Source organism: Nocardia sp. NPDC059236 (assembly GCF_042754085.1).
Taxonomy (GTDB): domain Bacteria; phylum Actinomycetota; class Actinomycetes; order Mycobacteriales; family Mycobacteriaceae; genus Nocardia.
Window position 1 is genome coordinate 1 of record NZ_JBHZAF010000039.1, and the last position, 40936, is coordinate 40936.

46 protein-coding genes and 1 riboswitch are annotated in these 40936 nt (G+C 67.6%); of the genes, 16 read left to right on the plus strand and 30 right to left on the minus strand.

Features of this window, described 5'->3' with window-relative positions:
• Window positions 1-143: 143 nt before the first annotated feature.
• Window positions 144-1061, plus strand: a complete 918-nt coding sequence (locus tag ACFXIV_RS45890) for an IS3 family transposase (RefSeq protein WP_379403977.1) — start codon at window positions 144-146, stop codon at window positions 1059-1061.
• Window positions 1062-1466: 405 nt separating this feature from the next.
• On the opposite strand, the gene ACFXIV_RS45895 is transcribed toward ACFXIV_RS45890, so the two are convergent.
• The 11 genes from ACFXIV_RS45895 to ACFXIV_RS45945 all read right to left on the minus strand — a co-directional run bounded on the left by ACFXIV_RS45895 (window position 1467) and on the right by ACFXIV_RS45945 (window position 12710).
• Window positions 1467-2243, minus strand: coding sequence for a hypothetical protein (locus ACFXIV_RS45895; protein ID WP_379403976.1), 777 nt, complete (start codon window positions 2241-2243; stop codon window positions 1467-1469).
• Window positions 2231-3436 (minus strand): amidoligase family protein, encoded by a 1206-nt coding sequence (locus ACFXIV_RS45900; RefSeq protein WP_379403975.1) that lies wholly within the window; start codon window positions 3434-3436, stop codon window positions 2231-2233. Before ACFXIV_RS45900 ends, ACFXIV_RS45895 begins: the two co-directional genes overlap by 13 nt.
• Before the next feature lie 325 nt (window positions 3437-3761).
• Window positions 3762-4370, minus strand: a complete 609-nt coding sequence (locus ACFXIV_RS45905; protein WP_379403974.1) for a class II glutamine amidotransferase — start codon at window positions 4368-4370, stop codon at window positions 3762-3764.
• A gap of 29 nt (window positions 4371-4399) precedes the next feature.
• Window positions 4400-5716: an amidoligase family protein gene (locus ACFXIV_RS45910; protein ID WP_379403973.1), complete on the minus strand. Its 1317-nt coding sequence runs from the start codon at window positions 5714-5716 to the stop codon at window positions 4400-4402.
• Window positions 5717-5921: 205 nt separating this feature from the next.
• Window positions 5922-6530, minus strand: a complete 609-nt coding sequence (locus tag ACFXIV_RS45915) for a hypothetical protein (RefSeq protein ID WP_379403972.1) — start codon at window positions 6528-6530, stop codon at window positions 5922-5924.
• 361 nt (window positions 6531-6891) lie between these two features.
• Entirely contained in the window at window positions 6892-7953 is a 1062-nt protein-coding gene (locus ACFXIV_RS45920) for a tyrosine-type recombinase/integrase (RefSeq protein WP_379403971.1), read from the minus strand.
• Window positions 7950-8381 carry a hypothetical protein gene (locus tag ACFXIV_RS45925; RefSeq protein ID WP_379403970.1) on the minus strand — a complete coding sequence of 144 codons (432 nt, stop codon included), beginning with the start codon at window positions 8379-8381 and terminating at the stop codon, window positions 7950-7952. The genes ACFXIV_RS45920 and ACFXIV_RS45925 overlap by 4 nt, the downstream gene beginning before the upstream one ends.
• Before the next feature lie 988 nt (window positions 8382-9369).
• On the minus strand, window positions 9370-9750 hold the full coding sequence (locus tag ACFXIV_RS45930) for a DUF2784 domain-containing protein (protein WP_379403969.1): 381 nt from the start codon (window positions 9748-9750) through the stop codon (window positions 9370-9372).
• A gap of 19 nt (window positions 9751-9769) precedes the next feature.
• A complete protein-coding gene (locus tag ACFXIV_RS45935; RefSeq protein WP_379403968.1) occupies window positions 9770-10546 on the minus strand; it encodes an O-methyltransferase in 777 nt (258 codons plus the stop codon).
• Between the two features lie 294 nt (window positions 10547-10840).
• Window positions 10841-12301 (minus strand): SDR family NAD(P)-dependent oxidoreductase, encoded by a 1461-nt coding sequence (locus ACFXIV_RS45940; protein ID WP_379403967.1) that lies wholly within the window; start codon window positions 12299-12301, stop codon window positions 10841-10843.
• Between the two features lie 115 nt (window positions 12302-12416).
• Window positions 12417-12710 (minus strand): hypothetical protein, encoded by a 294-nt coding sequence (locus ACFXIV_RS45945; protein WP_379403966.1) that lies wholly within the window; start codon window positions 12708-12710, stop codon window positions 12417-12419.
• 187 nt (window positions 12711-12897) lie between these two features.
• Between ACFXIV_RS45945 and ACFXIV_RS45950 the strand changes: the two genes are divergently transcribed.
• Both ACFXIV_RS45950 and ACFXIV_RS45955 read left to right on the plus strand, forming a co-directional pair.
• Window positions 12898-14043, plus strand: a complete 1146-nt coding sequence (locus ACFXIV_RS45950) for an acyl-CoA dehydrogenase family protein (protein WP_379403965.1) — start codon at window positions 12898-12900, stop codon at window positions 14041-14043.
• Window positions 14027-14692 carry a TetR/AcrR family transcriptional regulator gene (locus ACFXIV_RS45955; protein WP_379403964.1) on the plus strand — a complete coding sequence of 222 codons (666 nt, stop codon included), beginning with the start codon at window positions 14027-14029 and terminating at the stop codon, window positions 14690-14692. The genes ACFXIV_RS45950 and ACFXIV_RS45955 overlap by 17 nt, the downstream gene beginning before the upstream one ends.
• Before the next feature lie 21 nt (window positions 14693-14713).
• On the opposite strand, the gene ACFXIV_RS45960 is transcribed toward ACFXIV_RS45955, so the two are convergent.
• The gene (locus tag ACFXIV_RS45960; RefSeq protein WP_379403963.1) at window positions 14714-15766 is read right to left on the minus strand and encodes a saccharopine dehydrogenase family protein; all 1053 of its coding nucleotides are present in this window, start codon (window positions 15764-15766) and stop codon (window positions 14714-14716) included.
• A gap of 134 nt (window positions 15767-15900) precedes the next feature.
• Between ACFXIV_RS45960 and ACFXIV_RS45965 the strand changes: the two genes are divergently transcribed.
• Complete coding sequence (locus ACFXIV_RS45965; protein ID WP_379403962.1) at window positions 15901-16770, plus strand: AraC family transcriptional regulator; 870 nt, start codon at window positions 15901-15903, stop codon at window positions 16768-16770.
• On the opposite strand, the gene ACFXIV_RS45970 is transcribed toward ACFXIV_RS45965, so the two are convergent.
• Window positions 16767-17678 carry an NADP-dependent oxidoreductase gene (locus ACFXIV_RS45970; protein ID WP_379403961.1) on the minus strand — a complete coding sequence of 304 codons (912 nt, stop codon included), beginning with the start codon at window positions 17676-17678 and terminating at the stop codon, window positions 16767-16769. The genes ACFXIV_RS45965 and ACFXIV_RS45970 overlap by 4 nt on opposite strands.
• A gap of 273 nt (window positions 17679-17951) precedes the next feature.
• Here ACFXIV_RS45970 and ACFXIV_RS45975 point away from each other — a divergent pair, with 273 nt between their 5' ends.
• Together ACFXIV_RS45975 and ACFXIV_RS45980 are read left to right on the plus strand one after the other, a co-directional pair.
• Window positions 17952-18362 carry a winged helix-turn-helix transcriptional regulator gene (locus ACFXIV_RS45975; protein WP_379381371.1) on the plus strand — a complete coding sequence of 137 codons (411 nt, stop codon included), beginning with the start codon at window positions 17952-17954 and terminating at the stop codon, window positions 18360-18362.
• Window positions 18352-19221 (plus strand): LLM class F420-dependent oxidoreductase, encoded by an 870-nt coding sequence (locus ACFXIV_RS45980; RefSeq protein ID WP_379403960.1) that lies wholly within the window; start codon window positions 18352-18354, stop codon window positions 19219-19221. The genes ACFXIV_RS45975 and ACFXIV_RS45980 overlap by 11 nt, the downstream gene beginning before the upstream one ends.
• A gap of 60 nt (window positions 19222-19281) precedes the next feature.
• Here the strand turns inward: ACFXIV_RS45980 and ACFXIV_RS45985 are convergent, their stop codons facing one another.
• Window positions 19282-19860: a YdeI family protein gene (locus ACFXIV_RS45985; RefSeq protein ID WP_379403959.1), complete on the minus strand. Its 579-nt coding sequence runs from the start codon at window positions 19858-19860 to the stop codon at window positions 19282-19284.
• 77 nt (window positions 19861-19937) lie between these two features.
• On the opposite strand from ACFXIV_RS45985, the gene ACFXIV_RS45990 reads away from it, so the two are divergent.
• Entirely contained in the window at window positions 19938-21176 is a 1239-nt protein-coding gene (locus ACFXIV_RS45990) for a serine hydrolase domain-containing protein (protein ID WP_379403958.1), read from the plus strand.
• A gap of 279 nt (window positions 21177-21455) precedes the next feature.
• Entirely contained in the window at window positions 21456-21917 is a 462-nt protein-coding gene (locus ACFXIV_RS45995; RefSeq protein WP_379403957.1) for a hypothetical protein, read from the plus strand.
• Window positions 21918-21980: 63 nt separating this feature from the next.
• On the opposite strand, the gene ACFXIV_RS46000 is transcribed toward ACFXIV_RS45995, so the two are convergent.
• Together ACFXIV_RS46000 and ACFXIV_RS46005 are read right to left on the minus strand one after the other, a co-directional pair.
• Window positions 21981-23180, minus strand: coding sequence for an IS110 family transposase (locus ACFXIV_RS46000; protein WP_379403956.1), 1200 nt, complete (start codon window positions 23178-23180; stop codon window positions 21981-21983).
• A gap of 472 nt (window positions 23181-23652) precedes the next feature.
• Window positions 23653-24510, minus strand: a complete 858-nt coding sequence (locus ACFXIV_RS46005; protein ID WP_379403955.1) for a helix-turn-helix domain-containing protein — start codon at window positions 24508-24510, stop codon at window positions 23653-23655.
• A 117-nt stretch (window positions 24511-24627) separates the two neighbouring features.
• On the opposite strand from ACFXIV_RS46005, the gene ACFXIV_RS46010 reads away from it, so the two are divergent.
• Together ACFXIV_RS46010 and ACFXIV_RS46015 are read left to right on the plus strand one after the other, a co-directional pair.
• A complete protein-coding gene (locus ACFXIV_RS46010) occupies window positions 24628-25029 on the plus strand; it encodes a heme-binding protein (RefSeq protein WP_379403954.1) in 402 nt (133 codons plus the stop codon).
• 126 nt (window positions 25030-25155) lie between these two features.
• Window positions 25156-25449 carry a hypothetical protein gene (locus ACFXIV_RS46015; protein WP_379403953.1) on the plus strand — a complete coding sequence of 98 codons (294 nt, stop codon included), beginning with the start codon at window positions 25156-25158 and terminating at the stop codon, window positions 25447-25449.
• Here the strand turns inward: ACFXIV_RS46015 and ACFXIV_RS46020 are convergent.
• The 10 genes from ACFXIV_RS46020 to ACFXIV_RS46065 form a co-directional block, all read right to left on the minus strand.
• Window positions 25446-25742 carry a YbaB/EbfC family nucleoid-associated protein gene (locus ACFXIV_RS46020; protein ID WP_379403952.1) on the minus strand — a complete coding sequence of 99 codons (297 nt, stop codon included), beginning with the start codon at window positions 25740-25742 and terminating at the stop codon, window positions 25446-25448. The two genes, ACFXIV_RS46015 and ACFXIV_RS46020, sit on opposite strands and share 4 nt — an antisense overlap.
• Window positions 25739-26077 carry a hypothetical protein gene (locus ACFXIV_RS46025; protein WP_354833076.1) on the minus strand — a complete coding sequence of 113 codons (339 nt, stop codon included), beginning with the start codon at window positions 26075-26077 and terminating at the stop codon, window positions 25739-25741. The genes ACFXIV_RS46020 and ACFXIV_RS46025 overlap by 4 nt, the downstream gene beginning before the upstream one ends.
• Window positions 26074-26466, minus strand: a complete 393-nt coding sequence (locus ACFXIV_RS46030) for a hypothetical protein (protein WP_379403951.1) — start codon at window positions 26464-26466, stop codon at window positions 26074-26076. Before ACFXIV_RS46030 ends, ACFXIV_RS46025 begins: the two co-directional genes overlap by 4 nt.
• Complete coding sequence (locus ACFXIV_RS46035) at window positions 26463-27077, minus strand: hypothetical protein (protein WP_379403950.1); 615 nt, start codon at window positions 27075-27077, stop codon at window positions 26463-26465. The genes ACFXIV_RS46030 and ACFXIV_RS46035 overlap by 4 nt, the downstream gene beginning before the upstream one ends.
• Before the next feature lie 30 nt (window positions 27078-27107).
• Window positions 27108-27449, minus strand: coding sequence for a hypothetical protein (locus tag ACFXIV_RS46040; protein ID WP_379403949.1), 342 nt, complete (start codon window positions 27447-27449; stop codon window positions 27108-27110).
• Between the two features lie 204 nt (window positions 27450-27653).
• Window positions 27654-28718 carry a DNA polymerase domain-containing protein gene (locus tag ACFXIV_RS46045; protein WP_379403948.1) on the minus strand — a complete coding sequence of 355 codons (1065 nt, stop codon included), beginning with the start codon at window positions 28716-28718 and terminating at the stop codon, window positions 27654-27656.
• Window positions 28715-29815 (minus strand): ATP-dependent DNA ligase, encoded by a 1101-nt coding sequence (locus tag ACFXIV_RS46050; protein WP_379403947.1) that lies wholly within the window; start codon window positions 29813-29815, stop codon window positions 28715-28717. Before ACFXIV_RS46050 ends, ACFXIV_RS46045 begins: the two co-directional genes overlap by 4 nt.
• 51 nt (window positions 29816-29866) lie before the next feature.
• A complete protein-coding gene (locus tag ACFXIV_RS46055) occupies window positions 29867-30262 on the minus strand; it encodes a cold-shock protein (protein ID WP_040863830.1) in 396 nt (131 codons plus the stop codon).
• A gap of 43 nt (window positions 30263-30305) precedes the next feature.
• A complete protein-coding gene (locus ACFXIV_RS46060; RefSeq protein WP_379403946.1) occupies window positions 30306-31409 on the minus strand; it encodes an SPFH domain-containing protein in 1104 nt (367 codons plus the stop codon).
• Window positions 31410-31445: 36 nt separating this feature from the next.
• Window positions 31446-31667: a hypothetical protein gene (locus tag ACFXIV_RS46065; protein WP_364611276.1), complete on the minus strand. Its 222-nt coding sequence runs from the start codon at window positions 31665-31667 to the stop codon at window positions 31446-31448.
• 159 nt (window positions 31668-31826) lie between these two features.
• Here ACFXIV_RS46065 and ACFXIV_RS46070 point away from each other — a divergent pair, with 159 nt between their 5' ends.
• Both ACFXIV_RS46070 and ACFXIV_RS46075 read left to right on the plus strand, forming a co-directional pair.
• Window positions 31827-32000: a hypothetical protein gene (locus ACFXIV_RS46070; protein ID WP_379403945.1), complete on the plus strand. Its 174-nt coding sequence runs from the start codon at window positions 31827-31829 to the stop codon at window positions 31998-32000.
• A gap of 89 nt (window positions 32001-32089) precedes the next feature.
• On the plus strand, window positions 32090-33667 hold the full coding sequence (locus ACFXIV_RS46075; protein ID WP_379403944.1) for a DHA2 family efflux MFS transporter permease subunit: 1578 nt from the start codon (window positions 32090-32092) through the stop codon (window positions 33665-33667).
• Between the two features lie 63 nt (window positions 33668-33730).
• Here the strand turns inward: ACFXIV_RS46075 and mraY are convergent, their stop codons facing one another.
• Window positions 33731-34819 (minus strand): phospho-N-acetylmuramoyl-pentapeptide-transferase, encoded by a 1089-nt coding sequence (gene mraY, locus ACFXIV_RS46080; RefSeq protein WP_379403943.1) that lies wholly within the window; start codon window positions 34817-34819, stop codon window positions 33731-33733.
• An 82-nt stretch (window positions 34820-34901) separates the two neighbouring features.
• Here mraY and ACFXIV_RS46085 point away from each other — a divergent pair, with 82 nt between their 5' ends.
• The 3 genes from ACFXIV_RS46085 (at window position 34902) to ACFXIV_RS46095 (ending at window position 37212) form a co-directional block, all read left to right on the plus strand.
• Window positions 34902-35741 carry a helix-turn-helix transcriptional regulator gene (locus tag ACFXIV_RS46085; RefSeq protein WP_379403942.1) on the plus strand — a complete coding sequence of 280 codons (840 nt, stop codon included), beginning with the start codon at window positions 34902-34904 and terminating at the stop codon, window positions 35739-35741.
• A gap of 142 nt (window positions 35742-35883) precedes the next feature.
• Complete coding sequence (locus ACFXIV_RS46090) at window positions 35884-36324, plus strand: nitroreductase family deazaflavin-dependent oxidoreductase (RefSeq protein ID WP_379403941.1); 441 nt, start codon at window positions 35884-35886, stop codon at window positions 36322-36324.
• A 123-nt stretch (window positions 36325-36447) separates the two neighbouring features.
• A complete protein-coding gene (locus ACFXIV_RS46095; RefSeq protein ID WP_379403940.1) occupies window positions 36448-37212 on the plus strand; it encodes an SDR family NAD(P)-dependent oxidoreductase in 765 nt (254 codons plus the stop codon).
• A 1-nt stretch (window position 37213) separates the two neighbouring features.
• Here the strand turns inward: ACFXIV_RS46095 and ACFXIV_RS46100 are convergent, their stop codons facing one another.
• From ACFXIV_RS46100 to ACFXIV_RS46110, 3 genes are all read right to left on the minus strand, one after another.
• On the minus strand, window positions 37214-38038 hold the full coding sequence (locus ACFXIV_RS46100) for an AAA-associated domain-containing protein (protein ID WP_379403939.1): 825 nt from the start codon (window positions 38036-38038) through the stop codon (window positions 37214-37216).
• A complete protein-coding gene (locus ACFXIV_RS46105; RefSeq protein ID WP_379403938.1) occupies window positions 38035-38748 on the minus strand; it encodes an MgtC/SapB family protein in 714 nt (237 codons plus the stop codon). Before ACFXIV_RS46105 ends, ACFXIV_RS46100 begins: the two co-directional genes overlap by 4 nt.
• Before the next feature lie 202 nt (window positions 38749-38950).
• Window positions 38951-39126, minus strand: a riboswitch (M-box (ykoK) riboswitch).
• Window positions 39127-39198: 72 nt separating this feature from the next.
• Window positions 39199-40419: an MFS transporter gene (locus ACFXIV_RS46110; protein ID WP_379403937.1), complete on the minus strand. Its 1221-nt coding sequence runs from the start codon at window positions 40417-40419 to the stop codon at window positions 39199-39201.
• Window positions 40420-40506: 87 nt separating this feature from the next.
• On the opposite strand from ACFXIV_RS46110, the gene ACFXIV_RS46115 reads away from it, so the two are divergent.
• On the plus strand, window positions 40507-40848 hold the full coding sequence (locus ACFXIV_RS46115) for an ArsR/SmtB family transcription factor (RefSeq protein WP_379403936.1): 342 nt from the start codon (window positions 40507-40509) through the stop codon (window positions 40846-40848).
• The last annotated feature ends 88 nt before the right edge of the window (window positions 40849-40936 follow it).

Consider the following 40936-nt stretch of genomic DNA (forward strand, 5'->3'; position numbering starts at 1 on the left):
TCATGGCGACTGGATGGTAGGAGCCGTGTAATGGGAGACTGTTAAGCACGGTTCTGTGAGAGCCCGGGGGTGCGATTCCCCCGGGCCACTCGACCCTCGGCGTACTTTGCCGCGATGCAGAACAACCGCAACGGTTCGCTCTGATGGCGAAGTACGCCTGCCCCGATGTCACCCAGATCGCCGGCACCGGGCAGGCATCGCACAGGTTCTCCATCACCCGCATGGCACGCCTGCTGGACGTATCGGCATCTGGCTTCCATCAGTGGCGAAACCGCAGGGCTGCAAAAGAACTCACCTCGCGACAACAGCGACGTGCGGACCTGACGGTGAAGGTCCTCGACGTGCACGCCGACTCGCACGGCACCTACGGGTCACCACGGATCACCGCGGAGCTGCGCGAGCGCGGCGAGACGGTCACCGCCAAGACCATCGCCAAGATCATGGCCGAGATCGGGATCGAGGGCATCAGCCCGCGCACCTTCAAAGTCCGCACCACGATGGTCGATCCGGCCGCGTCGTTCCCGCCGGATCTGGTGGTCCGGACCTTCGATCAGGGCCGTCTCGATGCCGTCTGGTTGACCGATATCACCTATCTGAGCTGCGGAGAAGGTGACATGTTCTTGTGCGCGATCCGCGACGGGCATTCCCGCCGCGTGCTCGCCCACATCACCGCCGACCATATCGGCGCTGACATGGTCACCGCCGCCATCGACGCAGCGGTGGCCGCACGTGGTTACCGCCCCGAGGGTACGGTGCTACATTCGGACCGCGGTGGCGAGTTCACCGCCAGGCTTACCGCGAAAGCCTGTGCCCGACACGGGCTTCGGCGGTCGATGGGTGAGACCGGGATCTGCTGGGACAACAGTCCTGCCGAATCGTTCTGGTCGAGTTTTAAGCACGAGCACTATTACCGGCACGTCTACCCAACGAAGGCCGAACTCGTTGCCTCAGTTGACAATTGGATAGACTGGTACAACAGCACTCGACGCCACTCCGCGATCGGAATGCTCAGCCCTCTGCGCTATGAGCAATCCCTGACAGCCACAACGGAAGCTGCCTAACCAACTGTCCACCGTTCGGGGTGAACCTCAGGGCGGCCTGCGATGTGCGTGAGTGGTTGGCAAGTCGGCGCTTTGAACCGCAGTGAGAGCCGCGTAGCGGGTCGGATAGCACCAGTGACAGTCGGAGCCGGTGGGAGCCGGACGGGAGGATCACCAAGCCGCTATGAAACGCACGCAGAGGGCCATCAAAGGCGGCGATGACGCGCGTCGAGGCTGGCGAGATGGTTCAGGTAGCCGTACGGCACCGGCCGCCAGGACCCCGCCGGTCGTTGCCGGTGCACTGGTATACCGTCAGCGGTTGTTTTGGCTGCATGGGGACCGGAAAGTGGTGCAGGTGAGAGAGACTGCGGGCTGCCGTGTCGACTGATCCTGACGCTGACTGTGTGATCGGCTGGGATCTCGAATCTAGGCGATGTCGACGAAGGTTAGTTCGGCGTATCGTTCTGTGCCGGTAAGGAATTCGCATTCGCAGTGTGGGAACTCGTGCCAGCATTGCTCGCAGAAGCCGCACGCTGGGCAATGCGGGCCGGTGCTCTCGGGTCCGTACTGCCCGCAGTAGTCGCAGTAGTCGTAGAAGTGGTGTTCAGCCTTGTCGTCGGTGTCGGTGGCGGGTTCACGCCACAGGTAAGAGTGGTTGGAGTACCAGATCCCGTCGCGGCTCCAATGTCCGTGGTGTTCGTTGAACAGGTACGCGGTGTGCTTGTAGCGGGGGTCTACGGTGAGCAGGATCAATTTGTCGCCGTCGAGCCATTGCTCGAGGTCGGCGCGGCCGGCCCAGGAGTCGAGCGACCCGAACGGGTACAGCGGAAAGAAGTCCTCGGCGGCGACACGGGTGTCCGAGCGTGGATCACCTTTCGCGGGGTGCACGATCGCGGGCAGAATGCCGTTGTGCGCCAGCACTGTTCGGGCGTCACCGCCGACGGCGAAGGGGTGGCAGTTCTGTTCGCTGATGTAGCCGTGGGTGGCGAAGCGGGAGTGGAACAACGCCGGGGTGTCCGGGAAGCGGGCGCGCACGGCCGCGAACTCCTCGATCACTGCGGCGGCGTCGAGCCCTCGCCCGACGAGGATGCGGTCGTCGGCGACTACGGCGTAGCCGTGTCCGTGCGGGTTGGCCAGCGCGCCGTCTCGCAGCGCGGCGAGATTCGGAGTGATGCCGGGCTTGTAGAAGCTCAGGATGCACATTCAAGGGCCTCCATTTCCGCCAGCAAGGGCAGATAGATCGGGTGGGCTCGTACCCAAGTGACGAAGGCGGTCCATTCCCAGCCGTGTCGGCGCGCGACGTCTCCGGAGGTGAGGGTGCGGGTGTACTCCACCGAGGCGGCGATGAACGCCAACGCTGCTTGAACCTGTTGGCGGTGCAGGGAACTGGCGAAGATACGGACTTCGAAGGTCTCTTCAGGGCAGACGTTGATGGCCTGGTAGCGGCCGTAGCCGAATCGTTCACCCTTGGCGAATTTGGCGATACCGGCGCGGGTTTCGGGTGTGAAGCTGGCCCAATCGTTACTGCGGCGGCGAGCCAGGCGTACGGCGTGAGATTCGTTGCGGTAGAAGAACTTCATCCACCGGTACACGTGCGCGGGCGAGTCGAATCCCTTTCGGGAGACATGCACGTGGATGCCGACATTGTCATCTACGTACGCGCCGCGAATGCGTAACTGGTGCAGCATCTTCCACGGGAACTCTTCGATGGCCCACTCGTAGCTCATGGGGTGGGTGACCATCTCGAATCCGGCGTTGTAGCCGATGGATCCGTCCTCCTTGAGATAGCCCAGGTCGCCGAGGTAGTCCGCCGCGATCTCGGCGCAGGCTTGGAGCGAGCGGCTCGGGGTTTTGATCTCGAGTTCCAATCCCAGAAAGACCGGACCGTGGCCGTGGAAGTACGGGTCGGGTTTGTAGGAGTAGTCGTGGATGCGGCCATCGCGGCGGTCGCGGGAGCACGAGGAGCAGTAGTCGTCGCTGGTGGTCAGGTAGTCGCAGTCGTCGCATGCGCGGTACTGGTCCTCGCAGCCGCGGCACACCTCGTCGCCGTTGTCGACGCTGCGTAGATAGCGCGACAACAGACGGCAATCCGAGCAGCGCCAGTAGTGGTTGTCCTGGCAGCTGTCGCAGACGATGTCGCCGCTGACGGTCGCCTCGCCGGCAGTGGTGTAGCGCTCGCAGTATTCGCATGGCGACCAGCGCCGCGCGCAGCTCGGGCAGAGAACACCGTCATCGACGGTCTCGCGGATGTCGTCGACGCGATCTCCGCAGTCGTCGCAGACAGGACGCTCATCGCAGTCCTGGCACTCGACCGCGGGATCATCCAGGAGAGGATCGTCAAGGATCCGCGCGGAACAGGTGCGGCACAGAACGAGTGTGTCCAGTATTTCGGGCATGGGTGTAGGACCTCTCTGAGAATCGAGGGAGGGCAGAGAAATTGCGAGAACGAATCGAGGCCCCCATGGCAGAGGTGCGCGAATCGCGCACACCACCGTCGTTTCGGGGAAGGGAGCGAATCACTCGATCAGCGAAGGGGTATCGGTGATGGCTCCGCGGCGGAGGCGAAGCGGTGGGAGGAGGCAACCAACGCTCGCGGCGAAGGCAGGAGAGGTGTCAGCGAATGGTCTGCCGGCGCGGCGTTACGCCGGTGCCGGTGCGTTGTGCGCAGTCGCAGTGGGGGAAGGGATTGGCGCACAGGAAACACCAACCGCAGGTCCCGCATTAGCGGCCGCGTCGGCCGAAGTCGACCTCGCCGCAGTTTTCGCAGACGCACAGCCACGACCGTGCGCGCAGTAGTGCCGGTTCCGGTTCGGGTCGGTAGCCGGGATTGGAGTACCAAATCCCGTCATCCCAGATTCCTGCCAACTCGTTGAATACATAGGCGTTCTGGGCGAAGCTGGGATCGACGGTGAGGATTACGAGTTTGCTTGCCCCCAGCCAGGACTCCAGTCCACGACGACCCTGCGTCGAATCGAGCGGCCCGAAAGGCATGTGCGGCAGATATGTTCCGGCCGCGATCCGCGTATCCGAGCGGGGGTCGTACGGAGCGGGCCGTACTCGCCTGGGCAGAACCCCGTTGTGTGCCAGCACCGTTCGCCGATCACGGCCGAGCCGAAAAGGATGGCAGTTGTCGATGCTCACCGCACCGTGAGTGGCGTAGCGACTGTGGAACAGCGCCGGCCGATCCGGATACCGGCCACGGGCCACAGCGAACTCGTCAAGTACCTCCTCGGCGTCCATCCCGCGCCCCACCAGAAGGCCGGTCTCGGTGACGACGGCGAACCCATGACCATCTTTGTTGACGCGCGCGCCGTTCCGCAGTGCGGTCAAATCAGGCGTCGTACCGGGTGGGAAGTAGGTCAGCAAGCACATTCGAGGGCCTCCATCTCCGCGCGCAGCGGCGCGTAGTCCTCGTGCTGACTGACCCACGTCGTGAATTGCTCCCATTCCCAGCCGCCGTGTCGGACGACCTGGGCGCAGGTCAGGGCGCGGGTGTATTCGACGGTGGCCGCGACGAACGCCAGCGCCGCTTGAACCTGTTGGGGGTCAAGAGATCCGGCGAACACCCGGACCTCGAGGCTCTTGCGCGGGTGCGGGTTGATCGCCTGATAGCGGTCCATCCCGAACCGCAGCAGATCGTCCTTGGCGGTATGTTTAACCCGCGCTCGCGCGGTCGGGGAGAACGCCGCGTAACTCGATCGCCGTCGCGCCAACGCGACGGTCTGGGATTCATTGCGGTAGATCAGCTTCGCCCACCGGAAGATATGGGCTGCGGAGTCGAAGCCGTCGCGGGAGACATGAACATGAATACCGACGCTGTGATCGGAGCGGCAGCCGAGCTCTTCGAGCTGTTCGAGCAATTCCCACGGGAACTGTTCGACGGCGTACCGGTACTCCATGGGATGGGTGACCAGTTCGAAACCCGACGGCTCGATCGACGAATCATGCTTCAGATACGCCAGATCCCCGACGGATTCCCCAACGGTCGACGCACACACTTCGTACTTGTGCCGGGGGACAATGATTTCCAGCTCAAGCCCGAGGAACACCGGGCCATTACCGAAGAACCGAGGATCGGGTTTGTAGTTGTAGTTCCAGATACGGCCCCGCGATCCGCAGCTGTCACACTCGGTGCCGTCTGGCAACAAAGCGCCGCACTGATCGCACGAGTTGTAGTTCTGCGCACAGTGGTAACAGACGCGCGCGCCGCCCGAGACATAGCGGGTCTCGGTTGTGTAAAGGCTGCATGCGCCACAGTGATCGAAAAACCTGTTGATACACGAGGGGCACGCCTCGCCGGTATCGGTGCGCCATGCGTTCGGTGTGGTGTACCGGCAGCGGGCGCATTCCGACCATCCGAACGCGCAGGCGCGGCAGATCTGACCGAATTCCAGGGTCGTGGCCAGATACTGGCTGGGTTCGCGGCAGCGATCGCACCGTGCCAGAGCGCTTGTGGCCGAATGGGGGACTGGCTCGTTTCCGGTCGTTCGTGCCTGCTCGGGAGAAATTGTGGGTTGACAGACCGCGCACGAATGCGCAGGGGAAAATGCAGGGACAGGCATCGGGGGCGCCTTCCAGCAGATCGAAGAACAGCAAAGCCGCGACAGGAAATTCCTGTCGCGGCTTTGGCTGAGGAGATTATGGGCGCGAACAAATGGCAGTTCGCGGATTTTCAATGCGGTGAACGCACAAGCGGTCCGCGTGGATTGCCGAGGTGCGAATTGCGGGGTTTTGATCGCGGTCTAACTATCTTTGTGCTGATAAATTGTCCGCCCGGGCGGCATCGGGCAGACTGCACGGGCCAATGTCCGATTTATTGGCTCGCCACCTGGACTCTAGGCGCGCGTTGGTAAACCGAACTATTTGGCTACTGCGAGATCGTCAGAGGTTGGCGTATCCGCCCGCGCTCCACACAATCCGGCGATAGTTTTCCGGGGTGATGGATTGGCGTGCCGGTATTCCCGGTGTGATCGAATATGGCCAGTAGCAGTAACCGCATCGATGGCAGTAGTAACCGGCGCTCCAGATGTGTTTGCTGGCGGAGATTCCTTTGGAAATTCTAGTATTTCGGCGAGTTCTGTGAGACGCGATCCAGAACAGGACCAATGATGGAGTGGCCAACGCGCCGATGAACAGGAAGTTTGCTACGAGGAACCATGGCAATGACGATGTCAGTTCGGGATCGGAGGAGTTGATGATTGCGAAGAGAATCCCGAAGAGAGCGGGAATCGCGAGGATTAGACCGAAGAGAACTAGCTTGCCCGAACTGCGTGTGAGGGGTGCCACCGCCAGCGAGTTGGAAAGGCGGGTCGAGTAGGTGCGGTCGGTCGCGGTCGAACCGATGACCGGGATCAGTCCCACAGAACTGACGGCGACGGCCGAGTGGTAGTCCTGCCCGTAAACGGTGGTTGTGCCGGTTGCCCGGATGGCAGGAACGCGCTGCACTTGGTCGGCGTGCCCGCACGTCGGGCAGGTGATGTCGATTCCCACGGTGGTGTCCCGTCCCGGTGCGGCTGCGCCGCGACGTGGACGGTGGCCGCGCAACAGCGCCTGTGCTGGTTCCCGGTGATGCGATGGTTGGACCCATCGAACACCTCGAAACGCGGCTTGTCGAGAGGGATTCGTCGTCGAGGGATCGGAAGTCATTGTCGAGCCTCCCTACTGGGGTGGTGTGGGTGCGTCTCCGCGCAGTGCAGCGAGTTGCCGTGCCACACAGCCTCTCTCACCGGTTGACGGTCCTGTCGAGTTGGTGTTCGTCGCTACGGCACTGCCTCGGCCGGGCGAACCGGCCGAGGCAGTGGCGATGGGATCGGATCGCTGGATGCGTCCGGTCGGTTGCGGTGTCGGTCGCTCACCTCGAGTCGATGGCTCGGATGTGCATGTCCACATTCGACACCAGCGGGTGTGGCTCCGCGGTGAGGATCGATAGGGCGGCGGCGACCTCGAGAACATCGGACTTCACATACGTCGCGGTCGTGCCACCTGCCTTGCCGTTATGTCCCGCATAGGCCCGGGCCACCGCGAAACCGAAGGTGCGTTCCACCCACGTCAACGTGGTGTGCCGCAGCCAGTGCATGCTGATGCCCTGAACGGCCACCCAGGGCAGGATCTCGCCGACCCGCGTCCAGATGTAGTCGTATCGACGGGAACTGATCGGACGACCGTTGCGATAGCGCAGCAGCTGCCCGGATCGAGGAGCACCACGCTCTCGGGCATGGGCGAGCAGGTGACGCATCAAGGTCGGTGACACCGGCTGCCAGCGCTCGGTCTGGCCCTTCTCGCGCAGCAGGACCAAGCATTGGTCCTCGTCCAGATCATGGGGGCGCAGAGCCAGCGCACCGCCACGGCGGCAGGCGGTTTCGATATGCAGGCGCAGAACGAGTGAGTCGAGTTCCGGATCGTCACCGGAGGTCGCCGCGGCTGTGCAGATCTCGGCGAGCCGGTGGGGCGGGATCGCGTAGCGATGCGAGGGCTGACGAGCAGGTTTCGGCACCTGTCGGGCCGGATTGTCCGCACGCCGTATCCAGCCGCTGTCCTCGGCATAGCGATACACACAGCGGACCGCGCCGACGAAATGCTCGACCGCGCTACCTCCGCCCCGTGACGCGCGGCTCGCACGGGCGCTGGCCTGCACCTCACGCGCGCGCTGCTCGAGGTCGAGCTTGGAGATCTCATCGAGTCGGCAGTCGGGCCAGTGCTTTTCGAGCCAGGACAGGTGGGTGTCGTAGGTGCGCAACGTGCCCGGTGTCAGCGTCGTGCGGACCTTCGGGACGACCTCGGCGAACGTCGGTGCCGAGGACCCGGCCACCAGGTCGGCGGGGGCGATGCCCATCTGCGACAACAACAGCCGAGCCGCCGCCACCGTCTCCGCAGACGCACCCGCCGACGCGGTGGCGGTGCCGGGCGCACTCATCGGGACAGTCCGTCTAGAACAGGACCGAACACCTCGGCGATCGCCACCGGCGCATAGATAGCCAGACGCTTGCGGGATGGGCTGGCGAGCAACAGAACCCGGTCGCCGAGGAACAGATTCACCCGCCGCCGCCAGCGATACGGGACTCGGACGAAACCGGCACGGACCACCATCGCCGCGCCCGGCACCACGTCCGTCCCCGGCTCGGCGACCAGCACCGCGCCCTCGGTACGCAGGCCCAGGAGGTCGCCCTCGGACCAGCCCAGCGCCGCGAACAGCTGCCGGTCCACAATCCGGCCCCCATGGCCGACCGTCGAGAGCCCATAGGCCAGATCCGACGGACGAAGCGGGGGAGGCGGCGGCGCGATCATGGGGCCGTGCAACAGCTCCTGCAACGGTGCCTGCGGCGGCACCAGTAGGGGGATCATCGCGCGACTCCGTCCGGACGCGGGCACACGAGCGCGGCGCCGGCAGCGGAGGTTCGGGTCACACCTGCCAGATATCGTTGCAGGTCAGAGGGGTTCGTCATGGTCATCCTCCGCGTGTGCGAGCGCACTCGAACACGCATTCCTCGGATGTGTCACCCATGCCACGATCTTGTGCGCGAGGCGGGACTTGAACACGTGCGGAGCAGGCGGGGAGTCGACGCCCAGGCGTGATTGCTTCCCCGTCGAGCTCATATTGGTCCATTGGGCCTTCGGAATGCGCCACTCCGGCAGGCACGCTGTGAATGGGGAGTCAGGCCTGGAGTCTGGTCAGGAAGGGCAGGCAGAGTTTGCTGAGATGGTCCTGCCGGATCTGCGCGCAGAAGGTTTGGACCAGAGGCTGGTGGCCAAGTTGGCCGCGCGGGAACAAGCTGGTGCGGGCTCGCCATAGTCGGTCGGGTCGGGCGCGACTACTGAATCCGCCTGCTCGCCGGCCATGAGGTTGTTGCCGTGCAGGACGATCCGGCGCTCCTGGTAGAAAACCGGAAACTCCCGAACAGCTCTCGCTCGGCTCCTACCCGGGCCACTCGGAGGTGATGCGGCATCACGGGCCCCCAGCGTCGGCTTCTCGCCCGGCACTGCTCGCTTGGCACTCGACTTGGCTTGCTGACCGTGGGCTGCCGGTCTTGTACAGGTCGACCCATCCATTCGGTGGTTGGGGTAGACGAGCGGACTCGCCACGGAGTCTCTGTTCGGCCAGCTCAGATGCGGTTTCCATCTTGCCAAGAAGTTGCCAAGACAGCTCTGAAGAGGCCGGACTGGACGGCACAGGACGGACGGAAGGCCTTCGGCGCGCCGCCGATCCGTGACGCCTCCGCATATCGAATCCGCGGCCTGCGGCGGTGATCCGGAACTCCGGATCACCCGGCCATCGGGCTGGCACCCTCAGTCCACAACGGGGCAGAATGATGTCTCTAGCTGCGTAAACGTGTCACTTCGCCGCAGCGGTTCTCGCGCCGCGGCGGCGTGAGAACCACACCAGCCCGACCCACGACACGACGACACAGATCACCACGAGCACCCGCACCTCCTCCAGCGCGCTGCGGGGGTAGAGCACGCCGGTGATGTAGTAGTCGATGAACCCGCTCGAGGGCAGGCCCGCCTCGCCGGCCCGATGCCGCGCCCAGTTCTCCAGATTCGTCAGCGGGCACTCGATGGTGAACAGCACCGTGCTGAAACCCCAGCCGAAGGCGAGCAGGTGCAGCCAGATGGTGCGCGGCCAGCGCCAGGCGACGAAACCGCCCACCACCACATAGGCCACGAACAGGAAGTGCACGATCGCGGTCGCGTCGGCCAGCAGCCGGTAGCCCATGACCCCAGGATAGAAGTGATCAGCCCAGGTACTCCGATTCCAGGACAAGATCTTTGAGCAGCGACTGGTATTCGACGTGGGTGTCGTGCTCGATGGTCCGCCAGTTCGCGCCCTCGGCCTCGTGTAGATAGCGCCGGTACTCCGGGGCGCCCGGGATACGCACATTGTCGGCGACCGCGATGCTGCCCGGATGCAGCCAGCCGGCCGCCAGGATGGTCTGCAGATCGGGCAGGTATGCGCTCTTGTCATGGTCGATGAAGACGAAATCGAGTGCGCCGGAGCCGAATCCGTGCTCGTGCGCGAGCCGCTCGACCGTCTTCCCGCCGTCGCCGATCATTCCCACCACCACGCTCACCCGATCGGCGAGCCCGGCATGTGCCAGCAGGGTCCGGGCGATCTCGGCATTGTCGGGGTTGAGCTCCACCGACACCAGGCGCGCCCCGGGGGAGAGGGCCCGCCCGATCCGGACCGCGCTGTACCCGCAGTAACCGCCCAGCTCTAGCGCCAATTTCGGCGCGGCCCGCTGCACGGCGGCATCGAGGATCAGCCCCTTCTCGTCCCCGACGTTCACCAGCATGCTCTGTGTGCGGGCGAAGCCGTCGTAGGCGGCGAGCACGCTGTCCGGATCGCCCGCGGTGGATTGGGTGAGTACGTAATCCCGGGCGGCGGCCTCGCGGCCATCGCCCACCTGCCCGGTCCGCATGAAAGTCGGCCCGCCCAAAGCGAATCGAATCACCGACCAGCGCAGGAACGGCAGTCGTTCCCGCAGCGTGGTGGCCAAGGATTTTCCACTCATGAGATCGTCCGTTCTCGTAGTGGGGGAGTGCGTCGATTATGGTCCTGCGCTGGGACGTTGGGGTAGGGCGGGGTGCTGTACGAGAGGGGCCGGAGCACGGATCAGGAGTCTCCTTCGGCTAGGAAGACGGCCTGAACCGGTGTGACGTCGTTGAATCGCAAATTGAACATATCGATACGGAAATATGCGCATCTAAACATGAATCGCATTCTCGTTTAAAAGGTCCTGTACCAGCCCCATCACCCTCAAAAACAACCAAGAGGGGAGGGGCCGGTCAGGCCCAGGAGGGGTGAGTTACCAGTTGGAGGGTTCGTAGTCCTTGAGGAAGCACCCGTACAGGTCGTCGCCGGCTTCGCCGCGGACGATCGGGTCGTACACGCGGGCCGCGCCGTCGACCAGGTCGAGGGGTGCGTGGAAGCCTTCCTCGGCCAGGCGGATCTTGGTGTAGTGCGGCCGCTCGTCGGTGATCCAGCCGGTGTCGACGGCGGTCATCAGGATCTTGTCGCCCTCGAACATCTCGTGCGCGCTGGTGCGGGTCAGCATGTTGAGTGCGGCCTTGGCCATATTGGTGTGCGGGTGGCCGGCGCCCTTGTAGCCGCGCGCGAAAACGCCTTCCATGGCGGACACATTCACCACGTACTTGCGCCGGGCCGACGCCGCGGCCATGGACGGGCGCAGCCGGGAGATGAGGATGAACGGTGCGACCGAGTTGCACAGCTGCACTTCGAGCAGTTCGGTGGCGTCGACCTCGCCGACGGTCTGGACCCAGCTGTTGGTGTGGGCGAGGTCGGGGACGAGTCCGCCCGCGTCGATGGCGACGCCCTGCGAAATCCGTTCCGGCGTGGCCGATCCGGCGACCAGGGCCAGGTCGGTGATGTCGGCTGCGGTGAGGTCGGGTGTGAGGGAGGCGGTGAGTGCGGTGGGGTGCGCCTGCATGGTCTTGCCGAAGCTGATCACGTCGGGCAGTTCGCCCGCGGGCAGGGGCCCGTTCTCGGCTTCGACCAGGGCGCTGTAGGCGCCGGCGGTGCGGCGCACGGTCTGCGCGGCGTTGTTGATGAGGATGTCGAGTGGGCCTTGTGCGGCAATGTCATCGGCGAGTGCGACGACCTGGGCGGGGTCGCGGAGGTCGATGCCGACGATGCGGAGCCGGTGCAGCCAGTCGGCGCTGTCGGGCTGGGCGGCGAAGCGGCGGATGGCGTCGTTGGGGAAGCGGGTGGTGATGGTGGTGTGGGCGCCGTCGCGAAGCAGGCGCAGGGCGATGTACATGCCGATCTTGGCGCGGCCGCCGGTGAGGAGGGCGCGTTTGCCGGTGAGGTCGGTGCGGGCGTCACGTTTGGTGTGGCTCTTGGTGGCGCAGTCGGGGCAGAGCTGGTGGTAGAAGGCGTCCACGCGGGTATAGCGCTGTTTGCATATGTAGCAGGGGCGCGGTCGCAGCAGGGTTCCGGCGCTGGCTCCGGTGGTGGTGGAGCTGATCGGGATCCCGGCGGTTTCGTCGTCGATGCGGTTGGGTGAGCCGGTGGCGGTGGCGGCCACGACTTCGCGGTCGGCTTCGGAGATGGCGTCGCGGGTGGCGATGCGCTTGTTGCGCTTGAAAGTCTTGAACATGTGCGCGACGGCCCGCTGCACGGTGACGGAGTCCGGATGTTCCTTGTCGAGCTGTCCGGCCTGTTCGAGGACGCGCAGGCAGATGGCCAGGTCGCCGGGGTCGATGGCCGGTGCGTCGGACTGTGGTGCCGGGGTGTTCTGCTCGGCCATCGGAAGCTGTGGTGATCCTTCGTGCGCGGGGTGGTGGACGAGCCATTGTCTCAAAGGGCCGGATGTGGGAAACGCCCGGCCGTTGCGGGGCGGGGCGTTGTGGGGTGGGGTGCGGTCAGTTGGCTGTGGCGCCGAGGGGTGCGAGGTCGCCGGCGTCGTCGTCGCGGGCGCGTTCGGCGAGCCGGGTTTGCAGGCGGGCGGGGATGTCGTCGCGGACCTGAATGAGGGCCTGCCACACCGCGTCCGGGGTGTCGGGGGTGAGGGCGGTGAGGAATTCGGCGATGTCGTCCATGTCGTCGATGAGGGTCAGGACGCGGGTGCGGCCCTCGTGCTCCTGGGCGAGGGCGACGGGGATCATGGCGGCGAGGGTGTTCGTGGAGCGGGCGACGGAGCTGGTGTGGGGGCTCATCGATGGGTTCCTGCGGCGGCAGGGGATCGAGGCGGATGCGGGCACGGCGCTCTTCTCGACCTTGGCCGAGGTGAATCAGTCCCGGTCGGGCGATTGATGACGCATTGTTGACACACCGCCAATAGGCGTGCACGCTGAGGGGCGAGGCGCTCAGGCGCACCCTTTTCAGGCAAGCGAGGAACGGACGATGGCACGCCCCGCATGGAGCGACGACGAGGTCGAGGCGGTACGAGGATTGGCGACCACCTTCTTCGAGAAGGAGGTGATTCCGCACGAGGAGAAGTTCATCGCTCAGGGGCACCCCGACCGCGCGCTCTACAACCGCGCCGGTGAACTGGGCCTGCTGTGCGCGGCCATCCCGTCCGAATACGGTGGTGGCGGTGGCACTTTCGCCCACGAGGCGGCGATCATCGAGGCCCAGGCGCACTGCGGTGACGGTTCACTGGGCATGTCGGTGCACTCCTCGATCATCGCGCCCTACCTTCATGAGTTCGGGTCCGAGGAACTCAAGAAGCGGGTGCTGCCGAAGGCGGCCAGTGGTGAGATGGTGCTCTCGATCGGCATGACCGAACCGGGGACCGGCTCGGACCTGCAGAACATCAAGACCCGCGCGGTGCGTGAGGGCGACGAGTACGTCATCACCGGCTCGAAGATCTTCATCTCCAACGGGTGGCTGTGTGACGGCATCATCATTGCCTGCAAGACCGACCCCACCCTGGGCGCGGCCGGTGTCTCGCTGATCTTCGCCGAAGTGGGCGACGACACTCCGGGTTTCACCCGCGGCCGCATCCTGTCCAAGATCGGCGGCAAGGCGCAGGACACCGCCGAGCTGTTCTTCGACGGCCTGCGCGTGCCGGTGTCGAACCTGCTGGGCGCGGCCGAGGGCCAGGGTTTCTATCAGATGATGCAGATGCTGGCCCAGGAACGCCTGGTCACCGCGATCATGGCGGTGGCGATGACGGAGAAGGCGGTCGAGCTGACCGTCGACTACACCAAGGGCCGCGAGGCGTTCGGCAAGCCGCTGTTCGCCATGCAGAACACCCGTTTCGAGCTGGCGGAGTGCGCGACCATCGCCAAGGTCGGGCGCGTGTTCCTCGACGACTGCATCGTCAAGCATCTGCGTGGTGAGCTGGATATCCCCACCGCTGCCATGTCGAAATACTGGTTGACCGACCAACTCGGTAATGTGGTGGATCGCTGCCTGCAGTTCTTCGGCGGCTATGGATACATGACCGAATACCCGATTTCCCAGCTGTACACCGGCGCTCGGGTCCTGCGAATCCTCGCGGGAGCCAACGAGGTGATGAAGGATCTCATTGCCCGCTCACTCTGATATCGACATCGAGCCGCCCGCGTCCGCGGACGCGGGGGACGCGCCATCACGCCGTCGCCGGCTCGAACCCGACGAACGCCGGGCGCAGATCCTGTCCTGCGCCATCGACATGTTCGGCGAACGCCCGTACGCGGCCGTGTCCACCGCCGAGCTGGCCCAGCGGGCCGGGGTGGCGCGCGGGCTGATCAATCACTACTTCGGCAACAAGCGGGACCTGTATCTCGCGGTGGTGCGGCGGATGGTGACGCTGCCGCGGCCGGAGAAGATGATCGTGCCCGCCGGGACCACCCGGGAGCGGGTGGACGCCAGCGTCTCGTGGCTGCTGGACACCATCGGTGAGCACGGCAGCACGTGGGTCAAGGTCACCGGGCACGAGGGCGTCGGCGACGACCCCGAGGTGCAGCGCATCCTCGACGAGGCCGACTATGCCGCGGCCGACCGCATGGTCCAGATGATGGGGCTGAGCGAGTCGCTGCACTCGGCCGAGCTGCGGGCGCTGGTGCGCTGTTACGGCGGGCTGGTGAAGGCGGCCGGGCGTGAGTGGATCGTGCGCGGCAGCCTGAGCCGCGAGCAGGTGCACCACCTGCTCGCGGACGCGCTGCTCACGCTGGTCAGCGACACCTTCCCGAAGGTCGACGCCGGGCACTGATTCCCGTGCGGGGCACGGAGTTCAGACGGCGGCGAGCTCCTCGACCTGCCAGGTCACCCCGGTGGTGGCGAGGTGGTCGAGGAAGCTCGCGGCGTCGAAGGCCTGTGCCGGGGCGAGGGTTCCGGCCGGGGCGCCGTCGGCGACCAGCCGGCGCGCGGCCTCCACGGCGATGACCGCGGTGGAGGCGTAGGCGTTGAACCCGGTCACCCAGCCGCGGGCGCGGCGGCCGTCCACGCCGGTGGCCTCGGCGAGCATGAACCAGCGGGCGGCGTCGAGCGCGGCCGGGTCGGGGACTTCCGGAAGGGTTTCGGCGACTTCGGAATTCAAGGACGCGAACAGGTCCCCGACCTCGCCGCGGATCACGCCGCGCACGCGCGGGGTCTGGATGTGGCGGGGGATCGTGTAGACGCCGGGCAGGGCGATGGTGCTGACCGGCACCGGTTCGGTCTCGCCGGGCTCGAACATCGTGGACGAGGGTTCTTGCACCGATTGCCAGCTGCCGGACCGGTATTCGATCTGTTCGGCGACCATGATGGCGGCCATCGAGCGTGCGGTGCCCCGGGATGCGGCGCCGGGGCGGCGCAGGTCGGCGATGACGACCTCGCCGATCGGGGCCGTGAGGCGGGCGGCGGTCAGTGCGGCGATGAGGTCGCCGGGCACGCCGTCGTCGGTGACGGCCGGAACGACCGCGATCCCGGCCTGTTTCGCGGGTTCGTCGTAGGTGGTGAGGATCTTGTGCAGGTAGGCGGGCTCGCCGGTGGTGTCGATGTAGGGGCGGCGGGCGGCGATGGCGGCGCGCACGACCGGTTCGCCCCAGAGGGTGAAGGGTCCGGCGGCATTGATCACCACGTCGGTGCTCGCGAACGCGACGGTGAGGGCAGCGGTGTCCTCGAGGTGGGCGACGTGGATCTCGGCGTCCGGGATCGCGGCCTGGTCGGCGATGCGGCGCAGGCGGTCCGGGTCGCGGCCGACCAGGACCGGGGTGAGGTCGCGGCGGACGAGCTCGGCCACGACGAGGGAACCGGTGAAACCGCTGGCGCCGTGCACGGCAATACGCATGGGAGACAACTCCATCGAGTGAAGGGTGCGAGCCGCTCTATCGGCTCGCAGTTCACGCTATGGATCACGATCCGGACGATCCATGCTCGAAAGTCCGGTCCCGATATCCGATCGTCCGGTGACGGTGGAATGGCCGGTACGGTTGGGCGGTGGACATTCTCAGCGACGCGGTCGCCGCGATGCGGCTGGGCACCCCGCACTCCAACCGGACCGTCAAGCACGCGCCCTGGCGCACGCATTTCCCGGCGCAGGGCAACAGCGCGGGATTCCATGTGGTGCTGCAGGGTTCGTGCTGGCTGTTGCCCGACGGCGGGGAACCGGTGCACCTGCAGGTCGGTGACGTGGCGTTCATGCCGCGCAGCCGCGGACACGCCATCGCCGACAGTCCCGAACCCGCACGCACCGCGGGCGAGTCCGGCGCGGAGACCGTATTGCTGTGCGGTGCCTATTTTCTCGACGATTCGCGCGCGCACCCCGCGCTGGCGGAACTGCCCGATGTGATCCACCTGCCCGCCCGCGTCGGCCACCACAGCCCGTTGCGTGCCGCCATCGATCTGCTCGGCCACGAGCTCGACACCCAGGACGGGTCAGGGGCTATCGCGCCGCTGCTGGAGGTGCTGCTGCTGTTCATGCTGCACGCCTGGCACGACGCCCACCCCACCGGCACCGGATGGGTTGCGGCACTGCGAGATCCGGCCGTGCACACCGCCCTGCAGGCCATTCACGCCGAGCCGGGCGCACCGTGGACGGTGCAGTCCCTCGCGGCCCGCGCCGGGGTGTCGCGCTCGGTGTTCGCGCAACGCTTCACCGCCACCCTCGGCACCGGCCCGCTCACCTACCTGACCTGGTGGCGCATGACCTGCGCGGCGCGGCTGCTGCGCGAGTCCGACGCCCTGCTGCGGGTGGTCGCGGAAAAGTCCGGCTACACCTCCGAATACGCGTTCGCCAAAGCATTCAAACGCGAATTCGGGGTGGCGCCCGGACAATTCCGCGCCCAGGGCCGACCCGAGGCCGCCTAGGGGAGCAGCACCAGCCGCCCGCGCAGGCCGCCCTTCTCGAAGCGGGCGTGCGCGGCGGCGGCCTCGGCCAGCGGGAAGGTCTCCGCGACCCGCAGCGTGAGCGTGCCCGCCTCGACCAGATCCACCAGGTCGGCCAGGCGGCGGCCGTCGGGGGCCTGCTGGACCGTCGTCACCGTGATCCCGCGCTCGGCGGGCGGGGTCACCGGCGGCAGCAACGCCACGAACGCGCCGCCGTCTCGCACCAGCGGCAGCAGCGACGCACCCACCAGCGCGGCATCGATGACGGCGTCGACGCTGCCCGCGCCCACACGCCGCGTCAGATCCTCACCGCGCGCAGCGAATTCGCTCGCACCCAGGGACTTCACCAGGTCTTCGTCCCCGGGCCCGGCCACGGCGATCACCGTCGCGCCCCGTGCCGCGGCCAACTGCACCGCGTATCCGCCGACACCGCCGGCCGCGCCGGTCACCAGCACCCGGGCTCCGGGGGCCGCCGCCACGGCCAGGTCCGCGGTGATCGCATTGAGCGGCAGGGTCGCCGCGGCGGTCAGATCGACGCCGGTCGGGGCGGCGGCGACCAGCTCGGCCGCGATCGTCACATACTCGGTGTAGGCGCCGTCGAAGGTGGCCAGCCACGGAATCAGCCCGACCACCGGCCGCCCCGGCTCGGCATCGGCCACACCCGGACCGGCCGCCTCGATCCAGCCGGAGAATTCGACGCCGGGCACGTAATGGTCGCGCGCGGGCAGCAGCGCGGCGAACGCCCCGGCCCGCGCCCCGATATCGATCGGATTGACCGGGGCGGCAGCGATTTTCACCAGCACCTCACCCGGTCCCGGGACGGGTACGGGGGTGTCGATCAGGTCGAGGACCTCCGGACCGCCGAAACGGGAGAAAGCAACAGCACGCATGGGAATGCTCCTGTGACTGCGAAGGAATGAAGGTCCACCGGTGGAACGCCGCCGCGCCGGGTGACCGGCGGTGCAGGGCGTGGAATCACCGTAGGCCGGCGCCCGGGCGCGCGGCCAGTAGGCACCGAAAAGTACCCAGGTCACCGGTGAGAGTGCGGATCGCGGCCCGGACCGGTCCCGGCGGGCGGGAATGCGCACGCCGCCGCGTCGGCTGTATCTGCACAGCCAGTTGTCGATCCGGGCTCGCGGCCGGGCCCGCACAGGGGAGTGACGATGCCGACCACCACCGCCGCGCAACGCCGGGAACAGGCCAAAGTCGAGTACAACGCTTACCTCGCCGCCTGCCCCACCAACCAGATGCTCGACACCATCGGCGACAAGTGGACCTGCCTGATCCTGGCCGCGCTCGGCGCGGGACCGCGCCGCTACGGCGAGATCGGTGCGACCGTGGCCGCGGTCAGCAACAAGATGCTCACCCAGACCCTGCGCACCCTCGAACGCGACGGCCTGGTGGCACGGCGCATGACCGCGCAGGTACCGGTGCGCGTGGACTATTCGCTGACCCCGCTCGGGCAGAGCCTGCTGGTGATCGTGACCCGGCTGCACCAGTGGGCCGAGGGCCACATGGACGAGGTGCTCGCCGCGCGCGCGGAATTCGACAGTGCCGCCGGGAATGCGTCGTGATCTTGATGCGTTGGCCGCTGATATGGCATTCGACTACCTGGGCAAGTTCGGTGCATGGCAGTTCTACACGCAGTTCACCCCCGAAGCGGTGCGTGAACTCGAAGACCTCGGCTACGGCGCGGTCTGGCTGGGCGGATCGCCGCCGGCCGACTGGGACGGTTACGAGAAACTGCTCGCCGGATCCGAATCGATCGTCGTGGCCACCAGCATCGTCAACGTGTGGGGCACCACCGCCGAGGCGGCCGCGGACACCTATCTGCGGCTCGAGGAGAAATTCCCCGGCCGGTTCCTGCTCGGCATCGGCGTCGGCCACCCCGAGCACACCGGCACCTACACCAAACCCTATGACGCCCTGGTGAACTACCTCGACATCCTCGACGCCCGCGGCGTCCCGCAGCAGGGCCGCGCACTGGCCGCGCTGGGCCCGCGGGTGGCGAGACTCGCGCGCGACCGCAGCGCCGGCGCCCTGCCGTATCTGACCGTGCCCGAGCACACCGCCGAGCTGCGCGGCATCCTGGGCCCCGACAAGCTGCTGGTCAGCGAGCACAAGGTGGTCCTCGACGAGGACACCGCGCGGGCCCGGGGCGTCGGCCGCGAGAAGGCCGGGTTCTATCTGGGCCTGGTCAACTACGTGAACAACCTGCGCCGCTTCGGTTTCGACGAGACCGACCTGACCCAGCCCGGCAGCGACCGGTTCGTGGACGCGGTCGTCGCGCACGGCAGCGCCGCCCAGATCGCCGACCGGCTGGCCGAACATGTGCACGCCGGTGCGAACCATGTCGCGCCGCAGGTCGTCGGCGGGGACTACCTCGAGGTGCTGCGCACCCTCGCGCCGCTGCTGGCCGAACGACTGAACTGAACCTGGCACGAACCGATTCCGCGTGCCCGATACGGCCCGGGCACCCGGAATCGGTGGGTTTCAGTGTGATTCGAGGGTCTCTAGCGCCTTGTCGAGGCGGGAAGCGCGGGTTTTCGCGGTTCTCGTCCGCAGCAACTCCAGCACGATCGCATACTGGCGGGTCCGGTCCAGGGCGTCGAATACCTGCCGGGCGCGGGGCCGATCGGCCAGTGCGGCAGCCAGATCCGGCGGCACCGTGAAGTTCGCCTGCGACGGGTAGGCCGCGGCCCACCGCCCGTCCGCGCGGGCCGCTTCGACCTCGGCGAGTCCCGGCGCGCGCATGCGCCCGGCGGCGGTGAGTCGGGCGACCTTGTCGACATTGACCTGCGACCAGTGGCTGCGCGGGCGGCGCGGCACATACTTCTGCAGGTAGTAGTCGGCGTCGGAGGCCTTGCGCTGCCCGGAGATCCAGCCCCAGCACAGTCCGACATCGACCGCCTCGTCCTCGGTGAGGGTGGCGATACCCGAGCCCTTCTTGGCCATGCGGATCCAAACCCCTTCCGGGCGTGCGTGATTGGCTTCGAGCCAGGCGTCGAAGGCGGCGGCGTCGGAGAAGGTCACCGGATCCATGACCGTCACTGTGGCAGACGGCACCGACATTCGAACTCTCCACCACGCCGGAAAATTGTCCCAGACACATCTTGTCGGGGTGGTCGCCGCGCCGCTACCGTGGATCGATGACGACCTCCAGCTCCGCCGCCGCTGCCGGACTGCCCACCGGGGTGCACGGCACCGCCGAACCCCGATTCGGCTCCGCCATCAAGACTTTCGCCCGCGTCTTCGCCGGCCGCCGCGGCAATGGCGGCGCACTGGCGGTGTATCAGCACGGCGAACCGGTCGTCGATGTCTGGGCCGGCGCGGCCGATGCCCACGGCACGCCCTGGACCGCCGACACCGGCGCCATGGTCTACTCCGCGTCCAAGGGTGTCTCGGCGACCGTGCTGGCGCGGCTGGCCGACCGCGGCCTGCTCGACTACTCCGCGCCCGTCGCCGAATACTGGCCCGAGTTCGCCGCCAACGGCAAGGCTCGCATCACAGTCACCGAACTGCTCAGCCACCGCGCCGGCCTGTCGGCGCTGCCCGCCGCCACCCCCGGCGAGGTCCTCGACCACGAACTCATGGAAGCACGCCTGGCCGCCGCGAAACCCGATGACCTGCTGGGTACACCGATCTACCACGCCCTCACCATCGGCTGGCTCATGAGCGGGCTGGCCCGCGCCGTCACCGGCCGCGACATGACCCAGCTCTATCGCAGCGAGGTCGCCGACCCCCTCGGTGTGGACGGCAGCCACCTGGGCCGCCCGCCCGCCGGGTCCCGCACCCGGCCCGCCCATCTCGTCGGCTCCCTGAAAACCCTTGCCGAACGCAGCATTCCGGCCCCCGTCGCCGCCGCCGTCCCGCGCCTGCCCCGCCTGCTGCGCGCCCCGCTCTCGTCGATCTACGTGCCCGGCCTGGAATCCATCTTCCGCGGCGACGACCCCGCCATCCTCGACACCGCCCTGCCCGCCGGCAACGCCGTCTGCACCGCCGCGGCGCTGGCGAAAATGTACAGCGCCCTGGCCTGCGACGGATACGTCGACGGCCGCCCCTACCTGTCCACCCCGACCGTCCGCGAACTCGAACGCATCCGCACCTACCGCCTCGACCACAGCCTGCTGGTCCCGTTCTGGCACCTGGGCTATCACAGCCTCCCCGCCGCGCGGGCACCCCGCGGCTACGGCCACGTCGGCGCCTTCGGCTCCACCGGCTGGACCGACCCCCGCTCCGGCATCTCCGTCGGCTTCGTCCACAATCGCATGTCCCTGACCTGGAGCCCCCTCGACCAAACCCTCGTCGTGGCCCTGCTCCACCTCATCCTGCGCGCCGCCCGCGAACCCGCCCTCGACATCGAGCAGCCCACCGCCGGCGCCGCGTGAGCAGGCGCGCGCAGCGAAAAGTCCTACGACACAACACCATCGGGGGTCCAGATCGCATCCGCCACCGGCATCCCGGCAGCCCCGCGTCTCTGTCCCTCGGGCAGTGTTACCGCTGGGGTCTACGACCTGCTGGCGCACGAGCTGACCCCGCGAGGGTGCGCGGAGCTGGACGGGTTGCCGGTCACCGATGCTCGGATGCTGCACGCGGCCAATGGTTGTCGACCCATTCTGCAACACGTTATAGTTCTGGCCTGATATCCGACGTCACGGAGGGGCAAGATGGCGGGGCAGGTCGAGGCGGCGGCGGTGAGTATCGACCTCGGGATCGATACCCGGGTTACGTTGGTGGCGGCAGGGTTGCTGTTCGTTCTGGCGCTGCTGCTCGGGGTGTGGAAGTACCAGCAGGTCAGCGCTTCTCCGGATGCGAGCGCGCATGTGTATGTCGATATCGCGCATCGGGCTACGCTGCTGTACTCGTTCGCGACGCTGCTGCTCGCGGTATTCACCGAGCTGAGTTCCTGGCCGACGGCGGTGAACCTGACTGCCGATGTGGTGATTCTGTTCTTCTTCGTCGCCGCGATCGCGGCGTACATCTATCACGGGTGGCGGCGCGATACCACGAATCAGTTTCATGGGCAGACGGACAAGCTCGGCACTCGAATCTCGATGGGGTTACTGATCGTGGGTGAGGTCGGCGGGTTCCTGGTGCTGTTCAGCGGGTTTCTCGCCGGGCAGTTCTGACAGCGGCGCCGGACGATTCCTAATCGACATGTCAAGCGGGTCAGATTGCCACGCTCGCTGATTTCAAGCGGCCGTGGCCGCAGGAGCTGGCGGTTGTGTTGTGTAGCAGCGGCTGTCGCGTAGCAGTGCCCAGATGACGTTGACGCGTCTGCGGGCGAGGGCGAGGACGGCTTGAGTGTGGTGTTTGCCTTCGGATCTTTTGCGGTTGTAGAACTCTCGTGATTGGTCGTGGCATCGGATGCTGATCAGTGCCGAAGTGTAGAAGACGTGTTGCAGCCTGCGGCTGTAGCGGCGTGGTCGGTGCAGGTTGCCCAGGACACGGCCGGAATCACGGGGCACCGGAGCAACGCCGCTGTAGCCGGCGAGGTGGTCGGCCGAGGCGAACACACTCATGTCTCCGCCTGTGCTGGCGAGGAATTCCGCACCGAGCAGTGGTCCGATACCGGGCAGGCTCAGCAAGATCTCCGCGAATCGGTGACGGCGAAATCGGTCCCCGAGGAGCTTGTCTGTGTACTTGAGTTGCTCGTCGAGGGCGATCACCTCCTTGGCCATATCGGCGACCAGTTCGGCTGCCAACCGTTGCCCAGGCAAGGTGGTCTGCTGGGTGGCCGCGGCGGCCATAGCCCGGATTGCGAGCGCGGCTGCGTTCTTGACCTTCTGATCTCGCAACCAGGATTCGACCTCGACAATTCCGGCCTGCCGCAATGCCTCAGGTGTCTGGTATCGAGTCAGCAGAATCAACGGGCCTTTGGTGGTCAGGTCCAGCGCACCTTCGAGGGCGGGACTGATGCCGAGCAACTGCTGATGCAGTCGGTTCACCAGCCGAACCCGATCGCTGGCGAGATCACTGCGGCGAGCAACGAGCATGCGCAGCTCCACGATGAGTTCATCCTCGAGGGGAATCGGTGTCAGATCACGGCGCATGCGTGCCTGGTCGGCGATGATCGCAGCATCCTTCGCGTCGGTTTTACCCGCGCCGCGATAGCTCCTTGCGGCACTGTTGAATTGGCTCCCGCTGAGATAGAACGCGCGCTGACCATGCGCTGCCAGCAACGTCAGCAACAGTGTCGATTCACCACCGAGCAAATCCACCGCCCAGTCCACGTCGTCGGCCAATTGTGCGACCTGGCCGACAACCTCGAGCAGGATGGTCTCGTCGTTGCTCACCCTTCGTGAAAGCAGCCGACGGCCGTTGCCGTCGATGACCACCACGTGGTGGTGCTTCTTGCCGATATCCACTCCGGCCCAAGCTCGTTCCAACATCGTCTCCTCGGTTCGTCAAACATGAACTCCCGCAGACGACTTCGCTGGCCAGTCCCTACACAGCGACGAATTCGCAATTCCTAATCAGCAGCCGAGTCGCCCTGAGAGCGTCGGGCGGCCAATCGTTCCGAGCCACGCCAACGGCAGACTACTGAAAGCCACACCCGACGCCCCTGGGAAACCCGGACCTTACGACTGACCCGGGTACCCCGAGCGAAAACAGTAGGGACTACTGACTCCAGCGCGACCGGCTCCAACCCGTCGGACAAGCCGCAACCCGGACCCACCAGCCAGACTCGCGCTGGTCCGCCTCACTCGCTGAACGAGGCGGCGAATTTAGGAGTCTGCGAGCCGATCCATCAAGCTGTTGAGCAACTTTCCGCGCACGATGCACCGCCCGAGTTGGCCAAGCGGGACACCAGTGTGCTCGTGCCAGGCCGAAACGCGGGCGTCTGGTAGAGGTTTGCCCGAATCAGTGCTGGAGGTCGATCACGCCCGGGCGATATGCCGGCGCATCGGCGTTCCAGGAGCACAGGATTCGCAGGGCCTCGTGACTCGGCGACCCCTCGGGAGCGGTATAGGTGACCAGTGTCTGATCGGATGCCGTAAGTACCTGCAGCACTTGCCAATCCAGTTCCAACTCACCGACCACCGGATGCCGCAACCACTTGCGGCCGCCCGCCAGCGTGCGCACGCCGTGCCCGGCCCACCAGCGCCGGAAGTCCGCGTCGCGCACCGACAACTCCCCAACCAGACGCGCAAGCCATGGATCGCCGGGCGTGCGCGCGGCGGCCATTCGCAAACGGTCGACGGCCTCGGCGGCAACCTGGTCCCAGTGCATGAACAGTCCGCGCATCCGAGGTTCCAGAAAAACCATGCGCACCAGGGCCCGCTGAGGCGTGGGTATCTCGGCGAAGTCCAAGAAGAGCGCGGCCGCTCCGGCATTCCACGCCAGAATGTCGGAGCGTGGACCCAACACCAGCGCGGGGGCCGCGAGGGCCGCGAGCAGATCTCGCAGCGGCGCACCGACTTCGGGCTCGGCGGCCCGCCCCCGTCGCGGCCGTGGCTGCACCAGCATGTGCAAGTATTCGTGTTCCTCCGGCGTGAGCCGCAACGCCCGTGCGATCCCCGCCAGCAGGTTCTCCGAGGCCGCCGAGACCCGACCCTGCTCCAGGCGGGTGTAATGATCGACGCTGACCGAGGCCAGCAGCGCGACCTCCTCGCGGCGCAACCCGGGTACTCGACGCGGATTGCCCACCGCGGGCAGCCCGACCTCACCGGGAGACACGGCCGCCCGCTTGGCCTTCAGGAATTCGCCGAGCTCGCTCACGCGCTCCAGTCTGACACCGCCGACCGTCCGGTCCCTGGTGGTGTCATCCCCAGGCACGCCATTCCCTGCCAGAACGCCCCCTGGCTCTCTCCGGTCGCCGAGCCGAGTCTGATTGGCATGACAATGCTCTCCATGGACACCGCGGCCCGCCTGGCCACCGCGGGTCACAAGGCTGCCGCCACCATCGATGTCGCCATGAATATCGCCATCGTCGATCAGGCCGGACACCTGCTGCACTTCAGTCGCAAAGAAGACGCCCTGCTCGGCTGTATCGACCTGGCCCAGCGAAAGGCCAAGACTTCCCTACTCTTTCGCATGGCCACGGCGACGCTGGGTGAGATCTCCCGTCCCGACGGCCCGATCTACGGCATCGAATGGAGCAATGGTGGCCTGATCTCCTTCGGTGGAGGTCTCCCCATCACCGACCCCGAGGGTCGAGTCATCGGCGCGGTCGGCGTCTCCGGCGGCACCGCCGACCAGGATGTCGAGGTTGCCCGAGCCTGCCTGGCCGCCCTCTGACCACCGTGACGATTCTGTCCGGGACGGCACGACCGCGACCGCGGTGACCTGGGTATCCAATTCCGTGTTGCTCACGGCCGGAGCCGGGCCTCTGTTTGTCGGTGACCAGACCTATCGTGTGGGCGTATGACCGATATCGCTCCTCTAGCCTCCGCCGCGCGGGCGGTGTTCGGCGACCCGGGTGTACACGCCGTCGTGCGATCCGGGCGTACCGTGCACGCGGTCAGCCTCGGGCACTGGGTCGAGGGCGAGGAGGTTCCGGAGCTGTTGTGCCACACCGGTGTTGCCGGGTGGTCGCCGACTGCGCTGGAACCGACCCGGGCGGAGGTGACCTGTGCCCGGTGTCTGCGCAAGATCGGGGGATCGGTCGCTTCGTCGCGTCAGCTTGCGCTGTTCGGGGACGGCAGCCGGGACGGCTAGGTGAGGATGCCGCTGAGGTGGGCCAGCAGTTCGGCGCGGTGGCGGGCGGCGGCGGTCGTGGCTGCGGTGATGGTGGCCAGGATGGCGGCGGCGGCCTGCTCGGGTGGGTGGGCGGTGATGGACTCGGCCAGTGTCAGGGCGGTCAGGGTGCCGTCGCCGGCTACCTCGGCGGTGATGGTGCCGTGCAGGCCGGTGGCGTGGCCGGTGACCCGGGCCAGGCCGTCGGCGGCGAGGGTGAGGGCTTCGAGTTGGTCGCCGACCTGGGCGATGAGGGCTTGCATGTCGGCGCTCATAGGGCACGCACCCAGCTGTGCGGGGTGGTGTCGGCGGTGGGGGCGTCCAGGCGGGCGAGTTCGGCGGCGACGGTGTGGGGGTCGGGCAGGCCCAGGCGGTCCAGGAGTACGTCGGCCAGGCCGAAGGCGGCCAGGGCTTCGCGGCGGCGGGCGCGGGCCAGCAGGGTGCAGCGCTGGGCCAGGCGCACGATCTCGGCGGCCAGGGCGGCGGCGCCGCGGCCGTATTCGGCGGCCTCGAAACGGAGTTCGATGATCTGGCCGGCGTCGGTGGCGGTCACGGTGATGGTGCGGTTGCTGCTGGTGGTGGTGAACACCGGAACGTCAGGGTCGGTCATGGCTGAGCCTTGATCTGGATGGTGAGAGTCACCGAATACTCGGCGGCGGAATGCTTTTCGATCTCGTGGTAGGCGGTGTGCGTGTCGATGCGCGCGGTGCCGGCCTCGGTGGTGGTGTCGGCCCCGAGCACGGGATCGGTGGCCGCCAGCGGGCCCTGCAGGGCCGCGGCCTGCTCGGGATCGCCCCACAGCGTGGTCCGGTGGCCGGGCCGCGCGGTCGGCAGCTCGTCCCAGCTGTGATCGCGGATATCGCCGGTGACCTCGAATTCCTCGGTCTCGGGCGGGTCCGCGTCGAGGGCGGGGCCGGAGGTGGGTACCGGGTCCGCGGTACCGGGCAGGGGCACGATCGGCCCGCCTGCGAAGCCAGGGAGGTCGCCGAACAAATTCATGAGATCGTGCCCGCCTGTCCGTCGCGCTGTGTGGTGATGTCGTGGTCGATCCGCAGGCCGGTGGGCACGGTGACCCCGGCCTCGTCGATGGTGGTGATCCGGGCCGTGAGGGTGTCCATGCCGCCGTCGGCGGCCTCGGCCACGCTCAGCCCGTCGCGCACGTAGTCCGCGGCCAGGCTCACCACCGAGTCCAGATCCGCTTGCGAGCGTGCGGCTTTCACCAGCGGCGTGGCCTGGGCCCGGAAATCGGCGATGAGGGCGTCCAGGTCGGCGGCGGCCTTGTCGCGGGTGGCGTAGGCCGAGGTCAACAGCGGCGCAAGGGTTTCGGCTACGTCGGCCAGGGCACCCACCTCATCGCCCGTTCGTTTCAGGACGGGCACCGCCGCCGCGGCGGTCTCGGTGGACGCCAGCGGCGTGATCCCGCCGCGGTGAGCGTCCACGGCCGCGCGCACGGTGCCCGGCACCGCCGCCAGCGCCGCCAGGGCCGTCCCGCCGGGGCGGGTCCCGTCGCCCAGAGCCGCGCGCAGCTGCACCAGCGGCGCGACCAAGGCTGTGACCAGTGCGGGTTCCTCCACCGCGGTGAGGTCTCCGCCCTGAATGCCGGTCTGCATCTCGGTTGTCCCCCTGATCCTCCGACCGGCCTACGCCTGAATCTCGTCGGTGCCGGGGACTGCGCCCGCAATCCTGGCCGCGGACTCGGTGTCCACCGCGCCGAGCACGGTCCCCCACGTGGTGATGGCCTGGCCGTAGGCGCCGGTGAGCGCCGACGCGGTCTGCAGGTGACCGCCGTGGGTGGTCCAGGCCGCCGCCCAGGCCGCGGCGAACCCGTTGCCGAGGGTCCCCAGCCCGGACAGGTCCATACCGGCCACGGCGTGCGCGTGATCCTTCGCGGTGCCCAGCAGGGCCGCGGCATCACCGGCTGCACGCACGTACGCGGCGGCGGCCGGATGGTCCCACGCCACGCGTTCGATATTGCTGTCCATCGAATGCCCCTGCCTGTCGGTGGTGTGTCGGAAACTGTTCGGACAGCACGACATTCCAGATATAGCCCGAGTCGTCGGCGTTGTCGCCGATGACGGTAACGCCACAACTCGCCGTCCGCTACCAGGAGACATCTCACAACCGCACAGCCCCCGGCGAGTGCGGCTCGTCGGGGGCTGTGCGGTGAGAGTGCTACCAGCACACCGCTATTCGGCGGTGTCCTTGCGGGCCTTGCTCGGCTGCACGCGCGGCGGCTCGTTGGGCATCTTCGGATAGACCGGCGGCCAGGGCGCATCCATCAACCCTGCGGCCATGTCCTTCTCCGACATCTCCAGCAGTGGTTCCAGGGACTGGGGGACACGATCGGCCCACGGGTCACCCAGTTCGGCGACCCGCGCCGGGACCGTCGCGATGGTCAGTTCGTCGGGGACGATCGCCTCCAGCGCCTCCCACGAAATCGGGGTGGACACCTGCGCGCCGACCTTCGGGCGGACACACCAGGCGCCGAAAACTGTTTTGTGCGGGGCATTCTGGTTGAAATCGACGAACACCCGCGAACCGCGCTCTTCCTTCCACCAGGCGGCCGTGATGCGGTCGGGGTGGCGGCGCTCGAGCTCGCGGGCCAGCGCGACCGCCGCAGCACGGACCTGATAGCCGTCCCACTGCGGTTGCAGCAGCGCGTACAGGTGCAGACCGCGCGAGCCGGAGGTCTTCACGCGCACATCGATGCCCAGTTCGGTGCACAGCTCGCGGGTGGCGAAGGCGGCCGCACGCAGATCCTCGAAACCGATCCCGGGGGAGGGGTCCAGATCGATACGCAACTCATCGGTCACACCGGTCGGCGGCAGGACAGTGCCGGCCGCGTCCATGACCGGGGGAAACGTGGAAGCGGCCTCGGCGCCGGCATGGGTCGGCCAGACGTGGAAACCCAGGCAGCCCAGGTTCACCGCCCACACGATGTGCGCCATATCGACCGCGACCAGCGCGTCGCTGGTGGTGCCGTTCGGCGTCGACACCACCGTGGTCTGCAACCAGTCCGGCACCGACTTCGGCACCCGCTTCTGGAACCAGGACTTCCCCGAGGCTCCGTCCGGATACCGTTCCAGCAGCACCGGCCGCCCGCCGATGGTCCGCATGATCGGATCGGCAACGGCCAGATAGTAATTCACCAGATCCAGCTTGGTCTCCCCACGCTTGGAGAAGTACACCTTGCCCGGATTGGAGACGCCGACCGTATGCCCGGCCACTTCGAGCTCCACCGAATCGCTCACCGCGCAGTCCCTTTCGCGTTCCTGGCATCGGCGAAGATGTCGGCCAGCTCGGCGGGCGCCACCTCGTCGAGCTGGGCGTAGGTGCACGATCCGGGGGTGCGGTCGGTGCGGAACCGCACCAGCCGGCCACCGTGGCGCAGCCGGCCCGCCATCACGTGCTCGTAGCGCACCTCGGCCACCAGCTCCGGGCGCAGCGCCTCCCACGACAGATCCTTGCCGCCGGTCCAGCGGCTCACCCCGCCCGGCATCTTCCCGTCCGCCTTGGCCTGCGCCGCCGCATCGGCCCACGACCGCCACGGATGCTGTTCGAGCGCGTTCTCGCGCAACGGTTCCAGCTCACCCACCAGCTCCCTGCGCCGCGCCGCGGTGAAACTCGACGCCACCCCGACGTGATGCAGATTCCCCTCGTCGTCGAACAACCCCAGCAGCAGCGACCCCACCCCCTGCCCGTCCTTGTGCCAGCGGAACCCGGCCACCACACAGTCGGCGGTCCGCTCGTGCTTGATCTTGAGCATCACCCGCTTGTCCTGCAGGTACGGCAGATCCGCCGCCTTGGCCATCACCCCGTCGAACCCCGCGCCCTCGAACCGGGTGAACCAGTCCGCCGCCACCTGCGGGTCCTCGGTCATCGGCGTCAGATGCGTGCCCGGGACCTGCCCGTCGAGCACGGTTTCCAGGATCCGCCGCCGCTCGGCGAAGGGCCGATCGGTCAGATCCTGCTCGCCCAGCGCCAGCAGGTCGAAGCCGACGAAGCTGGCCGGTGTCTCCACCGCCAGCTTCTTCACCCGCGAGGCCGCCGGATGCAGCCGGTTCTGCAGCGTGTCGAAATCCAGGCCGTTCTCGGTGACGACCACGATCTCCCCGTCCACCACGCACTTGTCCGGCAGCGCCCGACCCAGTAGTTCCACCAGTTCGGGGAAGTACCGGGTCAGGGGCCGGTCGTTGCGGGAACCCAGTTCGATCTCGTCGCCGTCGCGGAAGACGATGCAGCGGAAGCCGTCCCATTTCGGTTCGAACAGCAACCCCGGGTCACGGGGCAGCTCCGAGACCGATTTGGCCAGCATCGGTTTGACCGGTGGCATGACAGGCAGTTGCACACGACCTCCTCGGTTCACGGTGGACCCGAGACCGATCGTAATGCGAACCGGTCAGTTCTCGATCCACCCGTGCTGATCGGCGAAGGCGGTGAGCCGGTCGCGGATGGTGATGATCTCCGCCGCGGTCAGCTGCGGCGAGGCATCCAGCAGCAACTCGGTGATCAGCCGGCGATGCTCGGCCGCACTCATCTGCCCCGACCCGCGATGATCCTTGCCCTTGGCGTGCCGCACCGGGGCCGACTGCCCCGGCACCACCGCCAGGTTGATCGCCTTGGGACCCCGATCACCCTCGGTCACATCGAATTCGAACACCCGCCCCTGGCGCAACTCGTCCTCGTCCAGCCCGATGTCGTTGACGTGCACGAACACATCCGGGCCACCGTCTTCCGGACGGATGAATCCGAAACCCCGAGAACTGTCGAACGACACCAATTTCCCGATGGACACCTAAACACCCGCTCCTCGTCGCCGCGTCCCTCTGGCGGTCACTCTAGTCCGCGGGCTGATCATTGTTGGAGGAAAGTGCCTTTTGCAACGAATTGAAGACCGTCAGCCCCTGGCCCACCATGCCGTTCACGATCTCCGAGACGCCGTCGGGACCGTTGAGCACGGTCAGATTCGCCTTCGACAAGCCCACCGACGCCTGCTTGACGATCTCGGGCAACTGCTCGATCAGCAGCTGATCCAGCGCGATCCGGTTGTTCGACGCCGCCGCCTCGGCCTGGATGCGCGTGCGATCGGCCTCCGCCTCGGCCAGGATCCGCACCCGATCCGCCTCTGCCCGAGCCGGTTTCACCACCTCGGCCTGCAACTGCTGCTCGCGCAGCTCGGCCTGCTTGCGCGCCTGCTCGGCCTGCGCGGAGAGCACCTCCTGCAGGGCGGTGGCCTGCGCGAGCGGACCCGCCTGCGCCGCTTCGGCATTGGCCTTGTCGATATCGCGCTGGTACTGCGCCTTGAGGATCGCGGTCTCGCGCTGATACTCGGCCTGCTTGCGCTGGGACTCCTGCTCGGCCTGGGCCGCCAGCTGCGCGGCCGAGGCCTGCGCGATCTGCGCGTCACGCTTGACCGCGGCATTGTGCGGGGCGGCCAGGGCCGCGATGTAGCCGAGGTTGCCGTCGTCGATGTGCTGGATCTGGAACGAGTCCACCCACAGTCCGATATTGCTCATCTCCACCTTGGAGGCCACCAGCACCTCGTCGGCCAGTTTCTGGCGTTCGCGGATGATCTCCTCCACCGTCATCGAGCCCACGATCGAGCGCAGATGCCCGGAGAAGATGCGCCCGGTCAGCACGCTCATCTCGCGCTCCTGCTCGGACAGGAACCGTTGTGCCGCATTGACGATCGACTGGGTGTCGTTGGCGACCTTGAACGCGATCACCGCCCGCACATCGAGCTGGATGGCCTGCTTGGTGACGCAGCGTTCGCCGATCTCGGCCTCGAACATGGCCAGCGACAGATACCGCACCTTGCGGAACAACGGCACCACCCATGCGCCGTGCCCGATGATCACCCGGAACGGTGCGTTGTCCTTGCCGCCGCGGCCGCCGCTGACCAGCATCGCCTGGTCCGGCGCCGGAACGTGGTACCCGAGCATCGCTGTCTCCCTTATTCGTGGAAAGAAGTTCTCGATCTATCGATCGCCCGGAAGGGGAATCCACGCAACAACATCGACGATGCGCCCCGGATGCACGGCCACGACGAGCACGGTCGCGCCGGCCGGCAACGGCTCCTCGGCGCGGGCGATGTAGAGCTCGGTTCCCCCTCGAATAGCGACCTGCACCTCACCGAGGAGTCCCTTGCCCCGGATCGGCGAGGTCAGCGTACCGGTCAGGCCCACTACCGGGTCGGTCATTGCGAATGAACTCCTCGACTGGATCGCTCGAGAACGCCAGCGTACGCGCGTCGAGGGGCCCGACCGGGGCGCCCGGGAGATCGCTGGACATTTGCTACGGCTCGGTATGATCGGGTGATCCGGCTCCTGGCGACCATCGCGCTGCAGAGAGGACCCCTCGTGAGCACCGATCACATCCCCGTCGATCCCACCGATTCCGAGGGCAGAAGCGATGTGCGCGAACCGGATCCGGGTGACCCCTCCGAGTTCGAGATGCGGGCCGAGGCCGCCGCCGACGCGGCCGCGGAGAACTTCTACGACAATGACGACGGCCGGCCGCCGCCGCCGGAATGAGACGTGATGACGATGCTGCCCGGATGCCGCCGAAACGCCGATATCAATATGTGCTGGTTTCGTAACCGACCGGCTGGCAGGCTGAACCGGTGACCACCCCTCCGGATACCGTGGCGGCCGATTCCGCCGACGACAAACTGGACATCGGCGTTTTCAAAATCGCCGGTGTCGTGGTGCTCGGCGCCATCATGTCGATCCTCGACGTGACCGTCGTGACCGTAGCGATCCCCACCTTCCAGCACGACTTCGACACCACCTACGCCATCGCCGCCTGGTCGATGACCGGCTACACCCTCGCCCTGGCGACCGTCATCCCGCTGACCGGCTGGGCCGCCGACCGCTTCGGCACCAAACGCCTCTACATGATGGCGCTGGTGTTCTTCGTGCTCGGCTCGGTGCTGTGTTCGACGGCCTGGAACATCGAGTCCCTCATCGCCTTCCGCATCATCCAGGGCCTGGGCGGCGGCATGCTCATGCCGCTGGGCATGACGATCATGACCCACGCGGCGGGCCCGCAGCGCATCGGCCGCGTCATGGCCGTGCTGGGCGTGCCGATGCTGCTGGGCCCGATCGGCGGCCCGATCCTGGGCGGCTGGCTGATCGAATCCTTCAGCTGGCACTGGATCTTCCTGATCAACCTGCCCATCGGCATCATCGCGCTGATCCTGGCGTTCGTCGTCTTCCCGCGCGACAACCCCGAACCCTCGCAGAGCTTCGACTTCCTGGGCATGCTGCTGGCCTCACCCGGTCTGGCCGCCTTCCTCTACGGCGTGTCCTCGATTCCCGGTGAGGGCACCGTCAAGTCGGCCAAGGTGCTCATCCCCGCGATCGTCGGCCTGGCGCTGCTGATCGGGTTCGTCTTCCACGCCCTGCGCACCGAGCACCCGCTGATCGAACTGCGGCTGTTCACGAACAAGTCGCTGCGCTTCGCGGTGATGACCATGACCCTGTTCGCCATGGCGTTCTTCGGTTCCGGTCTGCTGCTGCCGTCGTATCTGCAGCAGGTGCGCGGGGAATCGACCCTGGCCGCCGGTCTGCTCATCGCGCCGCAGGGCCTGGGCGCCATGCTCACCATGCCGATCGCGGGCCGGCTGGTCGACAAGATCGGGCCCGGCAAGATCGTGCTCACCGGTATCACCGTCATGGCGGTGTCCATGGCGTTCCTGACCCAGGTCAAGGCCGACACCCCCTATACGCTGCTGTGCGGGGTGCTGTTCGTGATGGGTCTGGGCATGGGCTGCACCATGATGCCGACCATGACCGCCGCCATCCAGACGCTGACCCACAGTGAGGTCGCGCGTGGGTCGACGCTGATGAACATCGTCAACCAGACCGCCGGATCCATCGGCACCGCAACCATTTCCGTGGTGCTGACCAGCCTGCTCAACCGGGGCGACACCCTGGGCGGCAAGGGCGTGCAGCTGCCTCCGGGCGCCCCCGACCCGTCGCTGGCCAACGCGGCCATCGGGTCGCGCTACAACGGCCAGCTCGCGCAGCTGCCGCACACCCTGCTCGGCGAGGGCTTCGACCTCGCCGCGCGCGCCTTCGCCCACACCTTCGTGGTGGCGCTGTGCCTGCTGGCGGCCACCTTGATCCCGGCGTTCTTCCTGCCCCGCGCCAAACCGGCCGTGCCCGCCGCGGCCGACGTGCCCGCCGTCGTGCACTGACCCGAAAACCCGTGGGGCCCATCCGGAAACGCTTCCGGGTGGGCCCCACGGCATTTCCGGGTCTCAGGGCAGCCGGGAGCCGGTGGTGCTGAGGTGCTCACCGTAGAAGGCGATCAATCCGGTGGTCGAGGCGATCGCGGCCAGCAGCCAGAACCGGATGATGACCGTCGTTTCCGGCCACCCGATCAGCTCGAAATGGTGATGGAACGGGGCCATCTTGAACAGCCGCGTGCGGGTGGTGCGGAACATGACGATCTGCAACAGCACCGACAGGATCTCGGCCACGAACAACGCGCCCACCGCCACCATCAGCAACTCGGTGCGGGTGGTGATCGACAGCCCCGCCAGCAGCCCGCCCAGCGCCAGCGACCCCGTGTCACCCATGAAGATCTTCGCCGGAGCCGCGTTCCACCACAGGAATCCGACACACGCCGCCGTCCCGGCCGCGCACACCAGCGCCAGATCCAGCGGATCGCGCACCGTGTAGCAGCCCGGCACCGCCTTGACCGCGCACGAATGGGTGTACTGCCAGAACGTGATCAGCACATACGACCCCAGCGCCAGACCCACCGAACCCGCCGCCAGCCCGTCCAGGCCGTCGGTGATGTTGACCGCGTTCGACCACGCCACCACCAACAAGATCGCCGCCAGCAGGAACCCGGTCAGCCCCAGCGAGACCGTGGAGATGTCGCGCACGATCGACACCTGACGGCTGCCCGGCGTCAGCCCCGAACCGCCCCGGAAATGCAGGGCCAGCACCCCGAAAAGCACAGCGGCACTGACCTGCCCGAAATACTTGCCCGACGCGGTCAGCCCCAGGCTGCGCTGCTGGGACAGCTTGATGAAATCGTCGAGGAAACCCACCGCGCCCAGCGCGGTCCCCAACCCCAGCACCAGCAGCCCCGACGCGGTCGTGCCGGTCCCCTCGTAGTACATCCCCACCAGGTGCGCGGCCCCGTACCCGCACCACAGGGCGATCAGGATCGACAGCCCGCCCATGGTCGGGGTGCCGCGCTTGGCCCGATGGCTCGCCGGGCCGTCCGCCCGGATCTGCTGCCCCAGCCGGTGGCGGGTGAACACTCGGATCAGCAACGGCGTCACCGTGATCGACACCGCCAGCGCCACCATCGCCGCCACCAGGATCTGCCGCATCCGCCCCCCTCGAGACCCGAATTCGGTCACATGCTAACCGGGACCCGAACGAAACGGGCATGCGTGATTGTTAGCGTGAAGTATGGACACAGCGGGCCGACGACGCGACCACCTGCGAGATTTCCTGCGCGACAGGCGCTCCCGCCTCACCCCCGATCAGGTCGGACTGCCCGCCGCGGGCCGCCGCCGCACCCCCGGCCTGCGCCGCGAGGAAGTCGCCGTCCTCGCCGGCGTCGGCGTCTCCTGGTACACCTGGCTCGAACAGGGCCGCGACATCACCGTCTCCGCCGACGTCCTCGACGCCGTCGCCGCCGCCCTGCAGCTCACCGCCCCCGAACGCGCTCACCTCTACGTCCTGGCCGGCCTCAACCCGCCCTGCGCCGCCACCGACAGCGGCACCGACATCAGCGTCGAGACCCGCAACCTGCTCGACGCCTGGAATCCCCGCCCGGCCGTTCTGCGCGACCGCTACTGGAATGTGCTGGCCTACAACGACACTGCCCGCGCCGTCTTCGGCTACGACGGCCCCGGCGGCAACTGCCTGGTCACCTACTTCACCAACCCGCGCTACCTGGCCATGCCACAGGCCTGGTCCGAGGCCGCTCCCGCGGTCGTGGCCGCCTACCGAGCCGATTCCGCACTCTGCCCCGGCGACCCCGGCTTCGACTCCGTCATCACCGACCTCGCTGCCCGCAGCCCGGAATTCGCGCGCCTGTGGTCCCGCCACGATGTCGGCCCGGCCCAGCAGGCGGTCAACGCCCTCGCACACCCCGAGGCCGGTGCACTCCACTTCGACGCCACCACCCTCACCCTCGCCGACCGATCCGACCGCCACCTGGTCCTCTACAACCCCCGCGCCGGCACCGACACCGCCGCCCGCCTCGACCAGCTCCACCGCCTGCGCCTGGCACCACCCGCCTGAGCCCGCCGGCACCGAGTCGTCTTCGCGGACCGCAACCCAGTAATGTTGACCCTGCTCACATTTCTGGTAATGTATGCAGCGCTAACTCGACTCTAGCGGCCATCGTAGAAGGCTTCAATGCACCAGGGACAAGGGGCAGGCGTTGAACAGGTACGCACTCAAAGACGGTGGGGCCAAACTGATGAACCTCGCCCATCGGGTCGTCCTCACCGTCAGCGGGAATAAACTGCTGGCCAACCCGTTCGGGATGCCGGTGGTCGAATTGCACACGGTCGGGCGGAAGTCGGGACTGCCGCGCTCGTGCTACCTGACCGCTCCGGTCCATGACGCCGACCGGGTCGTGCTGGTCGCCTCGAAGGGCGGCGACGACCGCAACCCCGACTGGTACCGCAATCTCCAGGCGCACCCCGATGCCGAACTGGTGATCTACGGCCGGCGGCGAAAAGTGCACGCACACACCGCAGATCACAGCGAGCGAGCCGAACTGTGGCCGCAGATCACCTCGGCATACAAGGGCTACGCGAACTACCAGGAGCGGACCACCCGCGAGATCCCGGTCGTCATCTGCGAGCTGAGGGACTGAGAACGGTCACCACCGGCGGCGCTGTCGCGGTGCCGGCGGGAGCCGTGCCCGGCAAGGTGGTGGTGGCACACCCACGATAACTGCGCACTGTTTACCTATCGCGCGGCCCGGCAGGCTGAAGCCATGACACACAACGGGTTCCGGTTCCAGGACAAGGTCGCGCTCATCACCGGCGGTAGCAGCGGGATGGGGCTGGCCGCCGCGCGGCGGCTCGTCGAAGAAGGGGCGTGGGTGGTCGTGACCGGGCGTGACAAGGACCGGCTGGACACCGCGGTGGCCGAGCTGGGGGAGCGGGCGGTCGGGGTGGCCGGGGACGCCACCGAGCCCGAGGATCTCGCGGCGCTGGCGCGGGTGGTGTCCGAGCGGTTCGGGCGGCTGGATGTGGCGTTCGTGAATGCGGGAATCGGTGCGTTCCAACCTGTTTCGGCGGTCACCGGCGACGAATTCGATCGGGTGGTGGGGATCAACTTCAAGGCCGCGTTCTTCACCGTGCAGCACATGCTGCCGGTGCTGGTCGACGGGGGTGCGATCGTCCTCAACGCCTCCTTCGCCCCGTATCGGGGCGCGCCCGGCGCCGCACTGTATTCGGCGACGAAGGCGGCGGTGCAGAATCTGACGCGGACGCTGGCCGCGGAGTTGGCGTCCCGCGGGATTCGGGTGAACTCGGTCAGCCCCGGCTACATCGACACCCCCGCCTACCGCGCCGAGGCCTCCGCCGACGCGCAGGCCGCCGCAGAGGCGCGGGTGGCGCTCGGACGGGTCGGCGACAGCGACGAGGTGGCGGCCGCCGTCGCATTCCTGGCCTCCGCGGACGCCTCCTACATCACCGGTCAGGACCTGCTCGTTGACGGCGGCCTGACCACGGTGATCCCGTCGGCGATGGTGTGAATCAGGACGCGCGCAGGTCGGCGGCGGGATCGGCGGTGATGCGGCCGGAATCGGTGTCGTAGTCGTACAACTCGGCGTAGCGGCCCCAGTCGATGGCCAGCTCCAGCTGGCGGCGGGCGTCGTCGTCGGAGAAGCCGCGCCGCAGCAGATCGAGAATGAAATCGGCGCGCACCGTCTGATCGCTGCTGCCCACCAGCGCCGAGCAGATGGTGCGCACCAGCGGGGCACGCCGGCGGGCCTGGGCGGCGAAAATCGCCTTGCTGGACTGGATATCGGCATTGGTGAAGTTCGCCCCGACATTGGTCAGCATCACGTCACCGGCCTCCACCAGCAGCAGACCCAGCAGCGCCGCCGCGTCGACCAGCGGCATCAGGTCGTCGAGCTCGAAATTCAGCTCGTCGGCCACCACCGGCAGGTCGGCGCGGCCGTCGTTGCCGTACACCAGCTCCAGCAGACCCGCGATCCCGCCGACCGAGGCATCGGGCAGCGGCACCGCGAACGGCGTCAGCGTATCCGCCGGGGCCGCAGCGACTTCGGTGTCCCGGCCGGTGATCAGACCGTAGATCTGATCGACCAGCGTCTCGAACCCCGGCGTGCGGCGGCTGCGCGGGCGCGGCGGCTCCACCGTGATCTCGGCGATGATCCGCCCCGGATTCGACCCCAGCACCACCACCCGGTCCGCCAGCTGCACCGCCTCCTCGATGTTGTGGGTCACGATGCACACACACTTGGTCGGAAAGTCCTCGGTGGACCACAGATTCACCAGTTCGGACCGTGGCCGATCCAGCACCCCGCGCGACGGATACGACCGCAGCGCGGCGTTCACTCCTCGGCCTCCGCCCGCAGCGGCACCGTGCGCCACCCGACGCTGGTCACCGACGGCTCCAGGCTCAACCGGCTCACCGCGGCCTCCATCTGCCGGTCGTCGCGGCGGTCGCCGGTCAACTCCGCCCGCACCTGCACCCGGCCCGGGGAGGTGTCGTGGCTCGAGATCGACACCAGCCGGAAATCGGTGCGCGTCAGCGACTGCACCAGCAGCGCCCGCACATGCGCCTCGTGCGCGTCGTCGGTGTCGGCGTGGAAGGCGTACAACGCCTCCTGGGCCTCGACCTCGTCGACACCGGGGCGATCCACCGTGCGCGCCACCGTGCGCAGCGCGGTATTGACCACCACCACCGCCACCGTGCCCGCCACCGCGGTCGAGTACATGCCCGCACCCGCGAGCGCACCCACCGCCGCCGCACACCACAGCGTCGCGGCGGTGTTCAAGCCGCGGATATTGAACCCGTCGCGCAGGATCACACCCGCGCCCAGGAAGCCGATACCCGAAACGATCTGCGCCGCAACACGAGTCGGATCCGCCGAGGCACCGTTGAAGCCGTGCGCGGACAGCAGCACGAACAGGGTCGCCCCGGCGGCGACCAGCGAATTCGTGCGCAGTCCGGCCATCCGGGCCCGGAACTGACGCTCGAACCCGATCACCGCGCCCAACCCGACACCCGTGCCGAGCCGCAGCAGCATTTCCCACATGGTCATCTCGATCTCCCAGCGGATGACGGCGCACTCCGGACTCGGACGCTACCGGGGTAGGGGTAGCGGCCGGGAGATTGCAGGAGTGACGCCGAGTGAACGATTGGCTAACGGAACTCGATCCGGTCCATCGGGCACGACCACCACCTCCTCGACGCCACACGCACGCATGCCAGGGGGAGTGGGACCGGCGCGAAATCGCCGGTACGGGTACCACCCCTCGTAAGACCTTCAGCACTTCACGGCGTGAACCCGCCACGGGTGGCGGGAGCCGGTCGGGGCATCCCCTTAGCTCGGGGAAACCTGTCCTGATCCGGGGCGTCTCTCGACGTTCGGGATCGCCGGCCTGTATCCGTGAAGGAGCCTCAGCTAACGACGGCACCTTGCGACCAGAAGTAAACACCCGCCCGCCACGATCGGCAACCCGACGTGAGCGCCGTCGCATTCGTGCTCCCGCTAGCGTCGCGCCTCGACCGCGACCCGCGCCACCAGCCGCACCACACACAGCACCGCCACCACCGCCGCGAAGATCTGCACCGCAGCCAGCAAACCGGTCGCGCCCGCCAGCAGGCCGACACCGATGACCGGGCCGCCGCTGCCGCAGTAGGCCATCACGAAATAGGTCGACAGCACATCGGCGTGCCGATCGGCCGGCGCGGCCGCATTGATCGCGGTCAATCCCGACAGGAACACCAGGCCGTGACCGGCCCCGGCCAGCACCGTCGCGAACAACAGCAACGGCAGCGAGGAGACCGCCCCCGCGACCGCCAGCAGTACCAGGCCCACCGCCAGCAGCGGGAATCCCGTGAAGTCCAGGGCTCGTTCGGGTCTGCCGTAACCCACCAGCTGCGCCACCGCCCACGCCGCGGGCAGCAGCGCGGCCGCCGCGCCGCCGACCACCAGATTCGCACTGCCCGACAGGGTCGCGGCATAGGTCGGGATCAGCGTCAGGAAGACGCCGACCACCGCGAAACCCAGGAACGCGCCCGTGCCCGCGGCCGAGAAGACCGCACCCATCCCGGCCGGGATGCTCGGCCGCCGCGGCCGCCACCGGGTGACCGTCGCGGTCTCGGGCAGCGCCGCCACCGCCACCGCGGCCGGGACCAGCAGCGCCAGCTCCACCACGAACGGCGTCACGTACGGAGCCGGAAGATATTGCGCCAGAACAGCTCCCAGTACCGGGCCCAGGCCCATGCCGCCCGCCGAGGCCACCGCCGACACCAGGGCCGCGCGGCGGCGGTCACCGTGCGGCTCCAGCTCGGTCAGCGCGGCGGTCAGCGCGCCCGAGGCCGCCCCGACCGCCAGCCCCTGCAGGATGCGGGCCGCGAACAACCAGACCACCTCGGTGGCCAGCGCGAAACCCAGCGTGCCCAGCGCCGCCAGCGCCAGCGCGGGCAGCAGAATCCGGCGCCGCCCCAGCGCATCCGAGGCCGGACCGGCGATCAGCAGCGCGGGTATCAGCACCCCCATGTAGACCGCGAACACCAGCGTCATCACCAGCGGTGAGAACCCGAACCGATGCGCGTAGCCGTGATACAGCGGTGTGGCCACATTCGTGCCGGTCAACAGGATCAGCAGCGTGTAGGCGGTGCCCCAGAACCGCGCACCGCTCCCGGGCGGTGAATCCTGCCGGGCGGCAGCGTCTTCGGCGGCTGCGGTGGATTGCTCGACGGTCATGGCGTCCTCCCGGCACAAACATGTTCGATAATTCCGAACATAACAGGATGTTCGGATTCTGTGAACATGTGGACTAGCCTGGACGCCATGGCAAGCCGAACCGCGACCGAACTGGTTCACCCCGCCCGCGACGAACTGCGGTTCACCACCGTGCTGGCCGCCCTCGCCGACCCCGTCCGGCTCACCATCGTCACCCGCCTGGCCGCCGCCGAGAACGGCGAACTGGCCTGCACCACCTTCGACCTGCCGATCAGCAAATCCACCCAGAGCGGGCACTTCAGAACCCTGCGCGAAGCCGGCATCATCCGCCAGCGCGACGAGGGCACCCGCCGTCTCAACCGGCTGCGTACCGAGGACCTCGAGGCCCGCTTCCCCGGGCTGCTCGACCTGGTGTTCACCCACGGCCGCGGTGCGGCCCTGAGCGCCTAATGGGAGTCGATCAGTTCATTCCGGCCCGGTAGCGATCGGGGTCGGGAAGGCTGGTCGCCGAGCCGCCGGCCGGTGAGCACCCTCCTCG

Bases quoted from the DNA above. Each gene is read 5' to 3' on its own strand.
- ACFXIV_RS45890 (WP_379403977.1), top strand. From the start codon at position 144: ATGGCGAAGTACGCCTGCCCCGATGTCACCCAGATCGCCGGCACCGGG.
- ACFXIV_RS45895 (WP_379403976.1), bottom strand. From the start codon at position 2,243: ATGTGCATCCTGAGCTTCTACAAGCCCGGCATCACTCCGAATCTCGCC.
- ACFXIV_RS45900 (WP_379403975.1), bottom strand. From the start codon at position 3,436: ATGCCCGAAATACTGGACACACTCGTTCTGTGCCGCACCTGTTCCGCG.
- ACFXIV_RS45920 (WP_379403971.1), bottom strand. From the start codon at position 7,953: ATGAGTGCGCCCGGCACCGCCACCGCGTCGGCGGGTGCGTCTGCGGAG.
- ACFXIV_RS45925 (WP_379403970.1), bottom strand. From the start codon at position 8,381: ATGATCCCCCTACTGGTGCCGCCGCAGGCACCGTTGCAGGAGCTGTTG.
- ACFXIV_RS45930 (WP_379403969.1), bottom strand. From the start codon at position 9,750: ATGGGCTACCGGCTGCTGGCCGACGCGACCGCGATCGTGCACTTCCTG.
- ACFXIV_RS45935 (WP_379403968.1), bottom strand. From the start codon at position 10,546: ATGAGTGGAAAATCCTTGGCCACCACGCTGCGGGAACGACTGCCGTTC.
- ACFXIV_RS45940 (WP_379403967.1), bottom strand. From the start codon at position 12,301: ATGGCCGAGCAGAACACCCCGGCACCACAGTCCGACGCACCGGCCATC.
- ACFXIV_RS45945 (WP_379403966.1), bottom strand. From the start codon at position 12,710: ATGAGCCCCCACACCAGCTCCGTCGCCCGCTCCACGAACACCCTCGCC.
- ACFXIV_RS45950 (WP_379403965.1), top strand. From the start codon at position 12,898: ATGGCACGCCCCGCATGGAGCGACGACGAGGTCGAGGCGGTACGAGGA.
- ACFXIV_RS45960 (WP_379403963.1), bottom strand. From the start codon at position 15,766: ATGGAGTTGTCTCCCATGCGTATTGCCGTGCACGGCGCCAGCGGTTTC.
- ACFXIV_RS45970 (WP_379403961.1), bottom strand. From the start codon at position 17,678: ATGCGTGCTGTTGCTTTCTCCCGTTTCGGCGGTCCGGAGGTCCTCGAC.
- ACFXIV_RS45975 (WP_379381371.1), top strand. From the start codon at position 17,952: ATGCCGACCACCACCGCCGCGCAACGCCGGGAACAGGCCAAAGTCGAG.
- ACFXIV_RS45980 (WP_379403960.1), top strand. From the start codon at position 18,352: ATGCGTCGTGATCTTGATGCGTTGGCCGCTGATATGGCATTCGACTAC.
- ACFXIV_RS45985 (WP_379403959.1), bottom strand. From the start codon at position 19,860: ATGTCGGTGCCGTCTGCCACAGTGACGGTCATGGATCCGGTGACCTTC.
- ACFXIV_RS45990 (WP_379403958.1), top strand. From the start codon at position 19,938: ATGACGACCTCCAGCTCCGCCGCCGCTGCCGGACTGCCCACCGGGGTG.
- ACFXIV_RS45995 (WP_379403957.1), top strand. From the start codon at position 21,456: ATGGCGGGGCAGGTCGAGGCGGCGGCGGTGAGTATCGACCTCGGGATC.
- ACFXIV_RS46000 (WP_379403956.1), bottom strand. From the start codon at position 23,180: ATGTTGGAACGAGCTTGGGCCGGAGTGGATATCGGCAAGAAGCACCAC.
- ACFXIV_RS46010 (WP_379403954.1), top strand. From the start codon at position 24,628: ATGACAATGCTCTCCATGGACACCGCGGCCCGCCTGGCCACCGCGGGT.
- ACFXIV_RS46015 (WP_379403953.1), top strand. From the start codon at position 25,156: ATGACCGATATCGCTCCTCTAGCCTCCGCCGCGCGGGCGGTGTTCGGC.
- ACFXIV_RS46020 (WP_379403952.1), bottom strand. From the start codon at position 25,742: ATGAGCGCCGACATGCAAGCCCTCATCGCCCAGGTCGGCGACCAACTC.
- ACFXIV_RS46025 (WP_354833076.1), bottom strand. From the start codon at position 26,077: ATGACCGACCCTGACGTTCCGGTGTTCACCACCACCAGCAGCAACCGC.
- ACFXIV_RS46030 (WP_379403951.1), bottom strand. From the start codon at position 26,466: ATGAATTTGTTCGGCGACCTCCCTGGCTTCGCAGGCGGGCCGATCGTG.
- ACFXIV_RS46035 (WP_379403950.1), bottom strand. From the start codon at position 27,077: ATGCAGACCGGCATTCAGGGCGGAGACCTCACCGCGGTGGAGGAACCC.
- ACFXIV_RS46040 (WP_379403949.1), bottom strand. From the start codon at position 27,449: ATGGACAGCAATATCGAACGCGTGGCGTGGGACCATCCGGCCGCCGCC.
- ACFXIV_RS46060 (WP_379403946.1), bottom strand. From the start codon at position 31,409: ATGCTCGGGTACCACGTTCCGGCGCCGGACCAGGCGATGCTGGTCAGC.
- ACFXIV_RS46065 (WP_364611276.1), bottom strand. From the start codon at position 31,667: ATGACCGACCCGGTAGTGGGCCTGACCGGTACGCTGACCTCGCCGATC.
- mraY (WP_379403943.1), bottom strand. From the start codon at position 34,819: ATGCGGCAGATCCTGGTGGCGGCGATGGTGGCGCTGGCGGTGTCGATC.
- ACFXIV_RS46085 (WP_379403942.1), top strand. From the start codon at position 34,902: ATGGACACAGCGGGCCGACGACGCGACCACCTGCGAGATTTCCTGCGC.
- ACFXIV_RS46095 (WP_379403940.1), top strand. From the start codon at position 36,448: ATGACACACAACGGGTTCCGGTTCCAGGACAAGGTCGCGCTCATCACC.
- ACFXIV_RS46105 (WP_379403938.1), bottom strand. From the start codon at position 38,748: ATGACCATGTGGGAAATGCTGCTGCGGCTCGGCACGGGTGTCGGGTTG.
- ACFXIV_RS46110 (WP_379403937.1), bottom strand. From the start codon at position 40,419: ATGACCGTCGAGCAATCCACCGCAGCCGCCGAAGACGCTGCCGCCCGG.
- ACFXIV_RS46115 (WP_379403936.1), top strand. From the start codon at position 40,507: ATGGCAAGCCGAACCGCGACCGAACTGGTTCACCCCGCCCGCGACGAA.